General features: G+C 70.7%; 58 protein-coding genes, 2 tRNA genes and 1 pseudogene (2 of these 61 running past the window's edge). 38 read left to right on the top strand and 23 right to left on the bottom strand.

What is annotated here, in order from left to right; translation table 11 throughout:
- The 3 genes from CGL27_RS19575 to CGL27_RS19565 form a co-directional block, all read left to right on the top strand.
- Positions 1–248, top strand: partial view of a hypothetical protein gene (locus tag CGL27_RS19575; RefSeq protein ID WP_119988930.1) — the final stretch only. Its footprint begins 328 nt before the window's first position; the window shows 248 of its 576 coding nt (coding positions 329–576); its start codon lies off the left edge, out of view; its stop codon occupies positions 246–248.
- Between the two features lie 5 nt (positions 249–253).
- Positions 254–982, top strand: a complete 729-nt coding sequence (locus tag CGL27_RS19570) for a class F sortase (protein WP_078641675.1) — start codon at positions 254–256, stop codon at positions 980–982.
- A gap of 786 nt (positions 983–1,768) precedes the next feature.
- Positions 1,769–2,860: a glycoside hydrolase family 6 protein gene (locus tag CGL27_RS19565; RefSeq protein ID WP_119988927.1), complete on the top strand. Its 1,092-nt coding sequence runs from the start codon at positions 1,769–1,771 to the stop codon at positions 2,858–2,860.
- Between the two features lie 34 nt (positions 2,861–2,894).
- On the opposite strand, the gene CGL27_RS19560 is transcribed toward CGL27_RS19565, so the two are convergent.
- The 3 genes from CGL27_RS19560 to CGL27_RS19550 all read right to left on the bottom strand — a co-directional run bounded on the left by CGL27_RS19560 (position 2,895) and on the right by CGL27_RS19550 (position 7,692).
- On the bottom strand, positions 2,895–4,844 hold the full coding sequence (locus CGL27_RS19560) for a kelch motif-containing protein (protein ID WP_119988925.1): 1,950 nt from the start codon (positions 4,842–4,844) through the stop codon (positions 2,895–2,897).
- A 3-nt stretch (positions 4,845–4,847) separates the two neighbouring features.
- Positions 4,848–6,683, bottom strand: coding sequence for a cellulose synthase catalytic subunit (locus tag CGL27_RS19555; protein ID WP_119988923.1), 1,836 nt, complete (start codon positions 6,681–6,683; stop codon positions 4,848–4,850).
- A gap of 328 nt (positions 6,684–7,011) precedes the next feature.
- The gene (locus tag CGL27_RS19550; RefSeq protein WP_119988920.1) at positions 7,012–7,692 is read right to left on the bottom strand and encodes an FCD domain-containing protein; all 681 of its coding nucleotides are present in this window, start codon (positions 7,690–7,692) and stop codon (positions 7,012–7,014) included.
- 325 nt (positions 7,693–8,017) lie between these two features.
- Here CGL27_RS19550 and CGL27_RS19545 point away from each other — a divergent pair, with 325 nt between their 5' ends.
- On the top strand, positions 8,018–8,608 hold the full coding sequence (locus CGL27_RS19545) for a choice-of-anchor C family protein (RefSeq protein WP_119988918.1): 591 nt from the start codon (positions 8,018–8,020) through the stop codon (positions 8,606–8,608).
- Between the two features lie 150 nt (positions 8,609–8,758).
- Here CGL27_RS19545 and CGL27_RS19540 read toward each other — a convergent pair.
- From CGL27_RS19540 to CGL27_RS19530, 3 genes and pseudogenes are all read right to left on the bottom strand, one after another.
- Positions 8,759–9,315 (bottom strand): annotated as a pseudogene (locus CGL27_RS19540) (hypothetical protein).
- Positions 9,316–9,825, bottom strand: a complete 510-nt coding sequence (locus CGL27_RS19535; protein WP_119988915.1) for a hypothetical protein — start codon at positions 9,823–9,825, stop codon at positions 9,316–9,318. It lies immediately after the preceding pseudogene.
- 146 nt (positions 9,826–9,971) lie between these two features.
- Positions 9,972–10,622: a TMEM175 family protein gene (locus CGL27_RS19530; protein ID WP_119994460.1), complete on the bottom strand. Its 651-nt coding sequence runs from the start codon at positions 10,620–10,622 to the stop codon at positions 9,972–9,974.
- A 174-nt stretch (positions 10,623–10,796) separates the two neighbouring features.
- On the opposite strand from CGL27_RS19530, the gene CGL27_RS19525 reads away from it, so the two are divergent.
- On the top strand, positions 10,797–11,462 hold the full coding sequence (locus CGL27_RS19525) for a hypothetical protein (protein WP_119988912.1): 666 nt from the start codon (positions 10,797–10,799) through the stop codon (positions 11,460–11,462).
- 166 nt (positions 11,463–11,628) lie between these two features.
- On the opposite strand, the gene CGL27_RS19520 is transcribed toward CGL27_RS19525, so the two are convergent.
- A complete protein-coding gene (locus CGL27_RS19520) occupies positions 11,629–12,171 on the bottom strand; it encodes a PadR family transcriptional regulator (RefSeq protein ID WP_119988910.1) in 543 nt (180 codons plus the stop codon).
- A 245-nt stretch (positions 12,172–12,416) separates the two neighbouring features.
- Positions 12,417–12,493: transfer RNA gene (locus CGL27_RS19515), tRNA-Lys, on the bottom strand.
- Positions 12,494–12,666: 173 nt separating this feature from the next.
- On the opposite strand from CGL27_RS19515, the gene CGL27_RS19510 reads away from it, so the two are divergent.
- Complete coding sequence (locus CGL27_RS19510; protein ID WP_119988907.1) at positions 12,667–13,260, top strand: lytic polysaccharide monooxygenase; 594 nt, start codon at positions 12,667–12,669, stop codon at positions 13,258–13,260.
- Positions 13,261–13,342: 82 nt separating this feature from the next.
- On the opposite strand, the gene CGL27_RS19505 is transcribed toward CGL27_RS19510, so the two are convergent.
- Both CGL27_RS19505 and CGL27_RS19500 read right to left on the bottom strand, forming a co-directional pair.
- On the bottom strand, positions 13,343–13,552 hold the full coding sequence (locus CGL27_RS19505; RefSeq protein ID WP_119988906.1) for a DUF397 domain-containing protein: 210 nt from the start codon (positions 13,550–13,552) through the stop codon (positions 13,343–13,345).
- A gap of 17 nt (positions 13,553–13,569) precedes the next feature.
- Positions 13,570–14,454, bottom strand: a complete 885-nt coding sequence (locus CGL27_RS19500; protein WP_078641664.1) for a helix-turn-helix transcriptional regulator — start codon at positions 14,452–14,454, stop codon at positions 13,570–13,572.
- A 154-nt stretch (positions 14,455–14,608) separates the two neighbouring features.
- On the opposite strand from CGL27_RS19500, the gene CGL27_RS19495 reads away from it, so the two are divergent.
- The 6 genes from CGL27_RS19495 (at position 14,609) to CGL27_RS19470 (ending at position 19,756) form a co-directional block, all read left to right on the top strand.
- The gene (locus CGL27_RS19495; RefSeq protein WP_078641663.1) at positions 14,609–15,010 is read left to right on the top strand and encodes an ATP-binding protein; all 402 of its coding nucleotides are present in this window, start codon (positions 14,609–14,611) and stop codon (positions 15,008–15,010) included.
- 49 nt (positions 15,011–15,059) lie between these two features.
- Positions 15,060–15,455, top strand: coding sequence for a hypothetical protein (locus CGL27_RS19490; protein WP_119988904.1), 396 nt, complete (start codon positions 15,060–15,062; stop codon positions 15,453–15,455).
- Between the two features lie 410 nt (positions 15,456–15,865).
- Positions 15,866–16,669, top strand: a complete 804-nt coding sequence (locus CGL27_RS19485) for a hypothetical protein (RefSeq protein ID WP_240450564.1) — start codon at positions 15,866–15,868, stop codon at positions 16,667–16,669.
- Between the two features lie 53 nt (positions 16,670–16,722).
- On the top strand, positions 16,723–17,628 hold the full coding sequence (locus CGL27_RS19480) for a DNA-binding response regulator (protein WP_119994459.1): 906 nt from the start codon (positions 16,723–16,725) through the stop codon (positions 17,626–17,628).
- Between the two features lie 488 nt (positions 17,629–18,116).
- Positions 18,117–18,680, top strand: coding sequence for an ABC transporter permease subunit (locus CGL27_RS52120; RefSeq protein ID WP_237299897.1), 564 nt, complete (start codon positions 18,117–18,119; stop codon positions 18,678–18,680).
- Positions 18,681–18,754: 74 nt separating this feature from the next.
- Positions 18,755–19,756: an ABC transporter substrate-binding protein gene (locus CGL27_RS19470; protein ID WP_237298946.1), complete on the top strand. Its 1,002-nt coding sequence runs from the start codon at positions 18,755–18,757 to the stop codon at positions 19,754–19,756.
- A gap of 34 nt (positions 19,757–19,790) precedes the next feature.
- Here CGL27_RS19470 and CGL27_RS19465 read toward each other — a convergent pair whose 3' ends face one another.
- The 4 genes from CGL27_RS19465 to CGL27_RS19450 all read right to left on the bottom strand — a co-directional run bounded on the left by CGL27_RS19465 (position 19,791) and on the right by CGL27_RS19450 (position 24,555).
- Positions 19,791–21,050, bottom strand: coding sequence for an MFS transporter (locus CGL27_RS19465; protein ID WP_119988897.1), 1,260 nt, complete (start codon positions 21,048–21,050; stop codon positions 19,791–19,793).
- Positions 21,047–21,829: an LLM class F420-dependent oxidoreductase gene (locus tag CGL27_RS19460; protein WP_014060993.1), complete on the bottom strand. Its 783-nt coding sequence runs from the start codon at positions 21,827–21,829 to the stop codon at positions 21,047–21,049. The genes CGL27_RS19465 and CGL27_RS19460 overlap by 4 nt, the downstream gene beginning before the upstream one ends.
- A gap of 68 nt (positions 21,830–21,897) precedes the next feature.
- The gene (locus CGL27_RS19455; RefSeq protein ID WP_119988895.1) at positions 21,898–22,914 is read right to left on the bottom strand and encodes an alcohol dehydrogenase catalytic domain-containing protein; all 1,017 of its coding nucleotides are present in this window, start codon (positions 22,912–22,914) and stop codon (positions 21,898–21,900) included.
- A gap of 75 nt (positions 22,915–22,989) precedes the next feature.
- Positions 22,990–24,555, bottom strand: a complete 1,566-nt coding sequence (locus CGL27_RS19450; protein ID WP_078641655.1) for an MFS transporter — start codon at positions 24,553–24,555, stop codon at positions 22,990–22,992.
- Positions 24,556–24,900: 345 nt separating this feature from the next.
- On the opposite strand from CGL27_RS19450, the gene CGL27_RS19445 reads away from it, so the two are divergent.
- The 21 genes from CGL27_RS19445 (at position 24,901) to CGL27_RS19345 (ending at position 43,470) form a co-directional block, all read left to right on the top strand.
- Complete coding sequence (locus tag CGL27_RS19445; RefSeq protein WP_078641654.1) at positions 24,901–25,650, top strand: helix-turn-helix transcriptional regulator; 750 nt, start codon at positions 24,901–24,903, stop codon at positions 25,648–25,650.
- 285 nt (positions 25,651–25,935) lie between these two features.
- Positions 25,936–26,187: an acyl carrier protein gene (locus CGL27_RS19440; protein WP_119988892.1), complete on the top strand. Its 252-nt coding sequence runs from the start codon at positions 25,936–25,938 to the stop codon at positions 26,185–26,187.
- Between the two features lie 38 nt (positions 26,188–26,225).
- Positions 26,226–27,467, top strand: a complete 1,242-nt coding sequence (locus CGL27_RS19435; protein ID WP_014060988.1) for a beta-ketoacyl-[acyl-carrier-protein] synthase family protein — start codon at positions 26,226–26,228, stop codon at positions 27,465–27,467.
- Entirely contained in the window at positions 27,464–28,609 is a 1,146-nt protein-coding gene (locus tag CGL27_RS19430; protein WP_119988890.1) for a beta-ketoacyl synthase N-terminal-like domain-containing protein, read from the top strand. The genes CGL27_RS19435 and CGL27_RS19430 overlap by 4 nt, the downstream gene beginning before the upstream one ends.
- Positions 28,606–29,796 (top strand): beta-ketoacyl synthase N-terminal-like domain-containing protein, encoded by a 1,191-nt coding sequence (locus CGL27_RS19425; protein ID WP_119988887.1) that lies wholly within the window; start codon positions 28,606–28,608, stop codon positions 29,794–29,796. The genes CGL27_RS19430 and CGL27_RS19425 overlap by 4 nt, the downstream gene beginning before the upstream one ends.
- Complete coding sequence (locus CGL27_RS19420) at positions 29,793–30,785, top strand: hypothetical protein (RefSeq protein WP_119988885.1); 993 nt, start codon at positions 29,793–29,795, stop codon at positions 30,783–30,785. The genes CGL27_RS19425 and CGL27_RS19420 overlap by 4 nt, the downstream gene beginning before the upstream one ends.
- Complete coding sequence (locus CGL27_RS19415; RefSeq protein ID WP_119988882.1) at positions 30,785–32,041, top strand: beta-ketoacyl synthase N-terminal-like domain-containing protein; 1,257 nt, start codon at positions 30,785–30,787, stop codon at positions 32,039–32,041. The genes CGL27_RS19420 and CGL27_RS19415 overlap by 1 nt, the downstream gene beginning before the upstream one ends.
- Entirely contained in the window at positions 32,038–33,126 is a 1,089-nt protein-coding gene (locus CGL27_RS19410; RefSeq protein WP_119988879.1) for a beta-ketoacyl synthase N-terminal-like domain-containing protein, read from the top strand. The genes CGL27_RS19415 and CGL27_RS19410 overlap by 4 nt, the downstream gene beginning before the upstream one ends.
- Positions 33,104–33,943 (top strand): SDR family oxidoreductase, encoded by an 840-nt coding sequence (locus CGL27_RS19405; RefSeq protein WP_240450563.1) that lies wholly within the window; start codon positions 33,104–33,106, stop codon positions 33,941–33,943. The genes CGL27_RS19410 and CGL27_RS19405 overlap by 23 nt, the downstream gene beginning before the upstream one ends.
- On the top strand, positions 33,940–34,266 hold the full coding sequence (locus tag CGL27_RS19400) for a DsrE family protein (RefSeq protein ID WP_014060981.1): 327 nt from the start codon (positions 33,940–33,942) through the stop codon (positions 34,264–34,266). Before CGL27_RS19405 ends, CGL27_RS19400 begins: the two co-directional genes overlap by 4 nt.
- Entirely contained in the window at positions 34,266–34,673 is a 408-nt protein-coding gene (locus CGL27_RS19395; RefSeq protein ID WP_119988874.1) for a DsrE family protein, read from the top strand. The genes CGL27_RS19400 and CGL27_RS19395 overlap by 1 nt, the downstream gene beginning before the upstream one ends.
- A 3-nt stretch (positions 34,674–34,676) precedes the next feature.
- Positions 34,677–35,072 (top strand): hypothetical protein, encoded by a 396-nt coding sequence (locus CGL27_RS19390; protein ID WP_078641645.1) that lies wholly within the window; start codon positions 34,677–34,679, stop codon positions 35,070–35,072.
- 50 nt (positions 35,073–35,122) lie between these two features.
- Complete coding sequence (locus tag CGL27_RS19385) at positions 35,123–36,394, top strand: beta-ketoacyl synthase N-terminal-like domain-containing protein (protein WP_119988871.1); 1,272 nt, start codon at positions 35,123–35,125, stop codon at positions 36,392–36,394.
- Between the two features lie 38 nt (positions 36,395–36,432).
- The gene (locus tag CGL27_RS19380; protein ID WP_119988868.1) at positions 36,433–37,467 is read left to right on the top strand and encodes an ACP S-malonyltransferase; all 1,035 of its coding nucleotides are present in this window, start codon (positions 36,433–36,435) and stop codon (positions 37,465–37,467) included.
- A gap of 34 nt (positions 37,468–37,501) precedes the next feature.
- On the top strand, positions 37,502–37,756 hold the full coding sequence (locus CGL27_RS19375) for an acyl carrier protein (RefSeq protein ID WP_078641642.1): 255 nt from the start codon (positions 37,502–37,504) through the stop codon (positions 37,754–37,756).
- Position 37,757: 1 nt separating this feature from the next.
- Complete coding sequence (locus CGL27_RS19370; protein ID WP_014060975.1) at positions 37,758–38,219, top strand: 3-hydroxyacyl-ACP dehydratase; 462 nt, start codon at positions 37,758–37,760, stop codon at positions 38,217–38,219.
- Positions 38,216–38,812 carry a beta-hydroxyacyl-ACP dehydratase gene (locus CGL27_RS19365; protein ID WP_119988866.1) on the top strand — a complete coding sequence of 199 codons (597 nt, stop codon included), beginning with the start codon at positions 38,216–38,218 and terminating at the stop codon, positions 38,810–38,812. The genes CGL27_RS19370 and CGL27_RS19365 overlap by 4 nt, the downstream gene beginning before the upstream one ends.
- A gap of 33 nt (positions 38,813–38,845) precedes the next feature.
- Positions 38,846–39,631, top strand: coding sequence for a 3-oxoacyl-ACP reductase FabG (gene fabG / locus CGL27_RS19360; protein ID WP_119988863.1), 786 nt, complete (start codon positions 38,846–38,848; stop codon positions 39,629–39,631).
- A gap of 96 nt (positions 39,632–39,727) precedes the next feature.
- Positions 39,728–40,483: a DsbA family protein gene (locus CGL27_RS19355; protein WP_240450562.1), complete on the top strand. Its 756-nt coding sequence runs from the start codon at positions 39,728–39,730 to the stop codon at positions 40,481–40,483.
- Between the two features lie 248 nt (positions 40,484–40,731).
- Entirely contained in the window at positions 40,732–41,661 is a 930-nt protein-coding gene (locus tag CGL27_RS19350; RefSeq protein WP_119988857.1) for an alpha/beta fold hydrolase, read from the top strand.
- A gap of 54 nt (positions 41,662–41,715) precedes the next feature.
- A complete protein-coding gene (locus tag CGL27_RS19345; protein ID WP_119988855.1) occupies positions 41,716–43,470 on the top strand; it encodes a biotin carboxylase N-terminal domain-containing protein in 1,755 nt (584 codons plus the stop codon).
- Positions 43,471–43,588: 118 nt separating this feature from the next.
- On the opposite strand, the gene CGL27_RS19340 is transcribed toward CGL27_RS19345, so the two are convergent.
- On the bottom strand, positions 43,589–44,500 hold the full coding sequence (locus CGL27_RS19340; RefSeq protein ID WP_119988852.1) for an alpha/beta fold hydrolase: 912 nt from the start codon (positions 44,498–44,500) through the stop codon (positions 43,589–43,591).
- Positions 44,501–44,777: 277 nt separating this feature from the next.
- On the opposite strand from CGL27_RS19340, the gene CGL27_RS19335 reads away from it, so the two are divergent.
- From CGL27_RS19335 to CGL27_RS19325, 3 genes are read left to right on the top strand one after another with little or no spacing between them, the layout of a single operon-like run.
- Positions 44,778–45,596 carry a 4'-phosphopantetheinyl transferase superfamily protein gene (locus tag CGL27_RS19335; RefSeq protein ID WP_119988850.1) on the top strand — a complete coding sequence of 273 codons (819 nt, stop codon included), beginning with the start codon at positions 44,778–44,780 and terminating at the stop codon, positions 45,594–45,596.
- 23 nt (positions 45,597–45,619) lie between these two features.
- Entirely contained in the window at positions 45,620–46,474 is an 855-nt protein-coding gene (locus CGL27_RS19330; RefSeq protein ID WP_119988847.1) for an alpha/beta hydrolase, read from the top strand.
- Between the two features lie 33 nt (positions 46,475–46,507).
- On the top strand, positions 46,508–46,726 hold the full coding sequence (locus tag CGL27_RS19325) for a DUF2277 domain-containing protein (RefSeq protein WP_119988845.1): 219 nt from the start codon (positions 46,508–46,510) through the stop codon (positions 46,724–46,726).
- A 46-nt stretch (positions 46,727–46,772) separates the two neighbouring features.
- On the opposite strand, the gene CGL27_RS19320 is transcribed toward CGL27_RS19325, so the two are convergent.
- The 6 genes from CGL27_RS19320 to ehuB form a co-directional block, all read right to left on the bottom strand.
- A tRNA-Lys gene (locus tag CGL27_RS19320) sits at positions 46,773–46,846 on the bottom strand.
- 124 nt (positions 46,847–46,970) lie between these two features.
- Positions 46,971–47,732: an IclR family transcriptional regulator C-terminal domain-containing protein gene (locus tag CGL27_RS19315; protein ID WP_119988842.1), complete on the bottom strand. Its 762-nt coding sequence runs from the start codon at positions 47,730–47,732 to the stop codon at positions 46,971–46,973.
- 212 nt (positions 47,733–47,944) lie between these two features.
- On the bottom strand, positions 47,945–48,715 hold the full coding sequence (gene ehuA, locus CGL27_RS19310; protein WP_059142026.1) for an ectoine/hydroxyectoine ABC transporter ATP-binding protein EhuA: 771 nt from the start codon (positions 48,713–48,715) through the stop codon (positions 47,945–47,947).
- Between the two features lie 22 nt (positions 48,716–48,737).
- The gene (ehuD, locus tag CGL27_RS19305) at positions 48,738–49,388 is read right to left on the bottom strand and encodes an ectoine/hydroxyectoine ABC transporter permease subunit EhuD (protein ID WP_078641631.1); all 651 of its coding nucleotides are present in this window, start codon (positions 49,386–49,388) and stop codon (positions 48,738–48,740) included.
- Entirely contained in the window at positions 49,385–50,134 is a 750-nt protein-coding gene (gene ehuC / locus CGL27_RS19300) for an ectoine/hydroxyectoine ABC transporter permease subunit EhuC (protein ID WP_078641630.1), read from the bottom strand. Before ehuC ends, ehuD begins: the two co-directional genes overlap by 4 nt.
- The gene (gene ehuB, locus CGL27_RS19295; RefSeq protein WP_240450561.1) at positions 50,131–51,006 is read right to left on the bottom strand and encodes an ectoine/hydroxyectoine ABC transporter substrate-binding protein EhuB; all 876 of its coding nucleotides are present in this window, start codon (positions 51,004–51,006) and stop codon (positions 50,131–50,133) included. The genes ehuC and ehuB overlap by 4 nt, the downstream gene beginning before the upstream one ends.
- A gap of 168 nt (positions 51,007–51,174) precedes the next feature.
- Here ehuB and CGL27_RS19290 point away from each other — a divergent pair, with 168 nt between their 5' ends.
- Positions 51,175–51,684 carry a DUF3830 family protein gene (locus tag CGL27_RS19290; protein WP_059142030.1) on the top strand — a complete coding sequence of 170 codons (510 nt, stop codon included), beginning with the start codon at positions 51,175–51,177 and terminating at the stop codon, positions 51,682–51,684.
- 188 nt (positions 51,685–51,872) lie between these two features.
- Here CGL27_RS19290 and CGL27_RS19285 read toward each other — a convergent pair whose 3' ends face one another.
- Both CGL27_RS19285 and CGL27_RS19280 read right to left on the bottom strand, forming a co-directional pair.
- The gene (locus CGL27_RS19285; protein ID WP_119988838.1) at positions 51,873–53,288 is read right to left on the bottom strand and encodes an amidase; all 1,416 of its coding nucleotides are present in this window, start codon (positions 53,286–53,288) and stop codon (positions 51,873–51,875) included.
- A gap of 25 nt (positions 53,289–53,313) precedes the next feature.
- Positions 53,314–54,261 carry a D-2-hydroxyacid dehydrogenase gene (locus tag CGL27_RS19280; protein WP_119988836.1) on the bottom strand — a complete coding sequence of 316 codons (948 nt, stop codon included), beginning with the start codon at positions 54,259–54,261 and terminating at the stop codon, positions 53,314–53,316.
- Between the two features lie 208 nt (positions 54,262–54,469).
- On the opposite strand from CGL27_RS19280, the gene CGL27_RS19275 reads away from it, so the two are divergent.
- Positions 54,470–55,290, top strand: partial view of a decarboxylase gene (locus tag CGL27_RS19275; RefSeq protein ID WP_119988833.1) — the 5' portion only. It continues 166 nt past the right edge of the window; 821 of the gene's 987 nt are visible here — the first part of the coding sequence; its start codon is at positions 54,470–54,472; its stop codon lies beyond the right edge, outside the window.

Below are 55,290 nucleotides of genomic sequence, written 5' to 3'. Positions count from 1 at the left end.
AGGACCGTGAGGGCCGTGAGGACGGTAAGGGCGGCATGGGCGGGGTCTCCCTCGCCGTGGAACGCCCGCCCTCGCCCGTCGCCCCCGTCCGCGCGGGCGGAGGCGGCACCGCGCGCGACGAGACCCGGGCGCGTGATGACATCGGCGGTGCGGAGGCGTACGGCCTGGCGCTCTCGGGCGGTACGGCCCTGGCCGTCGGCGGCCTCGCGGTCCACCGCCGCCGCCATCCCTCCGGTACGGCGGGCTGATCGCCATGGACATGGACACCGAGATGGACGGGAACGTGGACGGGAATCGCTTCTCCGGCCTCGGACGGCTGGCCACGGGGGTGGCCTGGGTGGCGCTGCTGCTCGGCCTGTGGATGTGGGGCCGGGACACCACGGAGGGAACGGGCGGTCCGGCGCCGATGACCGGGGACGTGGCCGCGGTCGGCCGCCCGCCCGCCCATCCGCTGCCCCCGGCGCACGCGCCGCTGGCGTCCGCCCGGCCGAAGCGGGTCGTCATCGAGGCGGCGGGGGTCCGCGCCCCCATCGTCGCCAGCGGCCTCGACCGCGACGGAGCCGTGAAGCCCCCGTCTGTCAGCCGCCCCGGCACGGTCGGCTGGTACCGCGCCGGCCCCGAGCCCGGCTCCCCGGGCGCCGCGCTGCTGGTCGGCCACCTCGACACGAAGAGCAGACCTGCGGTCTTCCACGGGCTGAGCGACCTCAAGCGGGGGGAGCGGGTGCGGGTCGCGCGATCGGACGGTACGACGGCGGAGTTCACGGTCGAGGACGTCGAGGTGGTGCCGGAGAAGCACTTCGATGCGCGACGGGTGTACGGATCGCGGTCCCATGACCGTGCGGAGCTGCGGCTGATCACCTGCGGAGGGAAGTTCAACCGCTCGACGCGCACGTATACGGCGAACGTCGTCGTCTCGGCCTACCTGACCGGCACGACGGGCTCCGCCCACAATGTGTCGGCCGGAAGCCGCAATGCGCACTAGGCGGTCCGGTCCCCTGCAGCGGCCAAAGCCCCCACCCCACCCCACCCCGCCCCGAAACCAGAGGCCCGCGCCCCTGCACCCCACCCGGGGCTGTGCCCGCGTCCCCGTTTGGGGCTGCGCCCCGGGCCCTGCTGGGCTGTGCCCGCGTCCCCGTTTGGGGCTGCGCCCCGGGCCCTGCTGGGCTGTGCCCGCGTCCCCGTTTGGGGCTGCGCCCCGGACCCCGCTCGGGGCTGCGCCCCGGGCCCTGCTGGGCTGTGCCCGCGTCCCCGTTTGGGGCTGCGCCCCGGACCCCGCTCGGGGCTGCGCCCCGGGCCCCGCTGGGCTGTGCCCCTGCCCCCGCTTAGGGCTGTGCCCTCCCGCCCGGGGCTGTGCCCCTGCCCCTTGCTGGCGGCTCCGCCCTGCACCCCTGCTTGGGGCTGCGCCCCCTGCCCCCGCTTGGGGCTGGGCCACAGACCCTGCTCGGGGCTCCGCCCCCCCGCATCCCCGCTCGGGATTGCGTCCCGGAGCCCGTTCGGAGCTGTGCCCCCCACGCCTGCTCGGGGCTGGGCCCCGGATCCTGGTTGGGGCTGGGCCCCGCACCCCTGCTCGGGGCTAACCCCTGCCCCCTGCTCGGGGCTCCGCCCCTCCCGCGAGGCGCATCGCGTCATGGCGTACGGGCGAAAAATGGGGTGGGTTGTGGATGAGGCCGCGGTGGTTCGGGGCGGTGTGTAAGGATTGATTCGACCGGTCTTGTCCCGCCGGGGGATCACCGTCTGTTCCCCGGAGCGTGCACCCAAGGGGGAGTGGATGTACGGCAGTTACACCGGCCGTTCGCGTCACGTTGCCCGTACCATCCGCATCCGCATCCGCATCCGCATCCGCACTCGCGCGCTGTCCGCCGCCGGGGCGCTGTTGTCGTGTGTGGTGCTCTCCGGGTGCTTTGGGGCCTCGAAGGGTGACAGCGATCATGCCTCCCTCGCCGGGCAGGCGAAGCAGCGGCCCAAGTCCACGATTCCCTACTGGGTGAATCCGGATGGCAGCGCGGCGCGGCAGGTGGCGGCGTATCGGAAGAAGGGGGCGGACGGCGAGGCCAGGCTGATACAGAAGATCGCGGAGCAGCCCGTCGCGGAGTGGCTCGGGGTGGACGATCCGGAGGGGCAGGCGCGGGGGTTCGCCGCGGCCGCGGATCAGGTGAACCGGGACGCGCTGCTGGTCTTCTACAACATCCCGCACCGCGACTGCGGGCAGTACTCCAAGGGCGGCGCCGCCGACGGCAACGCCTATCGCACCTGGCTGGACAAGACGGTCCGGGGGATCGGCGACCGGCGGGCGACGGTCATCCTGGAGCCAGACGCGCTGCCGCACGTGGTGGACGGCTGTACGCCCAAGCAGTTCCATGAGGAGCGGTACGACTTACTGACCGGGGCTGTGGACAAGCTCAAGGGGCTGCCGCGCACCAAGGTCTATCTGGACGCCGGAAACCCCCACTGGATCAAGGACCCGCGCCGGCTGGTCGAGCCGCTGAAGCGGGCCGGTATCCGTAAGGCCGACGGCTTCGCGCTGAACACCTCGAACTACCAGACGACCCAGGAGAACAGGGCGTACGGCAAGAGGCTGTCCGCACTGACCGGCGGCAAGCCCTTCGTGATCGACACCAGCCGTAATGGCAATGGCCCGGCCCCCGGTAAGGACGATCCGCAGGCGTGGTGCAATCCGAAGGGCCGGGCGCTGGGCGAGCGGCCGACCACCGACACCGGGGACAAGCTGGTCGACGCCTATCTGTGGATCAAGCGTCCGGGCGAGTCGGACGGCACCTGTAAGGGCGGTCCCACCGCGGGTCGGTGGTGGCCCCGGTACGCGCTCGATCTCGCCCGTAACGCCAACCGTAAGGACAGCTAGGACAGCTAGGTCGGTTAGGGCGGCCGGCCGGCTGTTACTTCTTCTTGGGCGCGGGCACCTTCACCCACACCGCCTTCGACGGTGTGCCCTGGTCGTCCACCGCGTTGAGCATGTACCACCCCGGCGGCACCAGTGACGCGTCCTTCGGCAGCGTCACCGTCACCCCGTCCTTCGTCCGCGTGAAGTCGAGCGCGATCGACCGCTGCTCGACATTGGTCACATGGGTGAAGGACCCGGGCCGGATCAGCCGCATCTTGGTGATCGCCGATGCGTGCGCGGTCCGGTAGGTGGTCTTCGCACCCGGCTTGACCGTCCTGGGCGCGGTGTCGGTGAGCTTCGGACGGGAGTCGCGGAAGAGATACGGCGGGGTGTAGAGGTCGATCTGCTGCTGGAACTCACTCGGTTTGGTGTTGGCCTTGTCGCCGAAGAGCGAGTCCGAGCCGAAGGTCATGACCCGGCCGTCCGGCAGGAGCAGCGCCCCCGAGTGGTAGTTGCGGCCCACCAGCGGATCGGCCACCGAGCGCGCGGTGTTGGTCTTCGGGGTGTAGAGCTCGGCCTTGAGCACATTGGTGGCGCCGCGGCCCCGGTAGTCGCCCGAGCCGTTGGTGGTCAGGATGGTGTCATCGGGCAGGATCACGCTGCTCGGATAGCGCACCTTCGCATACAGCTCCGGGCCGTTTTTGAAGCGCGGCTTATCGGCGCGCAGATCGACGATCCGGGTCTTCGCCGTGGACTTGGCGTCCTCGCCGACCCCGCCCCCGCCCAGCACCATGTACCGCTGGTCCTGTGCGGGCGGCAGCAGCACGGACATCGAGGTCTCCAGGGCGTCCGGTTCGCTGATGCCCGGGACCACGTCGAACCGATTGCTCTTCAGATCCCAGATGCCGGGGGTGCGACCCTTGTCGTCCGGGCCGTATCCGGCGTTCGAGCCGGTGTAGAAGATCCGGCCCTTGCCGGTCAGGAACAGCGCGGGATACGTCGGGAAGAAGCGCTGCTTGGGCAGGTACTTCCACTTCTTGGTCTTGGGGTCGTAGATCTCGTTCTTCCCCGGGACCACCTGGCCGATCTCGTCCAGCCCGGAGACCGCGAGCACCTTGCCGTCCTGGAGGCCGGTCAGGGTCGGGTACCAGCGGGCCTCGTTCATCGGATCGACCGGGATGTACCGCTCGGCCACCGGGTCGAACTCATACGCCTGCTTGATGCCCTGGAAGTCCTTCTTGTCGAACGACAGCTTCTGCGCGATGCCGTAGAAGTTCTGCCGGTCCTTGCCCTTCAGCCCGGAGATCCGGTAATTGTCCTCGGTGCCGGTCTGGTGCTTTCTGCCCTTGCGCAGCGCCTCCACATAGACCCGCGCCGTGCTCGCGCTGACCGTGACCTTCTTGGTCTTGGGGTTCTTTTTCTTCGTCGCGCGCGGAACGAGAAGCGGGTCCTTGGACACGAAGGTCTTGCCGTTCTCCTTGCCCGTGAAGCGGGTCCCGGCGGGGAGGGTCTTCGGCTTGTCGGGGCTCTCGTTGTGGACGAACATCAGTCCGCCCGCCTTCTCGACATCGCCCTTGAGCTTCTCGTAGCGCTGGGTGCCGCCCGCCACCAGCAGCTTTCCGTCCGGGAGCTGGGAGTGCCCGGAGCAGAAGAGGTCCTTGGGGGTCGGAATGTTGGTGAAGGTGTTCTTCTCCGGGTCCCACAGGACGCTGCGGAAGGACTTGGCGTCGAAGTTCTTGGCGTTGTTCCCGGAGCCGGCCACCAGCAGCACCTTGCCCGTATGCAGCAGGGCGGCGTGGATCGTATTGATCCGGTATTGCTCGGGGACGTCGACCACATCCCAGTGGCCGTTCTCCGCCTTGTACTCCGGTTGGTTGATTTTGTACGCGTGGTACTTGTCCGAGCTGAAACGGTAGAGAGCCGGGCCGTTCATCCCGGCCAGCACGGTGATTGCCGCCGCACCGATCCCGAAGCGACGGGTGCGGCGACTCGGTCGGTACTTCACTTCTTATCGTCCCCCAAGTGCGGGCTGCGGGTTCCGTTTCTCCTGGCGGACGGTCCACCGCCAGGCGATGATCGGTGCGGCTGTGACAGCCAGGGCAATTGATGCCCAAACGGTCATCGCTGGATGACTGTGGCCGAAGTAGAAGGAAGAGGCGAGCGACCCGCCGAAGACCGCCAGGAAGAAAAGATGGGTCCGGAAGGTGCCGAAGAGGGTGTCGGGGCTCGCGGAGTCGCCCTTTGGCGTCACCACGAAGCGGCTCTTGCGGCGCAGCACGGTGTCGAGCAGCGAGCGGGCGTAAATGGGCGCGGCCAGCGCCGACATCACCATTCCGGCTACGCCGCCGGACCCCTCCGGCTCATGGGGCGAAACGTTGTGCCGCCGGTTCCAGACGTAGAGGCCGATCTGCAGGGCGGAGGCATTGCCGTAGAGCATCATCCAGATGGCGGGGTCGATCTCGATGCCGGAGGCGCCGAAGCCCAGGAACAGTGCGCAGCTCAGGGCGGCCAGGATCCAGTTGAGCGCCGACATCGGATAGAAGATCACCAGCAGGGAGTAGTTGAAGAGCCTGCCGGGCGGCAGCGAGAACGGCGCCTTCCAGAACTGCTTGACGATCGTCTCGTAGGTCCCGCGTGACCAGCGCAGTTGCTGGGTGAAGAAGTCCGTCCAGGCGTTCGGCCCCTCGCCGACCGCCAGTACGTCGGGGGTGTAGACCGACCCCCAGGCGCGGCCGGTGGCCGGATTGCGGTGGCGGTGCAGCTCGAATCCGGTGGCCATGTCCTCGGTGATCGAGTCGTACAGCCCGCCGATCCCCTTGATGGCGCTGATCCGCACCGCGTTGTTGGTGCCCACGAACATCGGCGCCCGGTAGGCGTTCCCGGCCCGCTGGATCAGTGCGTGGAAGAGGAACTGCTGGCTCTCGGCGGCCTTGGTGACGGCCGCGTCGTAGTTGCCGTAGACCTGCGGGCCGACGACGAAGGCGATGTCCGGATCGCGGAAGTAGCCGAGCATCCGCTCCAGATAGTTGGGCAGCGGCACATGGTCGGTGTCGACCGAGGCGAAGAAGTCGTACTCCTCGCCGTGCGCGTCCAGCCAGGCGTTGTAGTTGCCGTGTTTGGTCCTGGCGCGGTGCGGTCCCTTGGGCTGGTTCCACTTCTCGACGCCCTTACGGGTGAAGTGGTAGACGTTCAGCCGCCGGCAGACCTCCTTGACCTCCGGATCGTCGCCCTCGTCCAGCAGCCAGACATGCAGCACCCCGCGGTGCCGGACGCGGATCGCGGCCTCCAGGGTCTTGCGCACCATCTCCAGCGGTTCCTTGCCGGGGACATAGGTGGTGATGAAGGCGACCTTGGTGCCGGTCTCGGGCACGACGGGGACGGGGTCGCGGGCGACGAGCGTCGCATGCGCGTTGGACGCGACGTTCATCGTCCGGAATAACTCGATCAGCCCTATCGAGACCAGCATCACCACGTCCATGACCGCCAGGACCGGGCTGGTGCCCTCCCGGCTGGTCCAGTGCGCGGGCTGCATCAGCCAGATCAGCAGCCCCAGCGAGACCAGCGGTGCGGCGCCGAGCAGCAGTGCCGCGCGGATCCGGTGCGGCTCCTCGGCGAGCAGGCTGCGGTAGCGCACCCGGTACGGCGTGCCGGGCTCGGGCTGGGTCAGCGGTCCGGCGAGCCTGCTGTAGTGCTCGTAGTCGTACTTCGGCAGCGGCCGCCGCCGCCGGGGCCGGTGCCGGTCCGGCGCGGTCTGGTGCTGCCGCGGGATGCGCAGGCGCGTGGTCCTGGACGAGTCGTACCCGCCGTACGACGGATGGCGGGCGCCGGTCGGCGTCGACGTCATGAGTTATCCCCCCGCACGCATGGCTGAATGCGTGCCGTCACGTTCTGTCGGCCCCCGGCCCCCCTTCGGCCGCAGGGGAACGATAGTGGAGGCAGCCGACCTTACGGACATGGAATGGCTACCTTCCGCATGTTTGCGCGGTAAACGAACTCGCTTGGTCCGCATCCCCCCAGGGCGTGCCTCAACTGCCCGCTGATCAGGCGGGGTTGATGCGAATACGCCTCACTGCAGGGTGTCGAACAGACGACGGTGATCGCAAGTGTGAACGGTCTGTTTATCGGACAAACGTGGGCAAGAGGTGGACCTCGACTCCCGGCTTGAAATCGGCCTACTCGCGATGCGCCGAACGCAGTCGGGTGCGGATGTTCCCGAAGTGGTCGCGGATCGCGCCCTCGGCCCGCAGGGCGTCCCCCGAGCGCACCGACTCCAGGATCTCCCGGTGCTGCTTGCAGGTGACCCTCGGATCCGTGGGCACGTCCACGAGGTCGGTGCGCACCCGGTGGAAGGCGTCCCAGAACGCCTCCAGCACCTCGCTCAGCAGCGTGTTGTCCAGGCTCCCGTAGAGCGCGGCGTGAAACGCCCGGTCCGTCTCGGCCCGCACCGCGCCCTCCGCCGCCTCCGCCTCCATCCGCCGTACGACCGCGTCCAGCTCGGCGAGATCCGCCTCCGGGATCCGCCCGGCCAGTCGCGCGATCAGTCCGGTCTCGACGGCCTCGCGCAGCTCCAGCAGCTCCAGCAGGCTGTCCTCGCCCCGGTAGTGCCCGGCGACGGTACGGAAGATCAACCCCTCGATCATCGGCGCCATCGACATGGGCCCGACGTACGTCCCGAAGCCGTGCCGGATCTCCACGATCCCCATCGCCTGCAGCGCCTTGAGCGCCTCGCGCACGGAGTTGCGGCTGACGCCGAGCAACTCCATCAGCTCGGTCTCGGTGGGCAGCGGAGCGCCCGAGCGGAGCCGCTGGTCGATGATCAGCCGCTTGATGCGTTCCTGGATGTCGTTCGTCATCCCCCGCGAAACCCCCCGCGCGCGGGAATGCGAATGCGAATTCGAGTGTGCCGCCACCGCCACCGCCACCTCCGATCCGAACAGCTTAGCGGCGGCGGCGCGAGCAGGTCAGATGTGCAGCGATGAAGGCGGTCCGGGCTGCCACGCGGCCACCCGGCTGCCCGAGGGGCGGCAGGCGTGATCGACCGGCGCACCAGCTGCGCTTGACTCGGTCCGCGCCACCGTGCGCCGGGGGTGAGGCTCTGGCGTGTGTCCCGCTGGTGCGGAAGATTCTGCCGCGCAAGCAATTCGGTGCATTGCCGAATGTGTCGCACTGGAGGGGAACATGTCGCCTATTCGCATTTTTGTCGCGTCACTCGCCGTCGCCGGCGTGCTGGCCGGCACCGGGGCAGGTGCCGCGTCGGCCGCCGCCGTCAGCCGTTTCGACGACGGCAGCTTCGAGACGCCCGCGGTGGGGGCCAACACGTTCGGGACCGTGGCGGCCGGGGGGACCATCGGGCCGTGGAAGGTCACATCCGGAAACGTGGACCATATCGGGGACGGCTTCTGGCAGGCGGCCGAGGGGGGCCAGTCCGTGGACCTCAACGGTACGGGCGCCGGCACGGTGGCGCAGACCTTCACGACGGTGCCGGGGAAGCGGTACACGGTGACGTACTCCCTGGCCGGCAACCCGGCGGGCGGTCCCACCGTGAAGACCGGAGCGGTGCTGGTCGACGGGCAGAACTTCCGGAACTTCACCTTCGACATCACCGGCAAGTCCTTCGGGAACATGGGCTATGTGACCCAGGAGGTGACCTTCGTGGCGCGTGGGACCTCCACGACGCTGGCGTTCGCCAGCACGAACAACTCCGCCTACGGGCCGGTCATCGACGACGTGATGGTCCGGCACTGCACGCCCTGTCCCTCCTGCGGCTGATCGCGAAAGGGAGCCCCCGGCGCCCCACGCGCCGGGGGCTCCCCGTTCTCCATGGGCATGCACCTTGTGGGCGCGCACCTTGGCACGCGCCCCTTGTCAGCGCGCGCCGACCAGGCCCGCCCCTCGTGGACGCGTCCCGCGGTCCGCCGCTCAGGCGGCCGCGCGCTGGCGGTGCGCCAAGGACGTCGCGGCCTTACGGCGCTTGGGCGCGAGGGCGTCGACGGGGGCGCCCGCGCCGCTGCCCGGCGTCTCGAGCTCGGCGCGGATGTCGCGGATCACGACTTCCTGCTGGGGGAAGAAGCCGCCCTTTACGCCCCGCGGGTAGTGGCCGGGGCGGATCCGGACCGCCGTACCGGACGCCTGGTTGCCCTCCGGCAGCCCCTTGCGGACCGCGCCGGGGCGGCGCCAGCCCACCACGTCGCTCATGCGCAGCTCGTCGATCTCGTAGTGGAACCGCCGGATCACATGGACCAGCACGGCCTCCGGTGCGCCGATGCGGACGGTGACGCCCTCCAGCGGGGTGCCGGGCACCGGACGGGACCAGATGGTTCCGCCGCCGTCGGTGACCTTCTCCATCTCCCAGCCGTTCGGGCTCGGTCTGCCCGTCAGCACCCGGGCCGAACCGGGAGAGAGGCCAGGGCCGCCGCGCCGGCCAGCGCACCGGAGCGGATGAGGAGCTGCCTACGGGATGGGCCGAACACGCTCATTCATCGTCCCCTCGTGACGGTAGGGCTGGTGGACCGGTCCTGGTCGCGGGCCACTACGGATACCGCGCCCGTGGCGATGGCCAGGATGAAGGCGATGGCCATGGCCGGGTTGACGTATCCGGGGAGCGCGGCGTCGTAACTTCCGCCCTCGTCGAGATGGCAGGTGAAGCGAAGGGGAAGGTAGTGCGCTTCATAGCGGTCGACCTGAGCCGCCTTCGCCGCCCCGCCCGCCCGGGCACACTCCTCGCGCATGTTGTCGTTCTCCATGAACATCACATGGAGTGCGCCCCAGATGTACAGGGCGATGGTCGCGCAGACGGACAGCAGGGCGATTCCGCCGAGCCAGTCGGCCCGTGTCTTCCGGCGGCCGGTGCGCTTGGAGACGCCGGAGCCGAGTATGCCGATCAGGGTGAAGATGACGATGACCCCGATCAGGCAGATGAAGAGCAGCAGGATCGAGTTGTGCCCGCCCGCCGAATCGGCCGCCAGTAGGGAAGGTGCTTCGCTCACCGCATCATCCTGCCATTGGCCACCCCGTCGGCCATGCCGAGTTCGTACTGCACGGCCAGCAGCATGGACTTGGCGGGCGGGCGTCCCGGCAGCCGTGACGGCCCGTCAAGAGGTGTCGTATATAACGAAGTTCACCGCATCCGTGGTCACGAGGGCAGGCGGGGCGCCGCGACCGCCGCATGCTTGTTCCTCTTGGTGTGGTGCCGTCCGAGGCAATACCGGACGGGAACGGCCAGGAGCCACCAGTACTCCGCTGCGTCGGACGAGATGATCACCGCCACCGGCACCGAGCTCCCGAAGACGATCGCGACACCCACCGCGTGCTGGAGTGACTGGGCGATCAGGGCGCGCGGAATGTCGGTGTCGCACAGGCTGGGGTGCCGGAGGAGGCGGATCGCCATCGCCGCGATCAGCAGAGCGGCCAGGGTGATCGTGCCGGCGTACAGCGAGGTCGCGATCGCGCTGCTGTGGTACTCCGTGACGATCTTCGTCGGAAACGGCAGCGCGGCGACGAGGGCCATCAGCGCCAGATCCATGTAGAGCAGCGGGCCGTCCACCACCTTGGCCACCCGGAACAGCCGATGATGTGAGATCCACAGTGCTCCGACCACGACAAAGCTGAGCAGATAACCGGCGACGGACGGGAGCGCCTCCTCCTTCAGCGCGTGCCCGAGTTCGGCCGTGGGGAGATCCTCCGGGACCGTGATCTCCAGGGCGAGGAGCGTGATGGCGATGGCGAAGACCGCGTCGGAGAACGCTCGTATCCGCTCGACGTCGATTCCGTGCAGAGATCTCACCGTCAAGAGCTCCTTGTTCATGTTGGGTGCGGGTGCGGTCCGGTGGGACTCTGCATACTGCTGATGTGACATGTCAAGTCTGCTCATCTTGCTGAAGAACCACCCTTCTATGCGGGCTCCAGCTCCATAATTGTTGCTTTTGACATGTCGAGAGTTACATGTAGATTGAAGCGCATGAGCTTCTTCGAGGTCTTGGCCGCCGTAGCGGTCGTCGTTGCCCTCATCGCGCGCCAATTGCGTGGAGAGGCGCTCACCGGCCGGCGGCTGATGCTGCTGCCCGTGGTTCTCACGGTGATCGGCATCGCCGACCTGAGTCGGCACGACCGTCATCCGGCTTCCGTCGACGTGGTGTGCCTGGTGATCGGAGCGCTGCTGGCCGCCGGTATCGGCGCGGCTCAGGGCGCGACGGTCCGGCTGGAGCGGCGCGCCGGGGTGCTGTGGGCGCGGATGCCGGCGGTCGGCCTGTGGCTGTGGGCCCTGCTGGTGGTCACCCGCGTGGGGATGATGGCCGTCGCACATGTGGTGGACGCGAAGGTGGCGGCGTCCTCAGCGACCATCCTGCTGATGCTGGGCGTCAACCGGCTCGGACAGGCGCTCGTCCTCGTCCCGCGCGTGATGTCCTCCGGCATGGCGTTCGCCCCGGAGCGGGACGGCAGGACGTTCCCGGAGCAGGTGTCGCAGCGGTTCACGCCCCCGCCACTGGACGACGAGGCTCCCGGGCGGCCGTACGGCACCGCCCCGGCGGCGCCGTACGCCGACGGGCATCAGGGCGATCGGCTGGACCTCATTCGCAGTCGCAGGCAGCAGCGCCGGGCGCGCCGGTTCACCGACTGGAGGTGACGGCCCACGGTGGCCGAAACCGCGTCCCGTTCGGCTTTCACGGCAACTGGCTGCCGGACGAGTGACGGCGTCGCCGACCGGGACGCGGCGGCGGAGCACGGACGGGGGCGCCACGGATTCCGTGGCGCCTCGTCCGTTGGGCCGCGGTCCTCGGAGGAGGCGATGCCTATGCCGAATCGGACCCTTGGCGCCTGTTCACGTGCTCGATGGCCCATAGTGCCCAGTCGTGAGTCGCCTGGTACTGGCGCAGGCCGTACTCCGCGGCGAGCTGCCCGAGGGTGTCGCGGCCCTGTCGTGGTTCGGCGTCCTGGTCCTCGCGGAGCCTGCGGAGTTCGGAGATGCGCTTCTCGGCGTGTTCGACGAGGTCGCGCAGCGCGGTGACGGTCTCGTCCGGTTCCAGTGCTTCGAGCAGGAACAGTCGCAGGACCTGCTCATTGCGCACCACGCCCTGCCCCCATGGCGCGAGCAGCCACTTCCTCAGCTCCGCATGGCCCTTCTCCGTCACGGCGTAGGTACGGCTACGGCGAGCGCCCTCATGCGTCACCTCGACGAGCCCTTGCTCCGTCATCCGGATCAGCTCGGGGTAGACGCTCGTGTGGCCGGCCTGCCAGGCGTACCGCCCGAGGTCGCGCTCGAACTCCTTGCTCAGTTCGTAGCCGCTCGCGGGCTCGATGGCGAGGAGGCCCAGCAGTGCGTGCGACAGAGACATATGGGAATCTTACATGTCATCTTCGGCAGGTCTCGCGCGCATAAGCAGCACTGCTGGGGTCGATTGACACGTCAAAGGGAGACTATTCGGCGGGTGCGGGTGCGGGTGCGGGTGCGTTCGCGGTTCCGCGGGAGACCGCCTCCCAGTGCTCCCACTCCGCGAGCCGCGGTGGGTGTCCGGAAACGGGACCACGACTGATGGGCGTCCTCGGAAACCGAGGACGCCCAGGTCGGAGATCTATTCGCTGGTGCGCCGCCAGGGACTCGAACCCCGGACCCGCTGATTAAGAGTCAGCTGCTCTAACCAACTGAGCTAGCGGCGCCTGCTGACGTGGAAATTCTACCCGATCTCGGACGGTGGTCAGGACGTCATGGAACCCGCCGCGGCCTTGCATCATTGGTATGGACATGACTATTGGCCCTGGATACTCTCAACTTGGTCTAGACCGCCGTGCACGGCTCATCGAAGCACTCCCCACGTCTTCAGGAGCGAAGCATGCGCAAGAAGATCAGCGCCGCCGTCATCGGCATCGGTCTCGCGGCGATTTCCGTCCTCGCGACCGGCGGCAGCGCCTCCAGCCACGGCTACACCGACTCACCCATCAGCCGCCAGAAGCTGTGCGCCAACGGCACGGTGGCGGGCTGCGGTGACATCCAGTACGAGCCCCAGAGCGTCGAGGGCCCGAAGGGCTTCCCGTCCGGCGGTCCCGCGGACGGCACGATCTGTGCGGGTGGCAACAGCCGGTTCTCCCAGCTCGACGACCCGCGGGGCGGCAGTTGGCCCGCGACCAGGATGACCGCCGGGCAGAGCTACACCTTCAACTGGCGGTTCACGGCCTCCCACTCGACCACGGACTTCAAGTACTACATCACCAAGAACGGCTGGAACCCCAGCCAGAAGCTCACCCGTGCGAGCCTGGAATCCCAGCCCTTCCTGACCGTTCCGTACAACGGCCAGCGTCCGCCGTCCACGCTCTCCCACTCGGGCACCATCCCGGGCGGTAAGAGCGGCAGACATGTGATTCTCGCCGTGTGGACCATCGCGGACACCTCGAACGCCTTCTATGCCTGCTCGGACGTCCAGTTCTGACCGCTGTCCGGTCGGTCCGGTCGATCCGGTAGTGCGGGTGGGTGCGGTGCCGTCCTGGGACGGCACCGCACCGACGTGACGATCAGGCGTCGAACGCGCCCGCCTTCGCACTGCGGACGAAGGCGGCCAGAACCGGTGGCGCGGTGGTCAGGACGGTGCCGGGGGCGTCGCTCTCCCGTAGCTGGACGTGGCCGCCGGCGACGGCGACCTCGACGCACTGGCCCTCGCCCGCGGAGTACGAGGACTTGCGCCAGTGGGGGCGGTGGTGCGTGGTCGTTTCAGAGGTGTTCATATGTGGGGCCCTCTTTCTCATACCAGACCAGCGATGAGGGCCTTCGTCTCATCCGTGGACAGCGCGCAGTCCACGATATGGCCGAAGGCGTCGGCGAAGACGTTGACGTCGTCGACTCCTTCGACGTACGAGGGGCCGCGCAGGTTCTCCTGTGTGACCACATCCGGCATCGGGCCCGGGAAGGCCACAAGTGTGAACGCGCCCGCGTCCCCCGGGTTGGGCGGCACGTCGATCGGCATCACCTGCAGCGTGACGGTGGGCCACTCCGCCACCTCCAGCAGCCGCCGTAGCTGAGCCGTCATGATGTCGGGCTGCCCGGTGAACCGGCGGCGCAGCGCCGCCTCATGGATGACGGCCCACAGCCGCAGCGGGTGGCAGGAGCGGGTGAGGACGGCCTGGCGGGCCAGGCGCACCTCGGCGAGGGCGTCGACCTCGGCGGCGGTGCGGGCCACGGCGTTCGCCGCGATGGTCTCGCGGGCGTAGTCGGCCGTCTGCAGCAGACCGGGGACCACCAGCGGGGCGTAGTCGCGGACGCTCTCCGCGTCGCTCTCCAGCGAGATGTAGTCGGCGTAGGCGGGGGCGACGACGCCACGGTAGGTCTGCCACCAGCCGCGTTTGCCCGCGTCCTTGGCCAGGCCCTCCAAGGCGATACGGGTGGTGGGGTCGGTGACGGCGTAGGCCCTCAGCAGCGTTTCGACCTCGGCGGCGCGGATCGTGGCGTTGGCGTTCTCGATCCGGGAGAGCTTCGGCGCGGTCCAGCGGCGGGCGTCGGCGGATCCGTTCGCGGCCGCGTTGAGCGCCGCTGCCGCCGCGTCCAGTGTCATCCCTGCTTCGGTGCGCAGTTGTCGCAGCGTGGAGCCCAGGCGCCTGCGCCGAACGGTGGGCACTGGCTGGTAGGACATGTCGCCAGTCTGTCGTATTGCCAACTACGCCTACCAGCCGGGCATATGCCAGTCTTGTGCGACTGGGTCGAAACATTGCGAGTGGGACGTTCCATAGGCCAGGATCGCTAGGGGACACGGCAGCGCGCCGTGGTGTGGAGGGGCCCCGGATCATATGGCTGAGAACATCTCGCAGCGATACGAACTGCGCCTTCGCGCTCATCCGCGGATGCTTGCCGACATTCGGCGTGCCGTCGGTGCGCGCCTGCGGCTGTGGGGGCGTGAGGAGTTGATCAGCGCGGCGGGGATGTGCGTCACCGAGCTGCTGTCCAATGTCCACAAGCACGCGGCCTCTCCCGAATGCGTCCTCACCCTGGAGAGGCTTCCGCACGGGATCCGCGCGGCGGTCAGCGACTCCGAGGCGGCGCTGCCGGTGGTCAAGGAGCCGGACTTCCTCTCCGAGAGCGGCCGGGGGATGTTCCTGCTCAGCAAGACCGCCCATGAATGGGGCACGGACCTCACCCCGGCGGGCAAGACCGTCTGGTTCACCCTGCGCTCGGAATCGGTGGAACCGTGACCGGCGGCGCCGGTAGCGTGGAGCCGCGCACGAGGGCAGGGGGTGGGCCATGGATCCGGTGACGGCGGGAGCGCTGGTCACGGCGGTGAACGCGGCGGTGTCGGGCGCCGGCGGCGAGGCCGGGCGGCGGGCCCTGGAGTCCTTCGGCACGCTGGTCCGCAGGGTGCTGCGGCGGGGCGACGGCGAGGGCGAGCCGGCCGGTGAGCCGGAGCCGGTCGCCATTCCGTACGACGACGGCGAGCGGCTGCGCCAGTTGGCCGACCTGCTGGTCGAACGGGCCCGGCAGGACCCGGAGTTCGGCCGTGACCTGGCCTCCTGGATGCGCGAGCACGGCGAGGCGGCCGGGGAGGCGGGCGCCGTGCACAACTCCATCGCGGGCGATGCCCGCATCACCGGCCCGGTCATCCAGGGACGGGACTTCCACGGGCCGATCAGCTTCGGCTGATACCCGGCGGCGACCCCTTGGACGAGGGGGACGGGGGGAAGGGACGTCCGGTGCCGAGCTGGCAGCAACCGGACACCGGCCCCCACTCCGCGTCGTCGAACGGAGCCGGATCGCTGCGGTCCGTAGTCCCGTCGCGTCCGGAAGCCGGACTCGCCGGTAACTTGTGGACATGCGCCCCCGGCGCATCGGCGGCGCGACCGCATGACGCGGGTCGCCGCACCCGGTTTTGTCAACTCTTTACCTCACGCCCCGCGTTGACGTGGTAGCTGTGCGCGAATTAGTGTCGTCGTGGATTTCGCACAATGCTGCCTCGGCAATTCGGGGCAGCGGAATTGACGAGAATCAGGCCGGTATTCGCATAACCAGGTCACTGTCGCCCGGCAGGGGAAGTCATGGTTGGTCTTGTGAGGGTGTCCGAGCCTTCGCCGCTGAGCACGGAGACTCCCTCGTCAGGCGCCGTCGACTATGTCGAGCACGCGCTGCTGGCCGCCCGTGATCTGCTCGAGTCGACGGTCACCCGGCACCGAAGGGAGCTGGCCCAGGACTCCTGGGCGGGGACGGCCCTGGGGAAGGTGCCGCTCGCCGAGGTGGTCGACACCCTGGTCGACTGCGCCGAGCGGACCGTCAACGTGGTGCTGTCGGGCAACGACGAGCAGACGCGGGCCGTCTGCGCCGCGCTCGCCCGCCCGGCGAGGGGAAGCCGGCGCGCCGTCGTCGTACGGCTGTTGTGCGAGGAGCCGGTGCTGGCCTCGAGTGCGGTACGGGCGCTGGCGCGCACCGATCCGCGGTGCGAGATCCGGATCTGCGACGGCGGGCTGCCGCCGTTACCCGAGGCGCTGCTCATCGACGGCCAGGTGGTCTACCTCAGAGGGGGACCGTCGGAGCCGGGGCGGGGCCCGGGGCGGGCGTCGCTCGTCGAGGACCCCGCCACGGTGCGGGCCCTGGAGATGATGTTCGCCGGGACCTGGGGGAACGCCGTGGCGCTCGCCGACCATCCGCGGCTGGGCGGGCGGTTGTGCCCGGATTCCGTACGGCGGATTCTGGAGTGTCTGCGCACCGGCCACACCGATGAGGTGGCGGCGCGCACGATGCAGGTCTCCTTGCGCACCTACCGCCGGTACGTCGCGGAGATCATGCGAGAACTGGGGGCCAACTCCCGCTTCCAGGCGGGGGTGCGGGCGGTGGAAATGGGGCTGCTGCCCGGCCGTCACTGACGGCGCTCGAGACCTTGACCATGTCACGGGGCGGGAAGTACGGGAATGTCGACATGAAGGACCGCGGACGCGATCCTGGACCGGAGGCCGCGCTCGCGGGGGACCTGCTGGAGGGGACGCTACGGGAGGTACGGGACCTCATCGAGTCCACGGTGATCCAGCACCGCGCCCGGCGGAGCCGGGACGCGCGGTTCACCGAGGTGGGGGTGGAGGACGCCGCGTTCCTCGCCGCCGCCGAGGAGGTGATCGGCCAGGCGGGGCGGAGCGTGGACGCCGTCTTCCCCGAGTGCTCGGCCCGGATGGCGCCGGTGCAGGCCGCGCTCGGCGCGTTGGTGGAGGACCTCGGCGACCCGGTCGGGGTGCGGGTGCTGCGCGGCAGATCCGCCCCCGGCTCCGGAACTGCGGGCTCCGGAACCGCCGGATCCGGGTCCGCCGGTTCCGGAACCGGCCCCGGGGCCGCCGCCGGAGCGTCGCCCGGGCCCGTGCCGCGGCCCATCCCCGGGCCCGCGCCGTCCGCCGAGGCGCCCGGCTCCGCCCCGGCAGCGCCCCCCGCCCAGGTGCGGATCGCCTCGGTGCCGCTGCCCACCGCGGTGATCGCCGACGGCCGGACCGCCCTGGTGTGCACCGAGGCCGAGGAGGGGCGGCAGACCTCGGTCATCGAGGACCCGGTGGTGGTCGCCACCCTGTACGGCATGTTCGGCTCCATCTGGGGCGGCGCGGTGCCCGCCGCCCGCCCGCTCGACTTCGGCAACCGCGCCCGTACCGAAATGGTCCGCCGGGTGCTGGCCCGGCTGCGCGACGGGGTCACCGACGAGGCCGCCGCCCGCGATCTGGCGATCTCGGTGCGTACGTACCGCCGCTATGTCACCGGGATCCTGGAGCTGCTGGAGGCCAACTCCCGTTTCCAGGCGGGGGTGCGCGCCACTGAGCTCGGCATCCTCGGAAATAGTTCCACATGATAATTTCGTTTTCCCCATCGACATTGTGATCCGGAGCGTGCTGGCGATAGGTTGCCTGCGGGCGTGCCGAGATCTGGCAACAGCCGGTAATGCAAGGGGATTTGGGGATGACCGAAGGGCACGGAAGGGGCGCGACCGCCACGGCGGGCGCGGACGGCGAGCCGAGTACGGACGAGCCGCATTCACCCCGACCGGGACATGTGCGAAAGACCGGCGACAGCGGCGGAAATGGTGAGAAGTCACGGGCCGATAACAGTCGGAAAATGGCCGGAGCGGCATCTGGCGCAGTCTCCGCCGACCGGCGGAGAACGCTGTTCCGGGGTGTGCTGCCGCCGCTGGTATTCGGGCTGTTGCTGCTTGTCGTCTGGGACATCGTGACCCGGACCGGCGCCGTTGCGGAATTCTATCTTCCGGCTCCGCTCGACCTCGCGCGGCATTTCCTCGACGACGTGTTCCACGGTGATCTCGTCGACTACACCAAGGAGACGGTGTGGGAGGCGCTGGCGGGCAGCGGTATCGGGATCGGAGTGGCGCTGCCGCTCGGCTATCTGATCGCCCGCAGTGAGCTCGCGGCGGCGGCGCTCCAGCCGTATGTGGCCGCCTCGCAGGCCATGCCCGCGGTGGCGCTGGCCCCCCTGCTGGCCCTGTGGATCGGATACGGACTCCTGCCCATCGCGGTCCTCTGCGCGCTGCTGGTCTTCTTCCCCATCCTCGTCAACACCGTGCTGGGGCTGCGTTCGCTGGACCCCGATGTGATGGGGGCCGCGCGGGTGGACGGGGTGGGGTGGTGGGGGATGCTCTGGTACATCGAGCTTCCGCTCGCCCTGCCCAGCGTCCTCGCGGGGGTGCGCAACGGCCTCACGCTCTCCATCACCGGCGCGGTCGTCGGCGAATTCGTGATGGGCGGCGACGGCCTGGGACAGCTCCTGTCGGTGCAGCGCCAGGAGGCCGACACCATCGGACTGTTCTCGACGCTCGTCATGCTCGGCCTTCTCGCCGCCGTCCTGTACGGAGTGGTCCGCCTGGTCGAGCGGCTCGTTCAGCGCGACTGACAACTTTCATCCCAGAGGAGAAGTACGTGCGTTTCGTGCAGACGTCCATGAGGCGTGCTCGCAGACACCGGGTCATGGGCGCGGCCCTCGCGTCGATGGTGGCCCTGGCCACTTTGACCTCATGTGCCGAGGAGCCGAAGAACGCGGGGGCCAAGGGTGGGACAAGCATCACGGTGGGGCTGACCTACACCCCCAACATCCAGTTCTCCCCGTTCTATGTGGCCGCCGAAAAGGGCTACTACAAGGACGCCGGACTCAATGTGACGCTGCGCCACCACGGCGCGGCCGAAGATCTCTTCGGGGCCCTCTCCTCGGGCAAGGAAGATGTGATCTACGCGGGCGGTGACGAGATGCTCCAGGCGCGCGCCAAAAATGTGCCGGTCGTGGACATCGCCACCTTCTACCAGAAATATCCGGTGGGGCTGATCGTGCCCAAGGATTCCGAGATCCGCACCCCCGCCGACCTCAAGGGCCGGAAGATCGGCACACCCGGTCCCTTCGGCGAGACCTATTTCGGTTTGCTGGCGCTCCTCAAGGAGGGCGGCCTTTCCACCAAGGACGCCAAGGTACAGAACATCGGCTTCACCCAGCAGGCCGCCCTCACCGGAAACAAGGTGGAGGGGGTGATGGGCTATCTCAACAATGACGCCGTCTCGTTCAAGGAGGCCGGCAAGGACGTCCGGTCGATAACCCTCAACTCGGGCACGGCCGGAGATCCGCTGGTGGGCGTGGGTCTGGGCGCCAAGAAGAAGACGCTCGACAAGCGCGGTGACGACATCGGGAAGTTCGTCGACGCCTCTTTGCGCGGACTGCGCTATGCGATCGACCACCAGGACGAGGCCATCAAGCTCAGTGAGAAATACGTACCGGGGCTGCGCGGCGAGAAGCAGCGGAACAACGCCCGCGCCGTGCTCAAGGCCACCGCGCCGCTGATGAAGAACGACCAGGGCGAGCTGGGCGCGATCGACCCGCAGACCTGGACCCGGATGGCCGACTTCATGTACGACCAGGGGCTCCTGGAGAAGACCGTCACGCCGGAGGACGCCTACGACACGTCCTACCTGCCCAAGTCGTAGCCGATTGGGGAAGGTTCGGGAGGCGGCGGGCGGTTCAGGTGTCCGCCGTCCGGCCATACAGCGCGGCGGTCACGGCGAACGCGACCGCCGCGCCCAGCGCGAGCGCCAGCCAGCTGCCCGTCGCCGAGGCGTGGGCGACGATGAACAGCCCGAGCGGCGGCCCGGAGGCCGTGCCCAGGTTCCAGGCCAGCGACGCGAGCGCGCTCGCCCGGCCCACCGCCTCCTCGCCCGACCAGCGCAGCAGCAGCGGATAGAAGGCGGAGGAGTACATCAGCTCGCCCGCCGCGAAGACCACCGCGAAGGCCAGCAGCAGCCCGTACCGTACGGCGGCCGGGGCCGCCTGTCCGGCCAGCGCCGCGCCCAGACCGCAGCCGAACGCCACCGCCCACAGCACCGGACCGCCCGCCAGGACCACAGTCTCCGGCAGCCGCTCCAGCCGGCCGCGCAGCAGCGGCTGCAGGGCGATCAGGGCGAAGGAGTTGGCCGCGACCACCACGCTGACCCAGCCCAGCGTGACCGCCATCCGGTCATGCAACAGCAGCGGTACGGTCGCCTCGATCTGGGTGAAGCCGACGATCGCGAAGAGCGCCTGGGCCAGGATCAGCAGGGCCATGGGGCGGGCGCGCAGCAGGGAGCGATAGGTCGGCCCGGGCCCGGACGGCCGTGCGCCGTCGGGCTGTTCCTTCGGCTCGGCCCCGGTCCGGGGCCGTACGCCCAGGATCACCGCGATCAGCGGCAGCGCCGCCAGCCCGTTGGCCAGGTAGAGCCAGCGCAGCGTCCCCGCCGGGGTGTCCGCGCCGTGCAGCGCGAGCCCGGCCGCGACCGAACCCAGCCCGATTCCGGCGTTGTTGACGATGTGCCGGATGGCGAAGGCCGCGCGGCGGCCGCTCTCGGGGACGGCCGTGTCGACGACGCCCACGATCGAGGCGTAGAAGAGCCCGAAGCCGACCCCGACGCACACCCCCGAGGCGAGCACCAGCGGCACCGAGTCGGCCGGCGCCAGCAGGGCGTATCCGGCCGCGAGCGCCGCGGCGCCCAGCGCGCCCACCCGGTGCGGGCTGCCCCGGTCGGCCAGCGGCCCGCCGGCCAGGGCGGCGGCGAAGCTGGCCGCGGCCATCGCGATGAAGTAGCCGCCCGCCGCCCGGCCGCCGAGCCCCAGCAACTGGCTGATGTAGATCGAGGTGAACGGGAAGCACAGCCCATTGCCCAGGCTGGAGAGCAGCAGCGCGCCCATGAGCAGGCCGAAGCGGCGCCCCAGGGGCGTGCGGGGCGCCGTCGCGCGGAGGGCCGTCACGAGGTGAGCGCGGCGCGCACCTTGAGCAGCTCCTCGGCCTTCCGCAGGTCGTACGGGGCGGGGAGGGAGAGCACCACATGGACCGCCCCGGCCTCGGCGAACCCCTCGACCAGCGGTAGCTGGTCCGGGTTGACCATCACCGTGCGGGCGACCTGGCCCGGGTCCCGGCCGACCCGCTCGCACCACTGGTCCAGGACGCCGCTGAGCTCGCGGAAGTCGGCGACCGGGTCCTCGGAGGCCCAGCCGTACCAGTTCCACCAGTCGGCCTCGCGGGCCACCAGCTCCAGGGTGCGCCGCCGCCCGGCGCCGCCGATCAGCAGCGGAAGCGGGCCCGCGGGGCCGGGGTTGAGTTTGGCCAGCCGCTCCTTGACGGCGGTGACGGACGCGGCGAAGGCGTCCATGCGCCCGGCCGGTCCGGGGAAGGGCAGTCCGTACTCGGTGTGCTCGGCCTCGAACCAGCCCGCGCCCAGCCCGAGCACCAGCCGCCCGCCGCTGAGCTGGTCGACGGTGCGGGCCATGTCCGCCAGCAGATCCGGATTGCGGAACGCGGTGCAGCTCACCAGCGGTCCGATGGTGGCCCGCTGGGTCTCGACCGCCATCGCGGACAGCAGCGACCAGCACTCGTAGTGGCGGCCGGCGGGGTCGCCGGTGTGCGGCAGGAAGTGGTCCCAGGTCCACAGCGAGTCGACCCCGAGGGCGTCGGCCTCGCGCCACGCGGTGCGCAGCTCGGCGATTCCGGTGTGCTGGGGGTGGAGTTGCACGCCTACGCGCAGGGACACGGAGGTGAATCCTTTCTGTGGGGGACTGTGTGGGCGACTCTGTTGGTGACGCGGCCGAAGCGGAGCCGTTACGGCGTGACGACCACGCGGTAGACGGGGGTTTCGGCGGCCTGCTTGAGCGCCTTCTCGACCTCGTCCAGCGGGTAGCGCGCGGTGACCAGCGTCTCCAGCCGTGCGGACAGCCGGCCGCCGCGCAGCAGTTCGGCGGCGGCGCGCCAGTCGTCCGGCTCATGGCTGAAGGAGCCGGTGACGGTCAGCTGGCGGCGGTGCACCTCGTAGCCGGGGAGCTCGGCGGGCGGGCCGCCGGGGCCGCCGCCGTAGAGGACGATGGTGCCGCCGTCGGCGACCGCGGCGAGGGCGGCGGCGATGGCCTCCCTGGACGCGATGGTCACGACGACCACGTCCGCCGGGGGCAGCCCGCCGATGTCCTCGGGGGTGACGGCCGCGTCGGCGCCCGCCGCCGCGATGGCGGCCAGCCGCTGCTCGTCCCGTTCGACCACCGCGACGCCGCGGGCCTGCAGATGTGCGGCGACGGCGAGGTGGAGATGGCCCATGTAGCCGGCGCCGATGACGGTGACGCGGTCCCCGGCGCGGAAGCCGCCGCGGCGCAGCGAGTGGACCACGCAGGCCAGCGGTTCGCCCATGGCGGCGACGGCGGGGTCGGTGTCGCCGACCGACCATACCCGTGAGGCGGGCAGGGCGATGTATTCGGCGAGCCCCGCGCCCATGGTGATCGCGCCGTCCTCCCGCTTGTGCCCCTGGAGCGCGACACAGATGGCGGTCTGGCCGCGCCGGCAGCTTCGGCAGGCCCCGCAGCGCGGCAGTCCGTCGAGGGTGACGAGGGAGCCGACGGCGGGCATGTCCTCCAGCTCGGCGGCCTTGGCGCCGATCCGCTCGACCCAGCCGGAGATCTCATGTCCGGCGGCGGCCGGGTAGACGGTCATCCGGCCCGCGTAGAGATTGGCCTCCATGGTGCAGATGCCGCAGGCCGCGATGCGTACCAGCACCTCGGAGTCACCGATGTCGGGGACAGGTATCTCTCTGATCTCCACCTGGCCGGCCGCCGTGATGACAGCTGTACGCATGTGAACTGCCTTCCGGATTAAGGATGTTGTGCCGGGAGGCTATGTCGGGGCGGCAGGGGTGGCAAGGAAGAACGATCACATGCTGGATCGCGCACCGGAAGACGTCCTGCGGAACGCCCACCAGATGATCACTGCTCCGGCAGCGGCGGCGGCCGCGCCGACGACGGAGGCCACATGCATGGCGTGGACGAACCCCTCGTCGGCGATGTCCGACAGCCGGGGCAGCCGCATCTTCGCGCCGAGCAGCCGGGTGGCCTCGGGCGACTCCCCGGCGGCGGCGGCGTCACCGGAGGGCAGTCCGCTCAGCCGGGGGGTGACCCGGTCGCGGTAGACGCTGACCAGGACGGAGCCGAGGACCGCCACTCCGAGGACCCCGCCGATCTGCCGCAGCGAGTTGTTGACGGCGGAGCCCGCGCCGGTCCGGTCGGCGGGGAGGATGGCCATGATCGCCTCGGTGGTGGGCGCGACGGCGGCGCCCATGCCCAGGCCCTGGAGGATGAGGAAGACCCAGAACAGCGGCAGTCCGCTGCTCTCGTCCAGGAAGACGTAGGCGACGAAGCCGGTGGTGGCGATCAGCATGGCCGCGGTGACGACGGGGCGCACCCCGTGGTTGCGTACCAGCTTGGCCGAGAGCGGGGCGCCCAGCAGTACGCCGAGGGCGACCGGGGCGATCGACAGCCCGCACTCCAGCGGCGTCTGTCCCTGGACGCCCTGCAGATAGAAGCTGGTGTAGTACATCGAGCCGTTGAGCCCGAAGAACGTGAGCATGACGGCGACGCTGGCGCCGGTGAAGCGGATGTCGCGGAAGAGCCGGACGTCGAAGCTGGGGTTGGCGACGCGCAGTTCGACGAGGACGAAGACCGCGACCAGCAGCACGCCCCCGGCCAGCGAGGCGACGATGGCCGGATCGGTCCAGTCGTTGCGGTGGCCGCCCTCGATGACGCCCCAGACGATGGCGAAGAGCCCGGCGGTGGAGAGCACCACGCCCAGCGGGTCGAACTTCTGCCGCACCCGGGTGACCACACCGGGCAGGAAGACGAACGAACCGGCCACGCACAGCACCACGATCGGCACATTGACCAGGAAGACCGACCCCCACCAGAAGTGGTCGAGCAGCGCTCCACTGAGCATCGGCCCGGTCGCGATCGCGATTCCACTGGAACCCGACCAGATGGCGATGGCGGTGGCCCGGTGCCGCTCGTCGAAGACCTGGGCGATCAGGGCGAGGGTGGCGGGCATGATCAGGGCGCTGCCGATGCCCATCGCGCCGCGGGCCACGATGAGTTCGGTGGCCGAGCCGGAGTAGGCGGCCCAGGCGGAGGCCGCGCCGAAGAGCACCATGCCGGTCAGCAGTAAGCGGCGGTGGCCGTAGCGGTCGGCGAGCACACCGCCGGTGAACAGCAGCACCGCGAAGACCAGGGTGTAGGAGCTGATGCTCCACTGGAGCTGATTGGGGCTCGCCCCGAGCCCTTCATCGGGATCGGCGAGGGTCTTCAGGGCCACATTGAGCACGGTGTTGTCCAGCCACACCGCGAGTTGGGACAGGACGAGCACCGAGAGCGCGAGCCATTGGCGGCCGGTGGGGGAGTGCGCGGAACCGGCCTGCGCGGCATCGGTGGTCGCGGTGTTCTGTGCAGCCATGGGGGCGGCGCCTTTCGGGACCCGAGGGGAGGTGTGGGGGTCCGCGTCGTATGGCAGGGGATGGCGTGCTGGCTCTAGAGGAAGTTACCAATCCGCCGAGCGGGGGCGCAGCCCCTTGCCGACACGGGGAGGTGTCGTGGCCGGAACGGGAGGGTATTTCCCGGCGGGAAGTGTCCCATAAGGAACGATCTTCCTTGCCGTGTGCCAGGGGGCTCGTTACTGTTCCCGGAAAGGGAACGGGGGTGTCCTTTGAGCCATTTCGGAATTCAACCAAATGGGCGAGTGCCTATTGACGGATTTGACGCGGAGGTGGGCGCGGGGAGAGCGGTTCGAACGGAGCCGGACATGGGGTCGGACAACCTGGAGGAGACTCTGGGCCAGGCGTTACGCCTGCTGGAGTCCGCAGTGCACCACCACCGCCGCTCCGCGCTGGCCTCGGCGTCCGCCGAACTGCCGGTGGCCGGGGAGGCCGTGGCCGGGTGGGTGGCGCGGCTGGTGCTGCGCGCCGAGCGGGATGTGATCTGGAGCCTGCCCGAGGTGACGGGCGAGGACCACGCCCGGCTGGTCGGACAGACGCTCGCCCAACTGGCGGGCAAGGGGGTCAGGACCCGGATGCTCTGCCCGCCGGGCGTCATCCGGGGCGCGGCGTGGCAGCGCTCGGTGGGGACCGTGGCGCGGCTGGAGGTCCGCGTCTGCGAGGGGGTGCGGCAGGAGCTGGTGGTCGTGGACGGCGCGGCGGTCATCGCGCCCGACGCCTCGCCGGGCGAGCCCGGCGGCTCCCGCGCTTCGATGATCCAGAACTCGACCGTGGCCGATATGCTGCAGCAACTGCTGTGCGGCATGTGGGACACGGCCCAGCGCCCGATGCGGCCCCTGTCGTTCGAGGGCGGCGCGCGCGGCCGGGTGCTGCGTGAGGTGCTGAAGCTGATGGCGGAGGGCTACAAGGACGACGCCGCGGCCCGCAAACTCGGCCTTTCGGTGCGTACCTACCGTCGCTATGTGGCTGACATCATGCGGGACCTGCAGGTCGAATCGCGGTTCCAGGCCGGAGTGCGCGCCGTGCGTGCCGGGCTGATGGAGTCCGACCCCGACTAGGGGCGGGCCGCATACCCGGACAGCAGCCGGGTTGTTGGCGGTTTGAACGTTATTGGCACCGTTCTGTCCGCTGGCGACCTGGCAGCTTCCTGCAGATTCCAAGTTCTGACCGCGCGGTAACCGGCTGCCGTCTGCAGCTTTATGACACCCGGACCAGTCGAACGCTGGTGTTCACCCGGCATGTGACAGCTAGTGGACTCTGGGGTTGTCCCCTCCCGGACCGGCGCCTAGCGTCAGCGGAAGCTTCGTCGCTTTGCCCATGCCCGAAAATGGAGGTGCGCGGTAATGACCGCCATCGTCGAAGAGCGTCGTGAAACCATCAAGGAAATCGTCACCGATATTCTTGAAATCGACTCCGACGAGGTCACTGAGACCAGTCTCTTCAAAGAAGAGCATGACGCGGATTCACTGCGTGCCATTGAAATACTCGCGGCTTTGGAGAAGACCTTCAATATCGTCATAGAGCAGTCCGAACTCAGCCGGATGGTGAACCTTCAAGGCGTCTACGAGGTTGTCTCCGACGCGGCGGGCTGGTGACCGCCGGATCTTGGCGGTCTCTCGGAAGGCAGGGCGAAATGCGTGGTGAGCCGGGTCGCAGGGTCGTCGTCACCGGCCTCGGTGCGGTGTCCGGGATCGGCATCGGCGCGGCGGAATTCCTCGCCGGACTGCGCGCCGGGAAGAGCGCGGCGGGTCCCATCACCGCGTTCGACACGGAGGGCTTCGACCGCTCTACGGCGTGTGAGGTCAAGGATTTCGAGCCGGACCGGTGGATTCGAAATCTCGATGTCCGGACCCTGGGCCGGGCGAGCCGGTTCTCGGTCGCGGCGGCCCGTATGGCGGTGGCCGACGCCGGATTCGCCGAGTCGGAGAGCGCGTTGCGCGACATCCCCTGTCTGATTTCGGTCGGCACGACCGACGGCGAGTCCAGGGACCTGGACCATTTGGTCGAGGAGGAAGTGGACCTGGGGCCCGAGCGGATGGATCCCACGGTCGCCCGGCGGGTGCCCGCCGGACGTCTTTCGAGCGCGATCGCCCAGGAGTTCGGGCTCACCCGCGCCGAGGCGGTCACCCTCCCCACCGCGTGCGCCGCCGGGAACTACGCGATCGGCTACGGCTTCGACGCCATCCGCGGCGGGGACGTGGACCTCGCGCTGTGCGGCGGGGCCGACGCCCTGTGCCGTAAGACCTTCACCGGCTTCTACCGCCTCGGCACCATCGCCCCCGAGCGCTGCCAGCCCTTCGACAAGGACCGCAAGGGCATCCTCACCGGCGAGGGCGCGGGCATCCTGGTGCTGGAGAGCCTGGAGTCGGCGCTGGCCCGGGGCGCCCGTATCTACGCCGAGGTCCTCGGCTACGGACTCAACTGCGACGCGGACCACCCCGTGGCCCCCAACCAGGACAGCGTGGCCCGCTGTATGCGGCTCGCCCTGGACAACGCCCACGTCAAGCCGGAAGAGGTCGACTTCATCTCCGCGCACGGCACCGGCACCAAGGCCAACGACATCACCGAGGCCCGCGCCATCCGCCAGGTGTTCGGGGACGCCGCCCCGCCGCGAACGGTCTCCATCAAGTCGATGATCGGCCATTCCATGGGCGCCGCCGGGGCGCTGGCCTCGATCGCCTGCGCCCTCGCGCTCACCGAGGGCTTCATCCCGCCGACCATCAACCACCAAGAGACCGACCCGGAATGCGGTCTGGACTGTGTGCCCAACCAGGCCGTGGACGCCGATCTGAAGGTGGTCCAGAACAACGGCCTGGCCTTCGGCGGCAACAACGCCGTCGTCATCTTCGGCAAGAGTCGAGCGGACTGGTCATGAGTCAGCTGGTGACCGGCGCCGGGGCCGTGGCGAGCGTGGGCGAGGGCGTCGACGAGGTCTTCCAGGCTCTGTGCTCCGGCATCAGCGGACTCGGCGAACTGCGCGGCTTCGACCCGGAGCGGTACCGGACCCGCCACGCCTACGAGATCGACGACCGCCCCGCGCCCGGCGCCGACCTCCCCGGCCGCGCCACCGACTGGCTGCTGCGCGCGGTCGGCGAGGCCGCGGCCCAGGCCGGACTCGGCGAGGACCTGAGCGAGGTGCCCGTCCTCGTCGGCACCGGGCTGCGGGAACTGCGCTCCGCCGAACTCGCCTGGCGCGACGGCGCGCCCTTCGACATCGGCCGGCTGCACTTCGGCACCGCACTGCGGACACGTTTCAGCGCGGTCCGCACCCACACCTTCTCCGGGGCCTGCTCGGCCTCCCTCTACGCGCTCGCACTCGCCGCCGACCTGCTGACCACGGGGGCCGAGGAGACCGTGGTGGTGGCCGGTGTGGACACCCTCACCGAGTCGATGTACGGGCTGCTGGACCGGGTCAACGGCGAACCCCCCGACCGCGTCCGGCCGTTCGACCGGGATCGTCGCGGGGTGCTGATGGGCGACGGCGCGGCGGCCGTGGTGCTGCGCCGGGAGGAGCCCGGCGCGGGGACCGGCGCGCTCGGCCGGGTGCGCGCCGTCAGCATGAACTGCGACGCGCGCCATGTGACCGCCCCCGACCCCCGCGGTATCGCGCGGGCGGTGCACGAGGCGCAGTGGCGGGCGGGCGTCAAACCCGGCGACATCGATCTGGTGCTGCTGCACGGCACCGGCACCCAGCTGAACGACGCCGCCGAGGCCGCCGCCATCGCCGAGGTCTTCGGCCATGAGGTGCGCGGGCCCCTGATGACCGCCATCAAGTCCATGACCGGCCACACCTCGGGCGGCTCCGGTCTGCTCAGCCTGATCGTCGCGCTGGAGTCCCTGGCGTCGGGCCGGGTGCCGCCCACCCTGGGTCTGGTCGAACCGCTGCCCGAGGCCGAGGCGTTCCGGTTCGTCCGGGAGGAGGCGCGGGACGGCGGGGATCTGCGGGTCGCGCAGATCGACGCGTTCGGCTTCGGCGGTGTCAACGCGGTCGCCATCGTGGAGAGGGCCGGCCGATGACGCAGGGCCCCGGCGAAGTCGTCGTCACCGGCGTCGGCCTGGCCCTCCCGGGTGCCGACACCCCCGACGCGCTGCTGCGCCGCACCGCCTGCCCCGTCACCGGGCCCGCCGCCGAACCGTTCGACACCGCCGCCCGGATCGGCCGCCGCGGCCACCGCTACAAGGACCGGGCCACCCGGCTGGCGCTGTGCGCCGCGCTCGACGCGCTGCGGAACGCCCGCCTGATCCCCTCCGACGGCGAGGAGGTGACGGTGCCGGGCGACACCGTCGGCGTGGTCGCCAGCTCCAACCTGGGCAACCTCGACACCGCCTGCCTCACCGCCGCCGCCATCGCCGAGCGGTCGGCTGTGGACCTCAGCCCCATGAGCCTGCCGAACGCCTCCAGCAATGTGATCGCCTCCTGGGTCGCCATCCGCCACGGTCTGCGCGGCCCCAACCTGATGCTCTGCAACGGGGCGACCTCCGGCCTGGACGCCGTCCACTGGGGCGCCACACTGGTCGCGGCGGGCCGGGTCCGGCGCGCGGTGGTGATCGGCGTGGAGACGCACAACGCCGTCGTCGAGGATCTGCTCGGCCGGCCCGCCGATGAACTGCTGGACGGCGCGGCAGCCCTCGTGGTCGAGGGCGCCCGGTGGGCCGAGGCCCGGGGGGCGCGAGCCACCGCCGCCCTCGGCCCGTATGAACGGCGGGCCGGGCTCGGCGGCTGTGTGGAGGCCCTGCTGCCGGGCGGCGCCGCGCCCGGCGTCTGGTTCACCCCCGAGCGTTACGCCGAGGGGCCCGCCGGGGCCGACGGGCCAGCCGCCGTACCTCCGCGGTCAGTGCCGCGCTACGACGTCACCAGCGCGGTGGGCCGGGCCTCCGGGGCCCTCGGGGTGCTGCAGTGCGCGGCGGCCATCGGCTGGCTGGCCCGCGCCGAGGCCGGGACGGACGCCGAGACCGGCGCCGGGCCGCAAGCCGCCGGGCGGGATGCCGGGCCGGACGCGGGAGCCGGGAGTGGCACCGCCTTCGGCGCCGGTCCCGGGGCCGCGCCCGGTCCAGTGCCCGTGCCCGCGTCCCGCCAGGCGCTGATCACCAGCGGTGACGACACCGCGGACGCCGTGGCCGGACTGCTGCTGCGCCCCACGCCCGACCGGTGCCACCCGCACCCCCCACGTGCCCCCCTTTCTGCCATGGAGTGTTCCCGATGACCGCCGCCGCCCCGCCGATGTCGACCAAAGCCCTGCTGACGGACGCCACCACCGTCCGGCTGCGCCCGCGCTACGAGGGCTCGAACATCTGCACCTGGATCGGCTTCAAACACGTCAACTACCTTGTCGAGGAAGCCGTGCTGGTGCACTTCGCGGACTCCGGGGCGCCCGCCCGCCGGCTGTACGAGGAGCACGGTCTCGGGCTGGACATCGTCGCCCTGGAGACCCGCATCCTGCACGCCTTCCACATGGACGACGTGGCCGAGGCCGAGGTGACGCCGGACACCGCCGACGACGACCGCACCCTCGGCTTCCGGGTGACCCTGCGCGTGGAGCGCGACGGCTCGGTCCTCAAGGCCGTCGCCGCCAAGGTGCGGGTCTCGCTGCGCGCCGACGCCTATCTGCCGGAGCCCGCCGAACCCCCCGCCGAATTCGCGCCCTTCGTGGTGGACCGGCTGGGGGCCGAGGGGCCCACCGGCGAGCTCGCGCGGATCCGGGTGTCGTTGCCGGACGGCGACGAGGACGCCGTCCTGGCCTCGCTGACCGAGGGCCGCAACGCCTACGCCTGGAAGTGGAACATCCCCTATCCGTACTGCCACTTCACCGAGCGGCTGCAGATGTCCGGCTATCTGCGGCTGCTGGAGGAGGCCAAGGACCGCTTCGTCCTGGACCGCGGCATCTCCATCAAGACCCTGCTGGACGACCGCAGGTGGATACCGGTCGTCCCCCAGTCCTCGGTACGCGTCATCGACGAGGCGGTGATGGAGGAGGACCTCTACACCGTCTACACGGTCGAGGAGATCTTCAAGGACCTCACCTACACCGCCCGGATGGACTGCTTCGTCGTCCGTGACGGCGCGCTCACCCTCACCGCCACCGGCCGGATCACCCACGGCTACGCGGTGATCGAGAACCGCAGTGACTGGCGGCTGGTCCCCTTCGACCGGCGGGTGCTGGACGCGCTGGCCGGAGAGCAGAGCGGCACCTGATGGACGACGTACTGGTCACCGGCCTCGGCGCGCTGTCCCCGCTGGGCGCGGGTGTCGACGCCTTCTGGCGGGGGATGCACGCGGCGGACACCGCGCCGGTGCGGGTCCCCGATCCGCTCGCGCATATGGACCATCCGCTGATGTACCTGGTGCCGGAGGCCGACCTTCCGGACGGTCCTGAGGAGCAGGACGGGCTGCCGCTGGGGCGCGGTTCCCAGTTCGCGCTCGCGGCGGCGCGCGAGGCGGTCGCGGACGCGGGGCTGGCCGCGCTGCCGGGGCCGGAAGGGCCGTCGGGGCCGGATGCCACGGGCACCGGGCCCGATCCGCGCCGGGTGGCCGTCGCCCTCAGCACCGGTATGGGCGACACGGATCTGCACGAGGGCTGGTGGACCGGCGAGGCCCCCGCGTCCGGCCGCTGGGCGCCCGCCTTTCCGCTGGCCTCGGTGGTCGGCGGGTGGTTCGGTGCGCAGGGCGTCAACACCTGCGTCAGCAACGCGTGTGCCGCCAGCGGCTACGCGCTCTCGATGGCCGCCGATCTGATCCGCTCCGGCGAGGCCGACGTGGTCATCGCGGGCGGCGCCGAGGCGTACTCCCGGGTCGCCCTCGCCTGCTTCAACCGGCTGGGCGCCATCGACCCCGAGCGCTGCCGTCCGTTCGCCGCCGAGCGGCGCGGCACCGTCTTCGGCGAGGGCGCCGCCGTGCTCGTCCTGGAGTCCGCCTCGCACGCCCGCGCGCGCGGCGCGCGCACCGTCTACGGCCGTCTGGCGGGCGCCGGTTGGAGCTGCGACGCCTACCACGCGACCGCCCCCGAGCCCTCCGGCGAGCAGATCGAGCGCGCGATGCGCGTGGCGCTGCGGGAGGCGGGGGCCGGGGCAGGAGCCGGGTCCGGGTCCGGGTCCGAGTCGGGCTCCGGCGGGCTGGGGTTCGTGATCCCGCACGGCACCGGCACCGCGCTCAACGACGTGGTGGAGAGCCGGGTGCTGGACGAGCTGACCCCCCGGACCCCGCTCTACAGCGTCAAGGCGCTCATCGGGCACACCGGCGGCGCGGCGGGCGCGTTCGCCGCGCTGGCCGCCAGTCTGGTGCTGCACCACAAGACGCTGCCGCCGAATGTGCCGGTCGGTACGCCGGACCCGGAGTGCTCGGTGCCGCTGGCGTACGACTCCGCGCCCATGACCGGGGCTTACGGGCTGGTCAACGCCTACGCCTTCGGGGGCAACAACATCTCGCTCGTCTTCGGGGAGGCCGCCGCGTGAGCGACGCACGTGCGGCCGCCGGGCCGCGGATGGCGACGAAAGCCGCGCCTCCGCGCCGCGTGGGCGGAGAAGCGAACGAGGAGGCGGCGCGCAGCGAACCGGCCGTCGGCCTGGTGGTGACGGGCATCGGCACCGTGGGCGCGGACGGCTTCGACTTCCGTACGGCGCTCGGCCGGCACGGCTACAAGTACCTGCCCGCCGCTTCCCAGTACTTCCTCGCCGCGGCCAAGTGCGCGCTGGCACAGGCGGGCCCGGACGCCCTGGAGACGGTCGGGCCCGAGGAGCGGGGCGCCGCGGTGGGCACCAACAGCGCGGCCGTCGCCCTGCACCACACGATGGACCGTACGGTGACCGCCACCGGGGCCGGGGATCTGTCCCCGGTCACCGCGCCCTACTTCTCCATCAACCTCTTCGGCAGTCGGCTGGCCACCGAACACGATCTCAAGGGCTTCAACCTCACCTTCACCAGCCCCCGGGTCGCGGGCCTCGAGGCGCTCCAGAACGGCCGCCGTGCCCTCGCCACCGGCCGGGCCCGGTGGCTGCTGGCCGGGGCCACCGAGGAGGCGCTGCCCGAGGGCGAACCGGGGGCGGAGACCTCGGAGGCCGGAGCCGTCGCGCTGGTGCTGGAGCCCGGGACGGCCGCCCGGCGCCGGGGGGCGGCGGCGCTGGGCCGGGTGGGCGTCCGCTCGTTCTTCCTGCCGCCGCGGGTGGCCGCCTCCGCCGAGGGGGCCGAGCGGGCCGCGGCGCTGCTGCGGGACGCGCTGGACGCCCTCGGCCACCGGCCGGACCAACCGCTGGCCGTCACCGCCGTCCTGGACGGCTCCCCGGTCGGCGAGGCCGTGGCGGCGGCGCTGGAGGAGAAGGTGCTGGACGAGCAGGCGCCGGGCGGGCGGACACCGGCCGGGAAGCCCGAGCGGGTCCCGGCGGGAGCGGGCGCCCTGGAGCCGGTGGCGCGCGTGGCCGCCGCCCTCGGCGCACCGGCCGGGCATGTCCACGCCGTCGTCACCGCGGCGGCCGAGGGGAACGCCGCGGTCTGTCTGGTCACCCCGGGCGGGGCCGCCGGTGCGGAAGCGAGCAGCCGATGAGCGGACGACGGAGGGCGAGCGGCCGATGATCACCCGACTCGAAGGTTCCTGGTGCCTGGTCCTGGGCGCCTCCAGCGGTATGGGCCTGGCCATCGCCCATGAACTGGCCCGCGAGGGCGTCCACATCCTGGGCGTCCACTTCGACACCACCGACGGCCAGAAGAAGGCCGCCGTCGCCCGGGAGGAGATGCGCGGCCAAGGCGTCGAGGCCCACTTCTTCAACGCCAACGCCGCCTCCGCCCGCACCCGCGAGGAACTGCTGCCCCGGTTCGAGGAGCTGACCGGCGGTACGGGCATCCGGATCGTGGTGCACTCCCTGGCCTTCGGCACCCTGCTGCCGTACGTCGGCGCGGAGGGCGAGGACAGCCTGACCGCCCGCCAGATGAACATGACGCTCGACGTGATGGCGCACTCCCTCGTCTACTGGACCCAGGACCTGTTCACCGCGGGGCTGCTGCGCGAGGGCGCCAAGGTGTACGCGATGACCAGCGCCGGGGGCACCCGGGTGATGCCGCACTACGGCGCCGTCTCCGCGGCCAAGGCCGCCCTGGAGTCCCACGTACGCCAGCTCGCCCTGGAGCTCGCCCCCTCCGGCATCGCCGTCAACGCGTTGCGCGCCGGGGTGACCCCGACCCCGTCCATGGAGCGCATCCCCGGCAGCGACCGGCTCGCCGTCCACGCGCGGGACCTCAATCCGCACCGGCGGCTGACCCGTCCCGAGGACGTCGCCGAAGCCGTCTCGCTGCTCTCGCGCACCGACTCCTCCTGGATCACCGGCAATGTGATCGGCGTGGACGGCGGTGAGCTGTTGACATGACGGCCCATCTGCTGATCGAGACGGGCGGGCCGCAGACCGGACCCGCCTGCGAGCGGTTCCTCGGCGACGCCGCGCGGCTGGCCAGGGACGGCCACCAGGTGGTGCTGTTCCTCGTCGAGAACGGCGTGACCGCCGCCGTCCCCGGCACCGCACCGGGCATCGAGACGTTCCTCGGCGACGGCGGCGAGCTGTGGGTGGACTCCTTCTCCGCCGCTCAGCGCGCCCTGCCCGCCGCCGATCTGACGCCCCGGGCGCGGCTGGTGGAGATGGACGACGTGGCCGCCAAGCTGCTGGAACCGCGGGTCAGGGCGGTGTGGCACTGATGCCCAGGCCCGTCCCCCGTACCGATGTGCTGCTCAATCTCTTCGGCGCGCCCCACCAGACCGACCTGGTCACCTCGGCGCTGCGGCTGGCGTCCGCGCTGCTCGCCCGGGGCGCCCGGGTGCAGATCTGGACTTGCGGCGACGCCACCCGGCTGACCGGCGCGGCCCTCGGCGAGAAAAAACCGCGCGACTACACGGACCTGGGGCGCGAGCATCCGTCCACCGCCCGCGTCGTCCGCGAGCTGATCGAGGATCACCCCGACCGGCTGTACTGGTACGTGTGCCGCTACTGCGCCGAGGAGCGGGGCGCCGCCGACCAGATTCCGCAGGTGCGCACGCGGGCCCCCTTCGTCTTCGCCGAGCATGTGAACGCGGCGGACAAGAGCCTGCTCATGGGGGTGTGCTGAGCCATGGGCGACCAGGCGCGCTGGCTGGTGATCGTGGAGAAGGCGTACCGGGGCTCGATCGAGACCCAGTACGCCGACGTGCTGTACTGCGTGCCCGATCTGCACCGGCAGAGCGGCGGCTGCGATGTGGCGCTGCGCGGCCCCGCCGTCGGCTACGCCCTCGACACGGGCCCGCGGCCCTCGCTGCGCCTGGGCAACCACACCCTGGACACCCTGCCCCATCCACCGGCCTCCGTGGCGAAGCTGCTGGCCGCCGGGGTGACCGTGCTGGTCGAGGAGGACGGCCTGGCCGCGCTCGGCCGTACCGCCGCCGAGCGGCTGCTGCCCGGCGTACGCGTCATCGAGGGCGACGACCTCGCGGCGCGCTGGCCCTCCTACGAACAGGTGTGGTTCCTGTGACCCGCCCCTCCCACGGCCCCCGGGCCTCTACCGAAGGAGTACCCGAACCCATGGTCAACGCCCCCGGCGGGGCAGCCCCGGTCATCTCGGCCTGGACCGCCGTATCGCCCCTGGGACTGCGCGGGGCCGACTTCACCGCGGCCCTGCGGTCCGGCCGTGCGGCCGGCCGTCCGCTGGACCCCGAGGAGTGGTCGGTGCCGTTCCGCGAGGCGAGCCTCGTGCCCGACTTCCACATCCGGCAGATCCTCGGCCGTAAGGGCACCCGCTCCATGGACCGGGCCACCGGACTGGCCGTCACCGCGATCCGCCATCTGCTGACCGGGGAGCGGGAACACGAGGAGGCCGAGCGGCTGCCGGGGGTGGGCGAGGAGACCGGCCTGGCGCTCGGCACCAGCACCGGCTCCGCCCAGAGCATCATGGACTTCACCCGGGACTCGCTGGTGGGTAAGAAGCCCTTCTACGTGGACCCGGCCCGGTTCCCCAACACCGTGATGAACTGCGCCGCCGGTCAGTCCGCCATCTGGCACGGGCTCAGGGGCCCCAACACCACCATCGCGGGCGGCCGCGCCACCGGACTGCTCGCCCTCCGGTACGCGCTGCGGCTGCAGCGCGCCGGACGGGCCCAGGCCGTGCTGTGCGGGGCGGTCGAGGAGTTCTCCTCCGCCCGCGCCTGGCTGGAGTGGCACGCCCGGGCCGACGAGGACAGCGCCGCCGTCCTCGGGGAGGGTGCGGCCGTGTGGCTGCTGGAGCCCGACGCCTCGGCGCGCGAACACGGCCGTAAGGGGCTCGCCGAGGTCCTGGGCCTGGAGTTCGGCTGCGCGGCGGACGCGAAGCAGGCCCGTACGGTGCTCGCCGAGGCGATCGGCCGGCTGCTGGACCGCACCGGCGTGACCCCCGGCGAGCTGAGCGCCGTCGCCGACTCCGGCGCCCCCGGCGCCGAGGGGGAGGCCGAGCGCGCCGCCCTCGCCGATGCCCTCGGGGGAGCGGAGCCGCCGCGGATCACGGCCGCCGACACCGTCGGGGACACCTGCGCCGCGGCGGCGGCCTTCCAGATCGCCGCCGTCCTGGCGCTCGCCGAGCGCGACCCTTCGGGTGCCTCTTCGGGTGCCTCGTCGGCGAGTGAGCCGAAGGGGCGCGTCGCTGTCGAAAGGGAGAGCGCGCGCAGGCCCCTGAGGAACGAAGGGGCCGAGCACGGTCGACCGTCGACAGCGACTGAAGCGCCCCGGAGGCGAACCGAGCCTCTGAAAAGGGGCGATACCGCCCTGGTCACCACCGTGGACCGGGACGGCGTGGTCGGCGCGGCCCTGCTGCGGATCCGGTGACGGGCCGGTCGCCCCCTGAGCTGAAGGAGCTGGTTGAGATGACGGACCGAGAGACGACGGGCGGCGCCCCCGACGGAGAGGCGCCCCGTACGGCGCTGGTCTTCCCCGGGCAGGGCGCCCAGAAGGCGGGCATGGGCCAGGCGTGGCGGGACACCGCCTCCTGGGCGCTGGTGGCCGAGGTATCGGAGTACACCGGTATCGACGTCGAGGAACTCCTGCTGAAGGCCGACGACGAGACGCTGCGCCGCACCGATCTCGCCCAGATCGCCGTCTTCACCACCGAGGTGCTCGCCCACCGCGAGGCGGAGGCGGCCGGGCTGCTGGGCGGGGTGGTGGCCTGCGCCGGGCACAGCCTGGGCGAGTACACCGCGCTGCACGCCGCCGGGGCCCTGCCGCTCGCCGGCACCGCCCGCCTCGTCGCCGCCCGCGGCCGGGCCATGCGCGCGTGCGCCGAGCGGTCGCCCGGCACCATGGCCGCCGTGGTGCGGCTCGGCCCCGAGACCGTGGAGGCGCTGGTCGCCCAGGTCCAGGAGGACGGCGGCCAGGTCTGGATCGCCAATGTCAACGCACCCGGCGCCATCGTGCTCTCGGGCACCGCCGAGGCCGTGGACCGGCTCGCCGAACTGGCCGTCGAGAGCGAGGGCAAGGTGATCCGGCTCGCCGTCGGCGGAGCCTTCCACAGCCCGCTGATGGCCTCGGCCGCCGACGACGTGCGCGAGGCCCTGGCCGCCGTGCGGTTCGCCCCCGAGCACCTCCCGGTCGTCGCCAACGTGGACGCCCGCCCGTACGCGAGCGGCGAGCGCTGGCGGGAGCTCGAACTGAACCAGCTCACCAGCCCGGTGCGCTGGGAGGAGAGCGTCCGCACGCTCGCCGATGAACTGGGCTGCACCCGGTTCGTGGAGCTTGGCCCCGGGCGCCAACTGACCGGCATGATCCGCCGGATCGCGAAGGGCGCGCTCACCGTCCCGGTCGAGTCGGCCGCTGCCCTCGCCAAGCTCACCACCCCCGAAACCCCCGAAACCCCTGAAGCCCCCGAAAACTCCGGAACACCCGGAACCCCCGAACCCCGCTGAGCCTCACACTTTGAGAGCGGAAGGAGACCCCCGCATGGCCGACGCCATCGCCGCCCTGGACATGGACGAACTGCGCACCTTCGTCGCGGATGTGCTCGATGTGGACGAGGAGGACGTCACCGACGACGCCGACTTCGTCAAGACGCTGGGCGTGGACTCCCTGATGGCCCTCGAGGTCATGGTCGTCCTGGAGAAGAAGTACTCGGTGAAGCTGGAGGAGCGGGAGATGAAGGACATCACCACGCTCCGCAAGGTGCACGACCTGCTCGCCTCGAAGCTGGAGAAGTGAGATGACGGCGGCCGCGTGCGGACCGGTCGACGGCACCGTGGAGGTCGTGGACCCCGGCGTCCCCGGTGAGCGGCCCGCCCGGTGCGTGGCCGTGGTCGGCGCGTCGGAGAAGGTGTTCGCCGGGCACTTCCCGGGGTTCGCCATCTTCCCCGGCGTATGTGTCGTGGAGTACGTCCAGCGCGGTGCCCTCGCCACGCTGCCGGAGCGCGAACCGGGCGGGCGCTGGGTCCTGGCGGCCGTCGAGTCCTCCCGCTTCCTCAGCCCGGTCTACCCCGGAGACGAGCTGACCAGCGAATACGTCTGGTCGCGCAAGGACGGGGCGGTGCGCTGCCGGGCTTCGGCGGCCACCGGGCGCGGACCCGCCGCGCAGATAAGGCTGCGCTTCGAGAACCGGGACGCCCAGGGCGCGGAGGCCGGGGCAGGGGAGTGGAGAGGCCAGGGCCGAGGAGCGGACGCCGGATGATCAGTGTCGATGAGATCAAGCGGGTGCTGCCGCACCGCTACCCCATGCTGCTGGTCGACCGGGTCACCGAGCTGGTGCCGGGCGAGCGGGCCCGCGGGCTGAAGGCGGTCACCTGCAATGAGCCCTGGTACGAGGGGATGCCGGACACCGCGTCCGAGGAGGACTACCACTATCCGTGGACGGTGCTCATCGAGTCCTGGTGCCATGTGGCCGGGGTGCTGGTGGCCTGGGACCGGCCCAACCCCGACGTACGCAAGGGCAAGGCGATGCTGCTCGGCGGGATCACCGACGCCGAGTTCCACCGCCCGGTGGTGCCGGGCGATGTGGTGGAGCATCATGTGCGGTTGGCCCGCCAGGTCGGCGAGACCTTCGTCTTCGAGGGCGAGAGCCTGGTCGGGAAGGAGACCGTCCTCACCGTCGGGCGGCTGACGATGACCATGCGCCCGGCCTCCGACCTGGACGCCCCGCCCGTGCCCGCCCCGCCCCTGACCGCCTCACCTGTGACCGGCCCGCCCGCGACCGACCCGCCGGTGGCCGCGCCGCCGGTGGCCGCGCCGCCCGTGCCCGACCCCCCTGTGCCCGACCCCCTCTGACCGACACCACCTCCGGGAGAAGGACCTCACCGTATGTCCGACCGAATATCCGACGACACGGGCCGCGCATCCGGTGACAAGGAGCCGACGCCGCGCGTCGCGCTGGTCTCCGGCGGTTCCCGCGGCATAGGCCGGTCCACCGTGCTGCGGCTGGCCCGGGACGGCTTCGACGTGGCGTTCTGCCATCACTCCAGCCCCGACGCCGCTCATGAGCTGGAGGAGGAGGCGGCGCGGCACGGCGGCGGACGGGTGATCGGCCGGCAGGCGGACGTCCGCGACGCGGGCGCGGTGCGCGAACTGGTCGCCTTCGCCGAGGAGTCGCTCGGCCCGGTCGACGTCGCGGTCACCTCCGCCGGGATCACCCGGGACAATCCGCTGCTGCTGATGAAGGACGAGGAGTGGCGGGACGTCCTGGAGGTCAACCTGGACGGCACTTATCACCTGTGCCGTTCCGTGGTGTTCGGAATGATGAAACGCAAGTCCGGATGCGTCATCAACATTTCGTCGGTCGCCGGTGTCCACGGCAATGCGACCCAGAGCAATTACGCGGCCTCCAAAGCGGGGATCATCGGCTTCACCAAGTCGCTCGCCAAGGAGGTCGGACGGTACGGCATACGGGCCAATGTGGTGGCGCCCGGCTTCGTCGAGACCGATATGACGGCGGAGCTTTCCGACCGGGTGCGCAAGGAGGCGGAGCAGAGCATCCCGCTGCGTCGCTTCGGCCGTCCGGAGGAGGTCGCCGACATGGTCGCGTACCTGGTCGGCGCGGAGTATGTGACCGGTGCGGTGTTCCAGGTCGACGGCGGCATCGTCCTCTGACGGGCACCGCCGGCACCTTTGTTCGAGCGGTGTTCGCCGGTTGAGGGCCGCTCAATGAGCGTCAGGCACGAGACGGACGAGCGAGGGGGTACGGACGTGGCAGCCAAGCGCAGCAAAGTACCGCGCTTCTATTTCAATTTCCGCAGCCCGTACAGCTGGATCGCCTACCGTGATCTGATGGACCGCTATCCGGATGTCGCACAGGCGGTGGAATGGCACCCGTGGTGGGAACCGGACGCGGATGGTGAGCGCCGTATGGCCGAACAAAGCCATCACTTTCCGTATACGGCGATGTCCCGGGAGAAGCATCTCTATATCCTCCAGGATGTGCGCCGGCTGACGACCGACCGCGGCCTCGCGGTCAACTGGCCGGTGGATCAAGACCCGGTCTGGGAGGTGCCGCATCTGCCGTACTTCCTGGCGCTGGACGGGGGGCTCGGCCCCGCCTACATCGAGCGCGTCTACCGGGCGCGCTGGCAGGAGGGCCGCGACATCTGCGACCGTACGACCATCGCGGCCATCGCCGGTGAGCTGGGGCTTCCGGCCGGCCGGGCGGCGGCAGCGGCCGATGACGAGGAGCTGCGCGGCGGCCGTGGACTCCAGGCCCTGCTCGCGCTCAGCGACGCCGGGGCGTTCGGCGTGCCGTTCTTCACCCATGGCTATGACAAGTTCTGGGGCGTGGACCGGCTGCCGGCCTTCGTCGACGCGGTCCGCTCCGGCTCCGGGCCGGGCACGGGCTCCGGTGACCGATCCGGCCCCCGCTCCCGGGACACGCCCGCCGCCGTGCCCTCGGACACCGACTTCGCCGCCGCCCGGTCGGCCGATCCGGGCCATGCCGGAGGCTGTGGCTGACTCTTCGCCCGCCCGCTCGTTCACACGTTGTCGCCCGTCCACCGCCCGTCCCGACCGCCGTCCACCGCCCGTCCCGACCGCCGTCCACCGCCCGTCCCGACCGCCGTCCACCGCCCGTCCCGACCGCCGTCCACCGCCCGTCCCGACCGCCGTCCACCGCCCGTCCCGACCGCCCGTCCACTGCCCGCCGCGACCGAGACGAGAACGCCCTGACCGCCGACGGACACTCCCCCTCCTGGAGGACGCAGATGCCCGAGCCACGCCAGACGTCGGCGCGCTCCCCCTCCCTGGGAGCCCGCGCCCTCTCGGCCGCGGCCCTGCCGATCGCCCCGCTGTACGGGGCCACGCTGGCGTATCTGGCCTTCCATCCGCGGCGCCGGGAACAGCGGGAGCACCCACGGGACCACGGGCTGCCCTGTACGGAGCTGAAGGTGCCCTTCGCGCCGCGGAAGCACCTGGACACCTGGCTGTGCCCGGCGTCCCCCGAGAAGGTGGTGGTGCTCGGCCACAGCATGGCCACGGCGAAGGACCACAGCCTCCGCCACGCCAAGTTCCTGCACGACGCCGGATACACCGTCTGCCTGTTCGACCACCGCAACCACGGGGCCAGCAGCGACGACCGGGCGCTGTTCGGGCTCGGCGACCGGTTCGCGAGCGATGTCACCGCCGTGGTGTCCCATCTGCGCGACCAGCGGGGGTACGGCACGGCGCGGATAGCCTTCTACGGCTTCTCGTTCTCGTGCTTCTCGTCCATGTGGGCGCTGACGCACGACGGATTCGAACTTGACGCGCTGGTGTGCGACAGCGGGCCGGGGCACGATGTCCCGCCGCTGCTGCGCAAGTTCCTGGAGGCGGAGGCGCTGCCGCTGCCCGCCCTGCTGAAGGGCGAGCCGGCCCGTTCGGTGGTGGCGCGGACGCTGTGCGCGGTGGGCCCGGCGATGCTCCAGGCCGAGTGGCCCCCGCCCGCGACGGGCAAGTTCGCCAAGATCCCCCTGTTGTTCATGTCGGGCGAGCACGATGCGATCGTGCCCCCGTCCTCGGTGGACGCGCTGGCCGAGCGCTATGCCCAGGCCGAGACGCACGTCCTGCCGGGAGCCGAGCATCTGCTCGGGCTGGAGACCGATCCCGAAGGCTACGCGAGCGTGGTGCTGGATTTCCTTGAGCGGGCCCTGGGGTAGCAACCTTGACCGTCCCTCTCGGGACGGAACTTTTCGGAAGAGGGAAGAGAGAGCATGCAAAAGGTGCTCATCGCCAACCGTGGCGAGATCGCTGTCCGTGTTGCCCGTGCCTGCCGGGATGCTGGGATCGCGAGCGTAGCCGTCTACGCCGATCCGGACCGGGACGCATGTCATGTGCGCGCGGCCGATGAAGCCTATGCGCTGGGCGGTGACACCCCGGCGGCCAGCTATCTCGACCAGGCCAAAGTCCTGGCCGCGGCCGCCGAATCCGGCGCCGACGCCATCCACCCCGGCTACGGATTCCTCTCCGAGAACGCCGAATTCGCCCAGGCCGTCCTGGACGCGGGCCTGACCTGGATCGGCCCCCCACCGCACGCCATCCGCGACCTGGGCGACAAGGTCGCCGCCCGCCACATCGCCCAGCGCGCCGGCGCCCCCCTGGTCGCCGGCACCCCCGACCCGGTCTCCGGCGCGAACGAGGTCGTGGCCTTCGCCGAACAGCACGGCCTGCCCATCGCCATCAAAGCCGCCTTCGGCGGCGGCGGCCGCGGCCTGAAGGTCGCCCGCACCATGGAAGAAGTCCCCGAGCTCTACGACTCCGCCGTCCGCGAGGCCGTCGCGGCCTTCGGGCGCGGAGAGTGCTTCGTCGAGCGCTACCTCGACAAGCCCCGCCATGTGGAGACCCAGTGCCTGGCCGACACCCACGGCAACGTCGTGGTCGTCTCCACCCGTGACTGCTCCCTCCAGCGCCGCCACCAGAAGCTGGTCGAAGAGGCCCCGGCCCCCTTCCTGACCCAGGAACAGAACGACCAGCTCTACGCCGCCTCCAAAGCCATCCTCAAGGAAGCCGGCTACGTGGGCGCCGGCACCGTCGAGTTCCTGGTCGGCAACGACGGCACCATCTCCTTCCTCGAGGTCAACACCCGTCTCCAGGTCGAGCACCCGGTCACCGAAGAGGTCACCGGCATCGACCTGGTCCGCGAGATGTTCCGCATCGCCGACGGCGAGGCCATCGGCTACGACGACCCGCAGATGCGGGGCCACTCCTTCGAGTTCCGCATCAACGGCGAGGACCCGGGCCGCAACTTCCTGCCCGCCCCCGGCACGGTGACCTCCTTCGTCCCGCCCGCCGGGCCCGGTGTCCGGCTGGACGCGGGCGTGGAGTCCGGCAGCGTCATCGGCCCGGCGTGGGACTCGCTGCTGGCCAAGCTGATCGTCACCGGCGCCACCCGCACCCAGGCCCTGCAGCGGGCGGCCCGCGCGCTGGCCGAGTTCCAGGTCGAGGGCATGGCCACCGCGATCCCGTTCCACCAGGCGGTAGTGGTGGACCCGGCGTTCACCAGCGAGCCGTTCACGATCCACACCCGCTGGATCGAGACCGAGTTCAACAACACCATCACCCCCTTCGCTCCGACGGGGATGGACGAGGCCGACGAGCCCACCGCCCGTGAGACGGTCGTGGTCGAGGTCGGCGGCAAGCGGCTGGAGATCTCGCTTCCGGCGGTCCTCGGCCTGGCGGTGTCGCCCGGGGAGGCCGCGGGGACCAAGAAGCCGAAGCGCAAGGCGGTCAAGAAGTCCGGCTCCGCCGCCTCCGGCGACGCCCTGGCCTCCCCCATGCAGGGCACCATCGTCAAGGTCGCCGTCAACGAGGGCGACACCGTGGCCGAGGGCGACCTCATCGTCGTCCTGGAAGCCATGAAGATGGAACAGCCCCTCAACGCCCACCGCGGCGGCATCGTCAAGAGCCTGAACGCGGACGTCGGCGCCTCGGTCAGCGCGGGCGCCGTGATCTGCGAACTCAAGGACTGACCCGCCGCCATGGCAGCCTTACGGCGGGCTCCGAGCGGGGCCCGCCGTCACGTTCAGTCCTTGAGACCGGTCCTCAAGGTCAGTCTTTGAGGCCAGCCCTTGCGCTCAGCCCTTGCGTTCAGTCCTTGAGCGTCCGCTCCAGGAAGCCCAGAACGGTCTCCGCGTAGGTCTCCGGCTGGGTCTTGATCCCCTGCAGATGCTCGGTGTCCGGCAGGGTGTGCACCTCGGCCAGCGGATAGCGCTCGGCCAGCGCCCGCACCCCGGACGCGGGGATCATGGTGTCGAGCTCACCGGTCAGAAAGAGCATCGGGGTGCGCTCGTACGCGCCCCTGAGCGGCGGCGGCCACTGCACCCGCAGCATCGCCACGGCGGCCGACGAGGCGACCGTCTCCACGACCGCGCGGGAGGGGCCGGTGCCCAGCGGGCCGGGGATGGGAACGCCGCCGGCCGCGACGAAGTTGCGGAACAGCGGGGCCAGCTCCAGCGCCGGACCGCTGTCGAAGATCACCGCGTCGACCGGGCAGTCCTCCCTCTTGAGCATGTAGAAGGAGGGGAAGGTCGAGATGGAGAAGCCGTAGATCGCGATGCGAGCCGTGGCGTACTCGTCCATCGAGCGCATATGCCGCACCACGGCGACCACATCGTCGGTGTGACGGTCGCTCATGCCCCAGCCCGCCCGGTCCGCGACGCTCTTACCGTGGTTGCGGTGGTCGAACATCGCGACCGTGTAGCCGGCCTCGCTGAGCAGCCGCGCCTGCGCCAGGCTCGCGGACTTGCTCAGCCCCAGGCCGTGTCCGAGGACCACGACCCGCTCGGTGTCGCCGGGGATGAGCCAGACATGCAGTCCGCGCCCCCGCTGACCGTTCAGCGGAACGTTGACATCCGTGCTGGTCAGCCCCAAGTCGGCGGGCTTCTTGTGATGTGGCCTGCGGGGCGGGTGGTAGATCATGTACGAGAGGAAGGCGCCGTACAACGGCGCCACCGGGAGGGTCACCGCCGAGGCCGCCTTGGCCAGGAATCCCGTCGCCATGGTCGTCAAACCCCTATCACCGCTCGTGCCCGGACGTGCGCGATCGTAGTGCGGATGGGCGGGTGACCGCGTCGGCCGGGAGGTGAACGTGGCCGAAGTCACCGGGTGTCCGTGATTCGCAACGCCGCCGCGAGGCAAGGGCGTTGGGGGTGCGGGAACGGGTCGTGGCGGCGCGTTCGGACGGCGGGGCGCCCACGGCGCGCCGCGCGCGCCGCTGTACCGTCAGTACGTCCACAGCGAGCGCATCATCGGCCGATAGCACGGGGGAAGCGGAACAGTGTCCTTCACCAGCCCGGTTCAGCCCGCACGAGAGCCCCGGCGATGGGCCCCGGTCGGCGCCCTGCCCGGCCCCGGAGACCGTCCCGGCCCCGGTGAGGTGGCCGTATGGCTGCTGCGGATCCCGCCGTCCGCCGCCGCTGCCGCCGCCGTCGCGGAGGGCATGCTGGACGAGCGGGAGCGCGAGCGCGCGGCGAGGCTGCGGACCGACCTGCTGCGCGAGCGCTATGTGACCTCGCATGTGGGGCTGCGGACGCTGCTCGGCGGCTATCTCGGCATCGCCCCGGGCGAGGTCGAGTTCGTCCGGGAGACCTGCGGAATGCCGGACTGCGACAAGCCGCACGGCCGCCCGGCCCTCACGGACGAGGACTCGCTGCACTTCTCCCTCTCCCACTCCGGGGACGCCGCCCTGTGCGCCGTCGCCGGGGCGCCCGTGGGCGCCGATGTCGAGGAGCGGGACCCCGAGCGCACCGGGACCCGGCTGACCGGGCTGATCGGGCAGTTGCACCCGGAGGAGCGGGCGGCGATCGACGCGCTTCCGGAGGAGCTGCGGGCGGAGGCGTTCCTGGGCTGCTGGGTCCGTAAGGAGGCGTACCTCAAGGGCATCGGCACCGGGCTGCCGGGCGGGATCAGCGCCCACCATGTCGGTCTCGCCGAGGGGCTGGCCCCCTCCGACGCGCCCTCCGGCCCCAGCGGCTGGGCCTTCGCCGACATCGACGCACCGCCCGGCTACCACGCCGCGGTGGCCGTACGGGACGAGGCCGCGCCCGGCGGCCCGGCGCGGCCGGTGGTCACCGTGGCCGGTCTGCCTCTGGGCTGATCGGTCCCGGTACAGTCGGCGCCATGCCGCATCTCGAGGTGGAACTCTCGGCAGGCACCGTCGAGTACGAGGACACGGGAGGCGAGGGGCCCGTCGCGGTTCTGCTGCACGGCGTCGCCATGAACGGCTCCCTGTGGCGCGATGTGGTCGCCGCGCTGAGACCCGGCATCCGCTGTGTCGTCCCCACCCTCCCCCTGGGCGGACACCGCCGCGCGATGCGGCCCGACGCGGATCTGTCGGTGCTCGGGGTGGCCCGGCTGGTCGCCGAGTTCCTGGAACGGCTCGACCTTACGGACGTCACGCTGGCCATGAGCGACTGGGGCGGTGCGCAGGCGCTGATCGCCGACGGCCGCACCCAGCGCATCGGCCGACTGGTGATCACCTCCTGCGAGGCGTTCGAGAACTTCCCGCCGGGGCTGCCCGGCCGGAATCTGCGGATGGCCGCGAAGCTGCCGGGCGGGCTCAACGCCGCCTTCAAGCTGCTGAAGGTGGAGCCCCTGCGGCGGCTTCCGATCACCTGGGGGTGGATGACCAAGCGCCCGGTGGACCGAAAGGTGATGGACGCCTGGTTCCAGCCGCTGTGGACCTCCCCGGAGATCCGCCGTGACCTGCGGAAATACCTTCTCGGGGTGCCACCGGTGGACGAGCTGCTCCGCTGGGCCGACGCGCTGCGCACCTTCGACCGCCCCGCCCTGGTGGCCTGGGCGTCCGAGGACCGCGTCATGCCCCCCGAGCACGGCCTGCGCCTGGCCGGTCTGCTTCCCCGCGGCAGCCTGGTGGAGATCCCCGACAGCTACACCCTGATCCCCGAGGACCAGCCGGGGCCGCTGGCCGACCTGATCCGCTCGTTCGTCCTCGGCGGCGCCGCCACGGCCTAGGGACTGTCGGACCCCCGGCGTACCGTCGTCAGTATGTGCAGATCCATCAAGACACTCCGCCCGCCGTACGCCGAAGCGGTCACCGAGGACGATATGCGCGCCGCGGCGCTGCAGTACGTCCGCAAGATCTCCGGCTTCCGCCAGCCGGCCGCGCATAACGCGGAGGCATTCGACAAGGCCGTCGAGGCGATCGCCGCCGCCACGGGCGAGCTGCTGGACTCGCTCGAGGTGCGAGGCGGGGCAGTACGCTGAATGGCCCGGGGTTCTTGAACACCCGGGCCATTCGCTTGATCAGTTGTGCGCCGCCAGGGACTCGAACCCCGGACCCGCTGATTAAGAGTCAGCTGCTCTAACCAACTGAGCTAGCGGCGCCTGCTGACGACGTAAATACTACCTGGTCCGGGAGGGTGGTTTTGACCAACGCTCTCCAGGGCATAGCGGAGCCCTCCGAGCGGGCGGGGCTCCCTCCGGGGGCGGCCGGGGCCGGGATCCGCGCTCAGATGGAGAGGGAGAGCAGCATCGGGGCCGCCTCACGGTTGAGGGCGTCCGCGGCCTGGCGCAGCCGGTGGGCGTGGGCCAGGGGGAGGGAGAGGGCCAGACAGCCCACCGAGCGGCCGGCGCTGACCGGAACCGCCGCGCAGACCGTGCCGATCGCGTATTCCTGCAGGTCAAGGACGGGGACAGTGGCGGGCTGGCTGTCCAGCTTGCGGAACAGCACCCTTTCGTTGGTGGTGGTCCGGGAGGTGAGCCGCACCGTCTTGTGACGGGAGAGATGATCGCGGCGGCTGTCGTGGTCGAGCTGGGTGAGCAGGCATTTGCCGAGCGCCATCGCATGGGCGGCGGAGCGGAAGTCCACCCACTCGTTGACCTTGGGCGTCCGCGGTCCGTCCGCATACTGCGTGATCTTGATTTCGCCGTCCACATAGCGGCTGAGATAGACCGCCGCGCCCACCGAGTCGCGCAGTGCGATGAGGGAGCGCTGGAGCTTGTCCTGGACGGCATGGCCGTGGCCGGGGCCGGCGGACCCCAGCAGGGTCAGGGAGACACCGCCGACATAGGCGCCGTCGGCGATCTGCTCCACATAACCTTCGCGGCGCAGCATCAGCAGCAGATCGGCGAGCTGGTGGGCCGGCAGCCGGGTCTCCCGGGCGATCATGATGTCGCTGACGCCGGACGAGTGTTTGGCGACCACCTCCAGGATCCGGAGGGCGTGCTGCACCGAGTGGAACGGTGCGGTCGGCTCGGGCCTGAGCGCCACGATTTCCCCCCTCGCAGGTTGGCGTGGCTTTGTATCACGATAACCGCCAAGGGCCTTATCCGGATCGGCTGTTGAGGATATTGCCGAGGTGCCGCACCCCGGCCAGCAGGGGCGTATATCTACGGCATATGACATAGGCATGCCCCCGCGGATGGGTCGCGGGGGCAGTGCCGACAGGGGCCGGGTGATCTACCTGGCAGGGGACGGATGATCTAGAGAACCGCGCTCAGGAACTCCCTCGTCCGCTCGTGCTCCGGCTCGGTGAAGATCTTCTCCGGCGGCCCGGACTCGATGACCCGGCCCGCGTCGAACATCAGCACATCGTCGGAGATGTCCCGGGCGAAGTTCATCTCATGCGTGACGCACAGCATGGTGATGTCCGTCGTATGAGCGATGTCGCGCAGCACATCCAGCACCCCGGCCACCAGCTCCGGGTCCAGCGCCGAGGTCACCTCGTCCAGCAGCATCACCTGCGGCCGCATCGCCAGCGCCCGGGCGATCGCCACCCGCTGCTGCTGCCCGCCGGACAGCTGCGTCGGGTACGCGTCGCACTTGTCGCCGAGCCCGACCAGGTCGAGCAGCTCCCGGGCGCGGGTCTCGGCCTCGTCCTTGCTCAGGCCGAGCACATGCACCGGGGCCTCGGTGATGTTCCGCAGCACCCGCATATTGGGGAAGAGGTTGAACTGCTGGAAGACCATTCCGATTTTCTTGCGCACCTCGCGGGTGTGCTTCTCGCCCGCCGGGACCAGCGAGCCGCCTCTGTCCTCATGGGTGAGGTAGTCGCCGTCGACCTTGATCGTGCCCTCGTCCGGTTTGATCAGCGTCATCAACAGCCGCAGGATCGTGGTCTTGCCCGACCCCGAGGGGCCGATCAGGGTGACGTGCTTGCCGGAGGACACCGAGAAGTCGAGGTTGTCCAGGACCGTATTGCTGCCGAAGCGCTTGGTCACCTGGTCGAAGCGGATCAGTTCACTGCCGTCCACGGCAGGATTCGTGTGGTCGGTTTCAGTGGCCAAGACGACGCTCCAGGGCTCGCATCAGAAGGGAAGCCGGATAGGCGATGACGATGAAGGCGATGCCGACCATCGTGTAGGGCTCGATGTACTGGAAGGACGACGCGCCTTCCGCGCGCGCCTTCTGCAGCATGTCGACGACGCCGATCAGCGCGAGCATCGGGGAGTCCTTCAGCATCGCGATGACGTAGTTGCCCAGGGCGGGCACCACCCGGCGGATGGCCTGCGGCAGGATCACCGCGGTCCAGGTACGGCTGCGGGAGAGGCTGAGCGCGGTCGCCGCCTCCCACTGCCCCTTGGGCACACCGTCGATACCGGCCCGGTAGACCTCGGCGGTGTACGTCGAGTAGTGCAGACCGAGCGCGATCACCCCGGTGGTGAGCGCCGAGAACTTGATGTCCCAGGTCGGCAGCACGTAGTAGAAGAAGAAGAGCTGCACCAGCAGCGGGGTGTTGCGAATGAACTCCACGACCGCCGCCACCGGCCAGCGGACGAAGCGGGTCGGCGAGCGGAAGGCCATCGCCCACACCAGGCCGAGCGCGAACGCCAGGACCGAGCCCAGCGCGGTCGCCTCCAGGGTGATCAGCAGTCCGCGGCCCAGCTCCGGGAGGAAGTCCTTGGCCACATCCCAGTTCCAGGTCACTGGGCACCTCCCGTGATGATGTTGGACGACTGCTCGGACTCCTGGCGCGCGGACAGCTTCCGGGTGATCAGCGGGCCCTTGTCGGACTTCACCGGAGCCTGGCCGATGCCCGCCTTGGCGCGCCGTTCCAGCAGCCGCATCAGCCGGGTGAGGACGAAGGCCAACGCGAAGTAGAGGACCAGGATGATCGCGTAGATCTCCAGGCTGTCGCCGGTCGCCAGCCGCGAGAGCTGCGCGGCGAAGGTGATGTCGGCGACGCTCACCGCGGAGACCAGGGCGGTCGCCTTCAACAGCTCGATCAGCAGATTGTTGAAGGGCGGGATCATCTCCGGGATCGCCTGCGGCAGGATCACCCGGCGCATCCGCTGTGCGGGGGTGAAGCTGAGCGCGATGGCCGCCTCACGCTGCGCCGGGGCCACCGAGGCGATCGCGCCGCGCACGATCTCCGAGCCGTACGCCCCGTAGGTGAGGCCCAGCGCCAGCACCGCCGCCCACATCGACACCAGCTGATACCCGAAGGCCAGCGGCATCACGAAGAACAGCCAGAACATCAGCACCAGGGCCGAGGTGCCACGGAAGATCTCCACATAGAAGCCGGTCAGAAAGCGGACGATCCACAGCCGGGAGGTGCGGGCGATCCCGATGCCGAACGCCACGGCGGTCGCGAAGACCGCGCTGAACAGGGTCAGCTGGATGGTGATCCAGATGCCAGGAAGAAGCCAGTTTTCCCACAGTCCGGCCGTCATGAGCACAGCTCCTTGGCGGTCAGATCGGTCATCTCTTCCTTGGTGAAGCCAAAGGGCCGCACGATGCGCAACAGCTCGCCGCTCTTCTTCATCTTGTGCAGCTCGACATTGAAGGCGTCCCGGAGCTTGGTCTCCTCCGGCCGGAAGGCGAAGCCGCCGGCGCCGATGTCCGGTTTGCCGTCGACGTACGCCTGGAACGGCTCGGTGGCCTCGGCCCGTTGGCTGTTCCGCTGCTTCACCACGTTGTGGACGGTCACGGTCGTGCCCGCGAAGACATCGGCCCGGCCCTGTTCCACGGCCAGCAGCCCGGCGAGCTGGTCGGGGAGGATCAGCATGTCGCTCTGCTTGATCCCGACGGCCTCCGCATAGCCGATCTCGGCATATGCGGTGCCGGTGGCCATTTTGGCCTTCTGCTTGACGATGTCCTCGTAGTTGTGGAGGTTCTTGGGGTTCCCCTTGCGCACGATGAACGCGTCACGCATGCGGTAGTCGGGGTCGGAGAAGATCACCTGGGCGCAGCGGTCGGGGTTGATGTACATCCCCGCCGAGACCACGTCGAACTGCTGCGAGCGAAGGCCCGGGATCAGCGAGCCGAACTCGGTCGGCACCGGCTGGACCTTGGCCACTCCCAGCCGCTTGAAGATGACCTTCGCGATCTCCGGCGCCTCGCCGGTGAACTCGCCGTTCTTGTCGATATAGCCGAATGGGATCTCCCCCGCTATTCCCAGTCGGACCGTGCCTTGCGACCGCAGTCGCTCCAGCAGATTGCCCCCGTCCTTGGCGCCGGAGCCGGACACCCGGCTGCAGCCGGCCGCGCCCAGCAGACCCAGGGCCGCGCCGCCGGCGAGAAGAGAGCGGCGGCTTGGGCCCATTTTCGCTATTTCTCTGCTATCGGTGTCTTTCTCACGTGGTGGAGCCATGGGCGCGCGGCTACCCGACTCCGGCAAATATATGCAGGCTGTTTCCGGCCCTTGATATAGCCGATGCCTGGGTAGGCCCCTACAGCAGGACTGGTTCCGAAGCGACCTGGAGGAAAGTCGATGGTTGACCGAGCCGACCGGTTCATCGAGGTCTCGCTCGAGAAGCGCGGGGTGAGCTGCACGGCCAAGCTCCTCGACGAGCGTGCGCCGATCACCTGCGAGGCGGTGTGGAACGCACTGCCGCTGGGGGGTGACGTATATCACGCGAAGTACGCGCGCAATGAGATCTATGCGCTGCTGCCGCCCTTCGCACCCGAGGAGCCGCCCCTGGAGAACCCGACGATCACCCCGATCCCCGGTGACCTGTGTTACTTCACCTTCACGGACACCCAGCTCGGGACCAAGTCGTACGGATACGAGACCGACGCCAAGCACCAGGGGCGGCAGCAGGTCGTCGACCTGGCGCTCTTCTACGAGCGGAACAACCTGCTGATCAACGGCGACGCGGGCTGGGTGCCCGGGATCGTCTGGGGCTCGGTCGTCGACGGCCTCGACCGGATGGCCGACGCCTGCCAGGACCTGTGGCGCGCCGGGGCGCTGGGGGAGACCCTCAGCTTCCGCCGGGCGTAGCTCTCGTGTTCCGCCGGGCGGGGCCGTCGGTTTCCGCCGGGCGTAGCTCTCGGTTTCCGCCGGGCGGGGCCGTCGGTTTCCGCCGGGCGGAGAGCTTCAGCTTTCGCTGGGCGGAGACCATGGGTTTCCGCCCGGCGTAGCGCACGCGTCCGGCCCGGGGCGGCCTCGCCCCGGGCCGGACGCGCGTCTCAGGCCGCCGCGGGGCGCACCCCGTCCGCCAGCCCCGCCTCGAACAGCGCGTGCGCCGCCCGCAGCACCAGCGCGTCCGCGTGGCGCGCGCCCACCAGCTGCACCCCGATCGGCAGACCCGCGCCGCTCAGGCCGCACGGCACCGATGCCGCGGGCTGCTGGGTCAGGTTGAACGGGTAGGTGAACGGCGTCCAGCCCGTCCACCGGGTGTGCTCCGATCCCTTGGGCACCTCGACCCCCGCCTCGAACGCGGTGATCGGCAGTGTCGGGGTGACCAGCAGGTCGTACGCGGAGTGGAACCGCCCCATCGCATGGCCCAGGGCCATCCGCACATCCACGGCCGCCAGATAGTCCAGCGCGCTGTACGACGCCCCCTGGGCGCAGATTTCGCGCAGCCCCGGATCCAGCAGCTCCCAGTCCTCCGCCCCCAGCGGCTGCACCACCCGGGCCGCGCCGCTGAACCACAGCGTGTGGAACGCCTCCACCGGATCCTCGAACCCCGGGTCGATCTCCTCGACCACCGCGCCCAGCTCCGCCAGCAGATCCACCGCCCGCCCCACCGCCGCGGCCACCTCCGGGTCGACGGCTGCCGCACCGCCGAGCGAGGGGCTGTAGGCCACCCGCAGCCCGTCCACGCCGCCCCCGCCGGGGGCGAGCGCCGCCTGGAAGCCGCCCCCGGAGGGCGCCAACTGGGACCAGTCGCGCCAGTCCGGACCGGAGATCACATCCATCAGCAGCGCCGCGTCCGCCGCGTCCCGGGTCATCGGCCCCACATGGGCCAGCGTGCCGAACGCGCTCGCCGGATAGAGCGGAACCCTCCCATAGGTGGGTTTCAACGCGAAGATGCCGCAGAAGGCCGCCGGGATACGGACCGAACCCCCGCCGTCCGTCCCCAGGCTCAGCGGACCCGCGCCCAGCGCGACCGCTGCCGCGCTGCCGCCACTGGAGCCGCCCGCGGTCCGCTGAGGGTCGTACGGATTGCCGGTGACCCCGTAGACCGGGCTGTCGGTGACGCCCTTCCAGCCGAACTCCGGGGTGGTCGTCTTCCCCACGAACACCGCGCCGTGCTCGCGCAGCCGCGCCACCGAGGGCGCGTCCTCGTCCCACGCCCGGCCCTCGGGCCGTACGGTCCGCGAACCGCGCAGCGTGGGCGCGCCGCGCAGCAGCAGGATGTCCTTCACCGACACCGGGACGCCATCCACCAGGCCCGCGGGGGCCCCGCGCCGCCACCGCTCGGCGGACTCCTCCGCCTGCCGCAGCGCGCCCTCGGCGTCCACCCGGCTGAAGGCGTTCACCTCCGGCTGTATCTGCTCGATCCGGTCGAGGACGGCACGGGTCGCCTCGACCGGGGAGAGCTCACCGGAGGCATAGCGCTCGATGAGTTGAACGGCTGTCAGGTCGTGAATGTCCGTCATCCGGCTCTCCGTTCAGGTCGTGCGATCAGTCCACCGGTACGTATCCGAGGCGTTTGTCGACGATGTTGAGCAGTGGCTCGCCAGCGCACCAGCGCTCGTAGTTGTCCTGGAACTGGTCGGCCAGATGGTCGCGCCACCCGACCGTGTCGCCGCTCATATGGGGCGAGATGAACAGCCCCGGCACGTCCCACAGGGGATCGTTCGAGGCCAGCGGCTCGTGTTCGAAGACGTCCAGGGCCGCGCCGCCGATCCGGCGGGCCACCAGGGCCGCCGTAAGGTCCTTCTCGACGACCAGGGGACCGCGGCCGACGTTGATGAACCGGGCGGTGGACTTCATCCGGTCGAAGATCGTCCGGTCGAACATGCCGCGGGTGGCGTCGGTGAGCGGCGCCGCGCACACCACCCAGTCGGCCGAGGGAAGCAGCTCGGGCAGCTCGTCGCCGCCGCGCACGCCCTGCCGCGCGGTGCGGCCGACCAGGTCGACCACCACGCCGAGCGAGGCCAGGGTGGAGTCGATCGCCCGGCCGATGGGGCCCGCGCCCACGACCACGGCGCGCGTACCGGCCAGCCGCATCGTCTCCCGGTGCTGCCAGCGGCGCTGCCGCTGCAGCTCCCAGGTTCCGTGGAAGTCCTTGGCCATGGAGATCACCAGGCCGGCCACATACTCGGCGATCGGCTGCTCGAAGACCCCTCGGGCATTGGTCAACACCGTGTCGGATGTGATGAGTTCGGGACAGAGCAGCCGGTCGACCCCCGCGCTCGCGGTATGGACCCAGGCCGGCCGGGGGCCCTCGCCCGGCCAGGCGTCGCGGACCGCGTCGGAGGTGAAATCCCAGACCAGGAGCACATCCGCGGCAGGGAGCGCCTGGGGGAGTGAATACTCGTCGCAGACGAGCACCTTCGCCCGATCGGCCACCCGGTCCAGGTGGACCGGCGGCTGGTCGCCGAAGACGACAACTGTGCTTTCGGACATAGGCGGGAAACCGTTTCGAAACGTGGATGGGTTTGCCTGAAGAAGGAGGGGGCAGGCGCCTCAGTTTGAGGATTGACCACGCTAGGCAGCGGAAACTACCGTCGTCAACAACGGTATCTGTCCCGGCGTCCCCGGCAGTAGGCCGGTCTCTCTCCATCGCAACCTCTGGCCAATGGTCCAGTCCCTCCGTTCCGTATTGGGGCTCGCTTTGGACGTCTCTTTTCTGGGTGGCCCACAGCCGCAGCGCGGTGTGGGTGTGGTGGCACCGTTCGACTTCGCACTCGATCGTGAACTATGGCGCTGGGTACCCGATGAGGTCTCCCTGCACCTCACCCGTACCCCGTTCGTACCCGTCGAGGTCAGCCTCGACCTGGCCCGGCTCGTGAGCGAACACGAGACCTTGCACGACGCGGTGCAGGCACTGGCGGCTGTCGCACCGGAAGTGGTGGCGTACGCCTGCACCTCGGGCAGCTTCGTCGGCGGTGTGGCCGGTGAGCGCGCGATGTGCGCGGCCATGTCCCAGGCGGGTGAGATCCCGTCGCTGACCACCTCGGGCGCGCTGCTGGAGGCGCTGCGGGAGATCGGCGCCCGGCGGATCGCGGTGGTGACGCCGTACACCCGGTCGGTCACCGATTCGCTCGAGGAGTATCTCGCCGAGGGCGGGATGACCGTCACCGGACGGGCGTATCTCGGCCTGACCCGGCACATCTGGAAGGTGCCGTACCGCGACGTGGTCGACATGGCCCGGCAGGCGGTGGTCGGGGCGACCGACGCGCTCTTCATCAGCTGCACCAATCTGCCGACCTACGATGTGATTCCGCAGCTCGAGGCGGAGCTGCGGATGCCCGTGCTGTCCGCGAACCAGGTCACGATGTGGGCGGCGCTGCGGGCGATCGGCGCACCGGCCGTCGGGCCGTACCAGGCGCTGATGGACCCGGCCGCCCGGTCCGGTCCGGCGGGGATGTCGGTGTCGCCGATGAGCCGCCCGCTCCCGGTGACGGACCCCGTCGTCGAATCGGTGATCGAGGC

It is taken from the genome of Streptomyces sp. 11-1-2, from assembly GCF_003595545.1.
In the GTDB taxonomy this organism is placed as follows: domain Bacteria; phylum Actinomycetota; class Actinomycetes; order Streptomycetales; family Streptomycetaceae; genus Streptomyces; species Streptomyces hygroscopicus_B.
The sequence above is the reverse complement of the archived record's forward strand: the minus strand, read 5'-3'. Positions and strand labels throughout refer to the sequence as shown.

Coding starts and splice junctions, on each gene's coding strand:
- CGL27_RS19570 (WP_078641675.1), top strand. CDS start 254: ATGGACATGGACACCGAGATGGACGGGAACGTGGACGGGAATCGCTTC.
- CGL27_RS19565 (WP_119988927.1), top strand. CDS start 1,769: ATGTACGGCAGTTACACCGGCCGTTCGCGTCACGTTGCCCGTACCATC.
- CGL27_RS19555 (WP_119988923.1), bottom strand. CDS start 6,683: ATGACGTCGACGCCGACCGGCGCCCGCCATCCGTCGTACGGCGGGTAC.
- CGL27_RS19550 (WP_119988920.1), bottom strand. CDS start 7,692: ATGACGAACGACATCCAGGAACGCATCAAGCGGCTGATCATCGACCAG.
- CGL27_RS19545 (WP_119988918.1), top strand. CDS start 8,018: ATGTCGCCTATTCGCATTTTTGTCGCGTCACTCGCCGTCGCCGGCGTG.
- CGL27_RS19525 (WP_119988912.1), top strand. CDS start 10,797: ATGAGCTTCTTCGAGGTCTTGGCCGCCGTAGCGGTCGTCGTTGCCCTC.
- CGL27_RS19520 (WP_119988910.1), bottom strand. CDS start 12,171: ATGTCTCTGTCGCACGCACTGCTGGGCCTCCTCGCCATCGAGCCCGCG.
- CGL27_RS19510 (WP_119988907.1), top strand. CDS start 12,667: ATGCGCAAGAAGATCAGCGCCGCCGTCATCGGCATCGGTCTCGCGGCG.
- CGL27_RS19505 (WP_119988906.1), bottom strand. CDS start 13,552: ATGAACACCTCTGAAACGACCACGCACCACCGCCCCCACTGGCGCAAG.
- CGL27_RS19500 (WP_078641664.1), bottom strand. CDS start 14,454: ATGTCCTACCAGCCAGTGCCCACCGTTCGGCGCAGGCGCCTGGGCTCC.
- CGL27_RS19495 (WP_078641663.1), top strand. CDS start 14,609: ATGGCTGAGAACATCTCGCAGCGATACGAACTGCGCCTTCGCGCTCAT.
- CGL27_RS19490 (WP_119988904.1), top strand. CDS start 15,060: ATGGATCCGGTGACGGCGGGAGCGCTGGTCACGGCGGTGAACGCGGCG.
- CGL27_RS19480 (WP_119994459.1), top strand. CDS start 16,723: ATGAAGGACCGCGGACGCGATCCTGGACCGGAGGCCGCGCTCGCGGGG.
- CGL27_RS19470 (WP_237298946.1), top strand. CDS start 18,755: ATGGGCGCGGCCCTCGCGTCGATGGTGGCCCTGGCCACTTTGACCTCA.
- CGL27_RS19455 (WP_119988895.1), bottom strand. CDS start 22,914: ATGCGTACAGCTGTCATCACGGCGGCCGGCCAGGTGGAGATCAGAGAG.
- CGL27_RS19450 (WP_078641655.1), bottom strand. CDS start 24,555: ATGGCTGCACAGAACACCGCGACCACCGATGCCGCGCAGGCCGGTTCC.
- CGL27_RS19445 (WP_078641654.1), top strand. CDS start 24,901: ATGGGGTCGGACAACCTGGAGGAGACTCTGGGCCAGGCGTTACGCCTG.
- CGL27_RS19440 (WP_119988892.1), top strand. CDS start 25,936: ATGACCGCCATCGTCGAAGAGCGTCGTGAAACCATCAAGGAAATCGTC.
- CGL27_RS19435 (WP_014060988.1), top strand. CDS start 26,226: ATGCGTGGTGAGCCGGGTCGCAGGGTCGTCGTCACCGGCCTCGGTGCG.
- CGL27_RS19430 (WP_119988890.1), top strand. CDS start 27,464: ATGAGTCAGCTGGTGACCGGCGCCGGGGCCGTGGCGAGCGTGGGCGAG.
- CGL27_RS19425 (WP_119988887.1), top strand. CDS start 28,606: ATGACGCAGGGCCCCGGCGAAGTCGTCGTCACCGGCGTCGGCCTGGCC.
- CGL27_RS19420 (WP_119988885.1), top strand. CDS start 29,793: ATGACCGCCGCCGCCCCGCCGATGTCGACCAAAGCCCTGCTGACGGAC.
- CGL27_RS19415 (WP_119988882.1), top strand. CDS start 30,785: ATGGACGACGTACTGGTCACCGGCCTCGGCGCGCTGTCCCCGCTGGGC.
- CGL27_RS19400 (WP_014060981.1), top strand. CDS start 33,940: ATGACGGCCCATCTGCTGATCGAGACGGGCGGGCCGCAGACCGGACCC.
- CGL27_RS19395 (WP_119988874.1), top strand. CDS start 34,266: ATGCCCAGGCCCGTCCCCCGTACCGATGTGCTGCTCAATCTCTTCGGC.
- CGL27_RS19390 (WP_078641645.1), top strand. CDS start 34,677: ATGGGCGACCAGGCGCGCTGGCTGGTGATCGTGGAGAAGGCGTACCGG.
- CGL27_RS19385 (WP_119988871.1), top strand. CDS start 35,123: ATGGTCAACGCCCCCGGCGGGGCAGCCCCGGTCATCTCGGCCTGGACC.
- CGL27_RS19380 (WP_119988868.1), top strand. CDS start 36,433: ATGACGGACCGAGAGACGACGGGCGGCGCCCCCGACGGAGAGGCGCCC.
- CGL27_RS19375 (WP_078641642.1), top strand. CDS start 37,502: ATGGCCGACGCCATCGCCGCCCTGGACATGGACGAACTGCGCACCTTC.
- CGL27_RS19370 (WP_014060975.1), top strand. CDS start 37,758: ATGACGGCGGCCGCGTGCGGACCGGTCGACGGCACCGTGGAGGTCGTG.
- CGL27_RS19365 (WP_119988866.1), top strand. CDS start 38,216: ATGATCAGTGTCGATGAGATCAAGCGGGTGCTGCCGCACCGCTACCCC.
- fabG (WP_119988863.1), top strand. CDS start 38,846: ATGTCCGACCGAATATCCGACGACACGGGCCGCGCATCCGGTGACAAG.
- CGL27_RS19350 (WP_119988857.1), top strand. CDS start 40,732: ATGCCCGAGCCACGCCAGACGTCGGCGCGCTCCCCCTCCCTGGGAGCC.
- CGL27_RS19345 (WP_119988855.1), top strand. CDS start 41,716: ATGCAAAAGGTGCTCATCGCCAACCGTGGCGAGATCGCTGTCCGTGTT.
- CGL27_RS19340 (WP_119988852.1), bottom strand. CDS start 44,500: ATGGCGACGGGATTCCTGGCCAAGGCGGCCTCGGCGGTGACCCTCCCG.
- CGL27_RS19330 (WP_119988847.1), top strand. CDS start 45,620: ATGCCGCATCTCGAGGTGGAACTCTCGGCAGGCACCGTCGAGTACGAG.
- CGL27_RS19325 (WP_119988845.1), top strand. CDS start 46,508: ATGTGCAGATCCATCAAGACACTCCGCCCGCCGTACGCCGAAGCGGTC.
- ehuC (WP_078641630.1), bottom strand. CDS start 50,134: ATGACGGCCGGACTGTGGGAAAACTGGCTTCTTCCTGGCATCTGGATC.
- ehuB (WP_240450561.1), bottom strand. CDS start 51,006: ATGGGCCCAAGCCGCCGCTCTCTTCTCGCCGGCGGCGCGGCCCTGGGT.
- CGL27_RS19290 (WP_059142030.1), top strand. CDS start 51,175: ATGGTTGACCGAGCCGACCGGTTCATCGAGGTCTCGCTCGAGAAGCGC.
- CGL27_RS19285 (WP_119988838.1), bottom strand. CDS start 53,288: ATGACGGACATTCACGACCTGACAGCCGTTCAACTCATCGAGCGCTAT.
- CGL27_RS19280 (WP_119988836.1), bottom strand. CDS start 54,261: ATGTCCGAAAGCACAGTTGTCGTCTTCGGCGACCAGCCGCCGGTCCAC.